The 56,154-nt window shown below is 59.3% G+C and carries 54 protein-coding genes, 1 tRNA gene and 3 pseudogenes (1 of these 58 running past the window's edge); 16 read left to right on the top strand and 42 right to left on the bottom strand.

From position 1 onward, the window contains the following. Positions 1-14: 14 nt before the first annotated feature. Complete coding sequence (locus PFEN_RS31240) at positions 15-794, bottom strand: methyl-accepting chemotaxis protein (protein WP_412071383.1); 780 nt, start codon at positions 792-794, stop codon at positions 15-17. A 75-nt stretch (positions 795-869) separates the two neighbouring features. Next, a pseudogene (locus tag PFEN_RS31245) lies at positions 870-1,757 on the bottom strand (cache domain-containing protein); the annotation flags it as partial. On the opposite strand from PFEN_RS31245, the gene PFEN_RS30420 reads away from it, so the two are divergent. Further along, positions 1,758-1,982 carry a hypothetical protein gene (locus PFEN_RS30420; protein WP_224770892.1) on the top strand — a complete coding sequence of 75 codons (225 nt, stop codon included), beginning with the start codon at positions 1,758-1,760 and terminating at the stop codon, positions 1,980-1,982. It begins immediately after the preceding pseudogene. A gap of 167 nt (positions 1,983-2,149) precedes the next feature. Here the strand turns inward: PFEN_RS30420 and PFEN_RS04005 are convergent, their stop codons facing one another. The 6 genes from PFEN_RS04005 to PFEN_RS04030 all read right to left on the bottom strand — a co-directional run bounded on the left by PFEN_RS04005 (position 2,150) and on the right by PFEN_RS04030 (position 7,601). Then, the gene (locus PFEN_RS04005; protein ID WP_191485731.1) at positions 2,150-3,070 is read right to left on the bottom strand and encodes an ABC transporter six-transmembrane domain-containing protein; all 921 of its coding nucleotides are present in this window, start codon (positions 3,068-3,070) and stop codon (positions 2,150-2,152) included. Between the two features lie 42 nt (positions 3,071-3,112). Beyond that, positions 3,113-3,550, bottom strand: coding sequence for a hypothetical protein (locus PFEN_RS04010; protein WP_191485732.1), 438 nt, complete (start codon positions 3,548-3,550; stop codon positions 3,113-3,115). A 185-nt stretch (positions 3,551-3,735) separates the two neighbouring features. Next, the gene (locus PFEN_RS04015) at positions 3,736-4,791 is read right to left on the bottom strand and encodes an ATP-binding protein (RefSeq protein WP_412071378.1); all 1,056 of its coding nucleotides are present in this window, start codon (positions 4,789-4,791) and stop codon (positions 3,736-3,738) included. A gap of 2 nt (positions 4,792-4,793) precedes the next feature. Beyond that, positions 4,794-5,543, bottom strand: coding sequence for a response regulator (locus PFEN_RS04020; RefSeq protein ID WP_191485919.1), 750 nt, complete (start codon positions 5,541-5,543; stop codon positions 4,794-4,796). 100 nt (positions 5,544-5,643) lie between these two features. Continuing rightward, the gene (gene flgG / locus PFEN_RS04025) at positions 5,644-6,429 is read right to left on the bottom strand and encodes a flagellar basal-body rod protein FlgG (RefSeq protein WP_191485734.1); all 786 of its coding nucleotides are present in this window, start codon (positions 6,427-6,429) and stop codon (positions 5,644-5,646) included. 389 nt (positions 6,430-6,818) lie between these two features. Beyond that, a complete protein-coding gene (locus PFEN_RS04030; protein WP_191485735.1) occupies positions 6,819-7,601 on the bottom strand; it encodes an SDR family NAD(P)-dependent oxidoreductase in 783 nt (260 codons plus the stop codon). A 210-nt stretch (positions 7,602-7,811) separates the two neighbouring features. Between PFEN_RS04030 and PFEN_RS04035 the strand changes: the two genes are divergently transcribed. Next, positions 7,812-8,960, top strand: a complete 1,149-nt coding sequence (locus PFEN_RS04035; RefSeq protein WP_191485736.1) for an aldose epimerase family protein — start codon at positions 7,812-7,814, stop codon at positions 8,958-8,960. A 115-nt stretch (positions 8,961-9,075) separates the two neighbouring features. On the opposite strand, the gene araH is transcribed toward PFEN_RS04035, so the two are convergent. The 7 genes from araH to PFEN_RS04070 all read right to left on the bottom strand — a co-directional run bounded on the left by araH (position 9,076) and on the right by PFEN_RS04070 (position 17,585). After that, positions 9,076-10,044, bottom strand: coding sequence for an L-arabinose ABC transporter permease AraH (araH, locus tag PFEN_RS04040; RefSeq protein ID WP_191485737.1), 969 nt, complete (start codon positions 10,042-10,044; stop codon positions 9,076-9,078). A gap of 9 nt (positions 10,045-10,053) precedes the next feature. Then, positions 10,054-11,598: an L-arabinose ABC transporter ATP-binding protein AraG gene (araG, locus tag PFEN_RS04045; protein WP_191485738.1), complete on the bottom strand. Its 1,545-nt coding sequence runs from the start codon at positions 11,596-11,598 to the stop codon at positions 10,054-10,056. Positions 11,599-11,662: 64 nt separating this feature from the next. Continuing rightward, entirely contained in the window at positions 11,663-12,667 is a 1,005-nt protein-coding gene (locus tag PFEN_RS04050) for a substrate-binding domain-containing protein (RefSeq protein WP_191485739.1), read from the bottom strand. A gap of 64 nt (positions 12,668-12,731) precedes the next feature. Continuing rightward, positions 12,732-13,607, bottom strand: coding sequence for an SMP-30/gluconolactonase/LRE family protein (locus tag PFEN_RS04055; RefSeq protein WP_191485740.1), 876 nt, complete (start codon positions 13,605-13,607; stop codon positions 12,732-12,734). Positions 13,608-13,657: 50 nt separating this feature from the next. After that, complete coding sequence (locus PFEN_RS04060; RefSeq protein ID WP_191485741.1) at positions 13,658-15,238, bottom strand: aldehyde dehydrogenase (NADP(+)); 1,581 nt, start codon at positions 15,236-15,238, stop codon at positions 13,658-13,660. 10 nt (positions 15,239-15,248) lie between these two features. After that, positions 15,249-16,241, bottom strand: coding sequence for an AraD1 family protein (gene araD1 / locus PFEN_RS04065; protein WP_191485742.1), 993 nt, complete (start codon positions 16,239-16,241; stop codon positions 15,249-15,251). A gap of 21 nt (positions 16,242-16,262) precedes the next feature. After that, positions 16,263-17,585 carry an MFS transporter gene (locus tag PFEN_RS04070; RefSeq protein WP_191485743.1) on the bottom strand — a complete coding sequence of 441 codons (1,323 nt, stop codon included), beginning with the start codon at positions 17,583-17,585 and terminating at the stop codon, positions 16,263-16,265. 193 nt (positions 17,586-17,778) lie between these two features. On the opposite strand from PFEN_RS04070, the gene PFEN_RS04075 reads away from it, so the two are divergent. Both PFEN_RS04075 and PFEN_RS04080 read left to right on the top strand, forming a co-directional pair. Further along, positions 17,779-19,515 (top strand): IlvD/Edd family dehydratase, encoded by a 1,737-nt coding sequence (locus PFEN_RS04075; RefSeq protein ID WP_191485744.1) that lies wholly within the window; start codon positions 17,779-17,781, stop codon positions 19,513-19,515. A gap of 109 nt (positions 19,516-19,624) precedes the next feature. Beyond that, positions 19,625-20,347, top strand: coding sequence for a FadR/GntR family transcriptional regulator (locus PFEN_RS04080; protein WP_191485745.1), 723 nt, complete (start codon positions 19,625-19,627; stop codon positions 20,345-20,347). A 48-nt stretch (positions 20,348-20,395) separates the two neighbouring features. Here the strand turns inward: PFEN_RS04080 and PFEN_RS04085 are convergent, their stop codons facing one another. From PFEN_RS04085 to PFEN_RS04110, 6 genes are all read right to left on the bottom strand, one after another. Next, positions 20,396-21,199 carry an IclR family transcriptional regulator gene (locus PFEN_RS04085; RefSeq protein WP_191485746.1) on the bottom strand — a complete coding sequence of 268 codons (804 nt, stop codon included), beginning with the start codon at positions 21,197-21,199 and terminating at the stop codon, positions 20,396-20,398. Positions 21,200-21,261: 62 nt separating this feature from the next. Continuing rightward, positions 21,262-22,572: an MFS transporter gene (locus PFEN_RS04090; protein WP_191485747.1), complete on the bottom strand. Its 1,311-nt coding sequence runs from the start codon at positions 22,570-22,572 to the stop codon at positions 21,262-21,264. Between the two features lie 103 nt (positions 22,573-22,675). After that, positions 22,676-23,824 carry a galactonate dehydratase gene (gene dgoD, locus PFEN_RS04095; protein WP_191485748.1) on the bottom strand — a complete coding sequence of 383 codons (1,149 nt, stop codon included), beginning with the start codon at positions 23,822-23,824 and terminating at the stop codon, positions 22,676-22,678. 49 nt (positions 23,825-23,873) lie between these two features. After that, positions 23,874-24,494 (bottom strand): 2-dehydro-3-deoxy-6-phosphogalactonate aldolase, encoded by a 621-nt coding sequence (locus PFEN_RS04100; protein ID WP_191485749.1) that lies wholly within the window; start codon positions 24,492-24,494, stop codon positions 23,874-23,876. A 31-nt stretch (positions 24,495-24,525) separates the two neighbouring features. Continuing rightward, on the bottom strand, positions 24,526-25,503 hold the full coding sequence (locus tag PFEN_RS04105) for a 2-dehydro-3-deoxygalactonokinase (protein WP_191485750.1): 978 nt from the start codon (positions 25,501-25,503) through the stop codon (positions 24,526-24,528). A gap of 238 nt (positions 25,504-25,741) precedes the next feature. Then, positions 25,742-26,959: an MFS transporter gene (locus tag PFEN_RS04110; RefSeq protein WP_191485751.1), complete on the bottom strand. Its 1,218-nt coding sequence runs from the start codon at positions 26,957-26,959 to the stop codon at positions 25,742-25,744. A gap of 1,223 nt (positions 26,960-28,182) precedes the next feature. On the opposite strand from PFEN_RS04110, the gene PFEN_RS31250 reads away from it, so the two are divergent. Continuing rightward, complete coding sequence (locus PFEN_RS31250; protein WP_412071384.1) at positions 28,183-29,337, top strand: methyl-accepting chemotaxis protein; 1,155 nt, start codon at positions 28,183-28,185, stop codon at positions 29,335-29,337. Between the two features lie 115 nt (positions 29,338-29,452). After that, positions 29,453-29,529, top strand: a tRNA-Met gene (locus tag PFEN_RS04120). Between the two features lie 114 nt (positions 29,530-29,643). On the opposite strand, the gene PFEN_RS04125 is transcribed toward PFEN_RS04120, so the two are convergent. Both PFEN_RS04125 and PFEN_RS04130 read right to left on the bottom strand, forming a co-directional pair. Beyond that, on the bottom strand, positions 29,644-29,976 hold the full coding sequence (locus PFEN_RS04125) for a hypothetical protein (RefSeq protein ID WP_191485753.1): 333 nt from the start codon (positions 29,974-29,976) through the stop codon (positions 29,644-29,646). Next, complete coding sequence (locus tag PFEN_RS04130) at positions 29,969-30,133, bottom strand: hypothetical protein (RefSeq protein ID WP_191485754.1); 165 nt, start codon at positions 30,131-30,133, stop codon at positions 29,969-29,971. The genes PFEN_RS04125 and PFEN_RS04130 overlap by 8 nt, the downstream gene beginning before the upstream one ends. 603 nt (positions 30,134-30,736) lie before the next feature. Here PFEN_RS04130 and PFEN_RS04135 point away from each other — a divergent pair. Both PFEN_RS04135 and PFEN_RS04140 read left to right on the top strand, forming a co-directional pair. Then, positions 30,737-31,078: a DUF6124 family protein gene (locus PFEN_RS04135; RefSeq protein WP_191485755.1), complete on the top strand. Its 342-nt coding sequence runs from the start codon at positions 30,737-30,739 to the stop codon at positions 31,076-31,078. Positions 31,079-31,295: 217 nt separating this feature from the next. Continuing rightward, complete coding sequence (locus tag PFEN_RS04140; RefSeq protein WP_224770884.1) at positions 31,296-32,141, top strand: LysR family transcriptional regulator; 846 nt, start codon at positions 31,296-31,298, stop codon at positions 32,139-32,141. A 1-nt stretch (position 32,142) separates the two neighbouring features. On the opposite strand, the gene PFEN_RS30940 is transcribed toward PFEN_RS04140, so the two are convergent. The 7 genes and pseudogenes from PFEN_RS30940 to PFEN_RS04170 form a co-directional block, all read right to left on the bottom strand. Continuing rightward, a complete protein-coding gene (locus PFEN_RS30940; protein ID WP_263596579.1) occupies positions 32,143-32,268 on the bottom strand; it encodes a hypothetical protein in 126 nt (41 codons plus the stop codon). 148 nt (positions 32,269-32,416) lie between these two features. After that, on the bottom strand, positions 32,417-32,824 hold the full coding sequence (locus tag PFEN_RS04145; protein ID WP_191485756.1) for a hypothetical protein: 408 nt from the start codon (positions 32,822-32,824) through the stop codon (positions 32,417-32,419). A gap of 198 nt (positions 32,825-33,022) precedes the next feature. Next, positions 33,023-34,057 (bottom strand): alcohol dehydrogenase AdhP, encoded by a 1,035-nt coding sequence (gene adhP, locus PFEN_RS04150; RefSeq protein ID WP_191485757.1) that lies wholly within the window; start codon positions 34,055-34,057, stop codon positions 33,023-33,025. A gap of 79 nt (positions 34,058-34,136) precedes the next feature. After that, positions 34,137-35,573 carry an NAD(P)(+) transhydrogenase (Re/Si-specific) subunit beta gene (locus PFEN_RS04155; protein ID WP_191485758.1) on the bottom strand — a complete coding sequence of 479 codons (1,437 nt, stop codon included), beginning with the start codon at positions 35,571-35,573 and terminating at the stop codon, positions 34,137-34,139. Between the two features lie 9 nt (positions 35,574-35,582). Continuing rightward, positions 35,583-35,924, bottom strand: coding sequence for an NAD(P) transhydrogenase subunit alpha (locus PFEN_RS04160; protein WP_191485759.1), 342 nt, complete (start codon positions 35,922-35,924; stop codon positions 35,583-35,585). Beyond that, positions 35,917-37,073 (bottom strand): annotated as a pseudogene (locus PFEN_RS04165) (NAD(P) transhydrogenase subunit alpha). Before PFEN_RS04165 ends, PFEN_RS04160 begins: the two are co-directional and overlap by 8 nt. A gap of 61 nt (positions 37,074-37,134) precedes the next feature. Next, a complete protein-coding gene (locus tag PFEN_RS04170) occupies positions 37,135-38,517 on the bottom strand; it encodes an NAD-dependent succinate-semialdehyde dehydrogenase (RefSeq protein WP_191485760.1) in 1,383 nt (460 codons plus the stop codon). A 296-nt stretch (positions 38,518-38,813) separates the two neighbouring features. Between PFEN_RS04170 and PFEN_RS04175 the strand changes: the two genes are divergently transcribed. Next, on the top strand, positions 38,814-41,090 hold the full coding sequence (locus tag PFEN_RS04175) for a response regulator (RefSeq protein WP_191485761.1): 2,277 nt from the start codon (positions 38,814-38,816) through the stop codon (positions 41,088-41,090). 75 nt (positions 41,091-41,165) lie between these two features. On the opposite strand, the gene PFEN_RS04180 is transcribed toward PFEN_RS04175, so the two are convergent. The 3 genes from PFEN_RS04180 to PFEN_RS04190 form a co-directional block, all read right to left on the bottom strand. After that, positions 41,166-41,840, bottom strand: a complete 675-nt coding sequence (locus PFEN_RS04180) for a BON domain-containing protein (RefSeq protein ID WP_191485762.1) — start codon at positions 41,838-41,840, stop codon at positions 41,166-41,168. Between the two features lie 84 nt (positions 41,841-41,924). Beyond that, positions 41,925-42,185, bottom strand: a complete 261-nt coding sequence (locus PFEN_RS04185; protein ID WP_224770885.1) for a hypothetical protein — start codon at positions 42,183-42,185, stop codon at positions 41,925-41,927. A 17-nt stretch (positions 42,186-42,202) separates the two neighbouring features. Further along, the gene (locus tag PFEN_RS04190) at positions 42,203-43,306 is read right to left on the bottom strand and encodes a polyamine ABC transporter substrate-binding protein (protein WP_191485763.1); all 1,104 of its coding nucleotides are present in this window, start codon (positions 43,304-43,306) and stop codon (positions 42,203-42,205) included. A 139-nt stretch (positions 43,307-43,445) separates the two neighbouring features. Between PFEN_RS04190 and PFEN_RS04195 the strand changes: the two genes are divergently transcribed. Then, positions 43,446-44,237 (top strand): response regulator transcription factor, encoded by a 792-nt coding sequence (locus PFEN_RS04195; protein WP_191485764.1) that lies wholly within the window; start codon positions 43,446-43,448, stop codon positions 44,235-44,237. A gap of 220 nt (positions 44,238-44,457) precedes the next feature. Here the strand turns inward: PFEN_RS04195 and map are convergent, their stop codons facing one another. Both map and PFEN_RS04205 read right to left on the bottom strand, forming a co-directional pair. Continuing rightward, the gene (map, locus tag PFEN_RS04200) at positions 44,458-45,249 is read right to left on the bottom strand and encodes a type I methionyl aminopeptidase (RefSeq protein ID WP_191485765.1); all 792 of its coding nucleotides are present in this window, start codon (positions 45,247-45,249) and stop codon (positions 44,458-44,460) included. Then, complete coding sequence (locus PFEN_RS04205; RefSeq protein WP_191485766.1) at positions 45,246-45,512, bottom strand: ParD-like family protein; 267 nt, start codon at positions 45,510-45,512, stop codon at positions 45,246-45,248. Before PFEN_RS04205 ends, map begins: the two co-directional genes overlap by 4 nt. Positions 45,513-45,651: 139 nt before the next feature. On the opposite strand from PFEN_RS04205, the gene PFEN_RS04210 reads away from it, so the two are divergent. Together PFEN_RS04210 and PFEN_RS04215 are read left to right on the top strand one after the other, a co-directional pair. Next, positions 45,652-46,341, top strand: a complete 690-nt coding sequence (locus tag PFEN_RS04210; RefSeq protein WP_191485767.1) for a helix-turn-helix transcriptional regulator — start codon at positions 45,652-45,654, stop codon at positions 46,339-46,341. Between the two features lie 102 nt (positions 46,342-46,443). Further along, on the top strand, positions 46,444-46,818 hold the full coding sequence (locus tag PFEN_RS04215) for a VOC family protein (protein WP_191485768.1): 375 nt from the start codon (positions 46,444-46,446) through the stop codon (positions 46,816-46,818). 98 nt (positions 46,819-46,916) lie between these two features. Here PFEN_RS04215 and PFEN_RS04220 read toward each other — a convergent pair whose 3' ends face one another. Continuing rightward, on the bottom strand, positions 46,917-47,225 hold the full coding sequence (locus PFEN_RS04220; protein ID WP_191485769.1) for a hypothetical protein: 309 nt from the start codon (positions 47,223-47,225) through the stop codon (positions 46,917-46,919). 451 nt (positions 47,226-47,676) lie between these two features. On the opposite strand from PFEN_RS04220, the gene PFEN_RS04225 reads away from it, so the two are divergent. Continuing rightward, positions 47,677-48,348 carry an ATPase gene (locus tag PFEN_RS04225; RefSeq protein ID WP_191485770.1) on the top strand — a complete coding sequence of 224 codons (672 nt, stop codon included), beginning with the start codon at positions 47,677-47,679 and terminating at the stop codon, positions 48,346-48,348. A gap of 398 nt (positions 48,349-48,746) precedes the next feature. Continuing rightward, positions 48,747-49,703, top strand: coding sequence for a cation diffusion facilitator family transporter (locus tag PFEN_RS04230; RefSeq protein ID WP_191485771.1), 957 nt, complete (start codon positions 48,747-48,749; stop codon positions 49,701-49,703). 68 nt (positions 49,704-49,771) lie between these two features. Here PFEN_RS04230 and ddlA read toward each other — a convergent pair whose 3' ends face one another. The 4 genes from ddlA to PFEN_RS04250 form a co-directional block, all read right to left on the bottom strand. Continuing rightward, positions 49,772-50,866, bottom strand: coding sequence for a D-alanine--D-alanine ligase (ddlA, locus tag PFEN_RS04235; RefSeq protein ID WP_191485772.1), 1,095 nt, complete (start codon positions 50,864-50,866; stop codon positions 49,772-49,774). Between the two features lie 114 nt (positions 50,867-50,980). Beyond that, a complete protein-coding gene (locus PFEN_RS04240) occupies positions 50,981-51,433 on the bottom strand; it encodes a carboxypeptidase regulatory-like domain-containing protein (protein WP_191485921.1) in 453 nt (150 codons plus the stop codon). Positions 51,434-51,724: 291 nt separating this feature from the next. Then, positions 51,725-52,594 (bottom strand): Dyp-type peroxidase, encoded by an 870-nt coding sequence (locus tag PFEN_RS04245; RefSeq protein ID WP_191485773.1) that lies wholly within the window; start codon positions 52,592-52,594, stop codon positions 51,725-51,727. Positions 52,595-52,669: 75 nt separating this feature from the next. Next, positions 52,670-54,250, bottom strand: a complete 1,581-nt coding sequence (locus tag PFEN_RS04250) for a sensor domain-containing diguanylate cyclase (RefSeq protein WP_224770886.1) — start codon at positions 54,248-54,250, stop codon at positions 52,670-52,672. Between the two features lie 29 nt (positions 54,251-54,279). Between PFEN_RS04250 and PFEN_RS31255 the strand changes: the two genes are divergently transcribed. After that, complete coding sequence (locus PFEN_RS31255; protein WP_412071379.1) at positions 54,280-54,537, top strand: hypothetical protein; 258 nt, start codon at positions 54,280-54,282, stop codon at positions 54,535-54,537. Here PFEN_RS31255 and PFEN_RS31260 read toward each other — a convergent pair. Both PFEN_RS31260 and PFEN_RS31265 read right to left on the bottom strand, forming a co-directional pair. Continuing rightward, complete coding sequence (locus PFEN_RS31260) at positions 54,530-54,961, bottom strand: methyl-accepting chemotaxis protein (RefSeq protein WP_412071385.1); 432 nt, start codon at positions 54,959-54,961, stop codon at positions 54,530-54,532. The genes PFEN_RS31255 and PFEN_RS31260 overlap by 8 nt on opposite strands. 108 nt (positions 54,962-55,069) lie before the next feature. Continuing rightward, positions 55,070-55,846, bottom strand: a pseudogene (locus PFEN_RS31265) (PAS domain-containing protein); the annotation flags it as partial. 191 nt (positions 55,847-56,037) lie between these two features. Between PFEN_RS31265 and PFEN_RS04265 the strand changes: the two are divergent. Beyond that, on the top strand, positions 56,038-56,154 hold the 5' portion of the coding sequence (locus PFEN_RS04265; protein WP_191485776.1) for a DUF6555 family protein. Its footprint extends 108 nt past the window's final position; the window shows 117 of its 225 coding nt (coding positions 1-117); the start codon lies at positions 56,038-56,040; the stop codon falls past the right edge of the window.

Consider the following 56,154-nt stretch of genomic DNA (forward strand, 5'->3'; position numbering starts at 1 on the left):
ATAGCATAATGCCGCTACGACTTGAAACGCCCCACCAGCCCGTTCAGTTCATCCGAGAGGTGCGAAAGCCGACCGGAGTCTTCTTGCGCGGAGCTGGCCAGGCTTTCGACCAGCCGCGCCTCGTCGTAGATCTGCTGGATATGCCGATTGATCTCTTCGGCGACGCTGTGCTGCTCTTCCGCCGCCGCCGATATCTGCAGGTTCTGATCGCGGATTTCATTGACCGACAACTGGATGCCTTCAAAGCTGTCACGCGCGCTCTCGATCGAGGACTCACTGGCACGCGACAGGTCCAGACAACTTTCCATCTTCTGCGAGACTTCCTGGGTCTTGCTGCCGAGGGCGTTGAGTAACTGGTCGATTTCCCCGGTGGAGTCGGACGTGCGCTTGGCCAAGGCCCTGACCTCATCCGCGACCACGGCAAACCCCCGGCCCTGATCACCGGCCCTGGCCGCCTCGATCGCCGCGTTCAGCGCCAGCAGGTTGGTCTGCTCGGCGATGGCGCGGATGGTGCCGAGAATCTGGTTGATGTTGCGACTGCCCTCTTCCAGCTCGCCCATGGCCTGGGACGACTCGCTCAAGCGCCGCCCCAGGCGGCCGACGTTCTGGGTGGTCAACTCGATCTGCTGTTTGCCTTCGGCGACACGCTGGTGTCCACTCTCGGCAGAGTCGGCGGCCGTACTGCACGAACGGGCCACTTCGTTGGCGGTAGCGACCATTTCGTTGAAGGCCGTGGACACCAACTCCACCGCTTCGCGCTGACGCCCTGCCGCCTGGTTCATGTTGCCGGCCATCTCGCTGTTGACCCGTGAGGCCTCCTGCAGGTTGGTCGAAGCAGCGCCAATGCGTTGGATCAACTGGCGTATCGCGGCGAGAAACTTGTTGAACCAGCCGGCCAGCTCCGCGGTTTCGTCCTTGCCCTGCACTTCAAGATCGCGGCGCAGATCGCCCTCACCCTCGGCGATCGATTGCAACCCCGTGCTGACCTGGCCGATCGGCTTGACGATCACCTTGGCGAACGCCGCGGCGAGCAACGCGAAGAGCAGCACCAGCAGGACCACGATAACCGCCGTCAGGTAGGTCATGCGCGTCGCCGCGCCCATGACTTCACCGTACTCGATCAAACCGACGTAGCGCCAACCAAGGCCCGGCGATGTCCAGATATTGGCCATGTACCTGATCCCGTTGATCTGCACCTCGGTGGAGCCCTGGGTGGTGGTGGCCAGTTTGGCGTAGGGCTCGCCCAGGTCCTTGAGCGGTTTGAAGTTGTGCCCGGCATCGCGCGGGTCGACCAGCACGGTGCCGTCCTCGATCAGCATCACGTAGCCGCTTTCGCCGAGCTTGATGCTCTTGACCAGTTCGGTGAGATTTTTCAGCGAAACGCTGACGACAAACACACCCTTGGCCTTGCCAGCGTCATCGAGCAGTGCCCTGGCGCTACCGACCAACGCCACGGCATCCTTGTCATAGTAGTAAGCCGGCGTTCGCACCGCTTTGCCGGGACTGGCCATGGCGGCTTTGTACCAGGGCCGCGAACGCGGGTCGTAGTTCGACAACTGCGGATCGTCCGGCCATTTGGCGTAGCTGCCATCTTCCAGGCCGATGGAAAGAATGGCCGCGGCCGGGTGCGTCGAGCCATAACGGGCGAACGCATCGATGACCTGGCGGGCAGCCGGCGGCAGCGGCTGGCTGGCGGCATCGGCGGTCTCATAGTGCTTGAGGCTGGCGACCGATGTGTATACAGGATCAGTAGCCATTTGATCGACATTTTGCTGCGTGCCGTCGAAAAACTGCCGAATATTGCCGTCGATCTGGCGTATTTCACGGGTGCTGCCATCAATAAACTGATCGACCGCCTGAGCCCGTATATTCAACACCGAGATCACCGCCACCAGACTCACCGGAATGAAGGCAACCGACACAAAGGCAAGGACGAGCTTGTTTTTTATTTTCACGATGACGATCACCATCCGAGGAAGTGAGGTACAAATGGCCGAATCACGCGGATTTATGGCGATTTGCTATCTCATCTGTTTCGGCTGATCTGGCGAAATCTTTACCGCCACTTCGTACACAAAAACAATAAAAATTGTCCCGACCATGAGCCCTGATCAAGAAGTGTCTGTCTTCATGTCACAACTTGGTGGTTTCAGGTCTGCTGGTCCCCAAATCCCGGGTCTACCCGTTTGCCAATATCCTTGAGACGCGCCAGTTGGTCGACCATCCCGGGGGCCTCATCCAGGCAACTGACAAAGGTCCATAGGTAGGTCATTACCGCATACACATGACCGGCCTTGACCTCGGGCGAAAGCGCCAGTTGAGTGATGGCTACCACAAACAACAGCGCAGCCAATGAACCGATGAACAGGAAGGCGGCGGCCTCACGGTCCGATAGCCAGATCCGCAGCCGCGAAAGCACCCGATAATGGCGGCGCAAGGTATGGGCACCGACTTTTTCCACCAGGCCAATTTCCTTTTCCAGACGATCATTCAAGCGTTCATGCAACTGCTGGTTACGGAGGGCAAAGCGCGGCAACAAAGTGATGCATAACAGGAGCGCCGCAAGGCAGGCCAGACCGACCCAGTGTTCGATCACCAGCAACATCACCGCCGCGCCGACAATGGAGACCAGCGCCGTCGCAATGATCGGCACATGCTTTTCGAAGAAGTCGACGAACTCTCGCGCCAGAACTACCCGCGCGGCCGACTTCGAAGTGCTGTGGTTCTGTAGGCGCTGGTTGAGAATCACTGGCACCGCGAGGTCGGCATAGATACGGGTAAACGTGCGCGTATCCACTGCCCGCCGTGCCGCTCCGACCGCCCAGAACGCCAGTACCACGGCGGCGTAAAACAGCGCGCCACCGACATCACCCCGCAGAATTGAATCCACCGCAAACCCGGCAAACAACGGATAAGCCAACAGCAGCACATTTTCCAGCGCTACCAGGGACAACGTGAGGCAGAGTTTGCCGGGATAGGCCTTGGCAATCGCTTTGAGTGTCTGACTGGCGGACTGTTGACCAATCTTCTGGCTTTCTTCGATCAGAATTTGGGGTATCACGGACGGCATGGATCACCCATTGCGAGAGAGACGCTGGTGGCTTGCATCAGGTCATTCAAAATTATGAATGTACTGATCATCAAAGTATCGTTTTTGGCAGTACCGATGATTTACCCCGAGTAGCCATCGCGGCATAAAATTCGAATTCACCTTACGAAAGTACTGTGCATAACTATGTTGGGCGTCCCTGAGTAAATGGCGCTTTTCATCCATGATCAATAAAGTATTCATGTGCAGCTCTTCGACAATCATCTCCACTATAATCAAGACAACCATTGTCGGCGTCACAATCCACCAGTGGTAATATGAGTGGGTAGCCAAAGAAATTGAGACACTGCCGCCCAGCAACGCCAGCATCCATTTTGGTGCATGCTCCTGGAGCGGAATCCAAAATCGCTGCAACCTTTTCAACTTTGACGTGTGAAACCTCAATGAACCCTCAAGAGCCTTTAAATAAATAGTCTCTCGATTCAACTGTGCGCTCGGCATGAAATAACCCACATATAATCTGTAGAAGCGACAATTCCCAACCCGTATGATCGTGAGAACATAGACTCGATCGGCCGACTTCTACTTTCAGAAAGCTCCTCACATAGCGCTGATCTGAGGCCACCGAAACTATCGGGGGAGAGCCCGGAATAGCTCTGCCGCGGCGGTCAATCAGACATACAGATTCAAGCCGGCCAACTGAGTTCGAACAGCGTTCCTCCGTTTTCAACATGTCGGCACGTAACGGCCCCGCCATGCGCGAGGGCGATGGCGCGCACCACGGCCAAACCTAACCCGCTGCCGCCCTGGGCCCGGGAGCGAGAGTTTTCGCCACGCTGAAAAGCTTCAAAAATGTGTTTAGCAAATGCCTCATCAATACCAGGCCCCTCATCCTTGACTCTCAAGTAGTTGACGTTATCCCAGCAGCTAAGGTGAACGAGCACATTTCCGGGAGTCGCATGCCGCCTGATATTATCCAGAAGTGCCAGCAATGCTTGCCGAATCCTGGCCGGGTCACAACGTACAGGTCGCACTTGCAGGTCAAGTTGCAGAGCAAACCCGGCGGTTTGCAGACTGGGCTCGAACAACTTGGCATTGGCCTCGAGCTCCGTGGCCAAATCAGCTTCCTGTAGATTAAGCTCGAGATATCCGCTGTCCGCCAAACCTACAACTCGCAAATCTTCTATCAGTCGCGTCAATCCTTCGACCTGGCTCAGCAAGCCGTAGAACTGCATGGTATCCGGTTCGAACACCCCTTCAGCCAACCCCTGTAAACGACCACGCAAAATAGTCAGGGGAGTGCGTAGTTCATGTGCGATGGCCGCATTCCAAAACGCCTGCTCTTCCGCCATGCGCTTCAATCGTTTTGCCATGCTATTAAAGTCGTCGACCAACAAAGCGGCTTCACCCAATGACTGATCACCGGCAACCGCCCGAGCATCAAGATCTCCATTTGCTAACTTTCGAAGGTTCTCGGCTACCGAGTTCAATGGCATGAGAATCCGCCGAGACAACTTGATGGCGACCACGGCACCGACGGCCAAGCTGACACAGGTCGTCAATCCCATCCAGGCCCATTCCACGCCTGTCGGCAGCCACTCATCCATCTCGACATCTGAAGGAGGCCAGAACACCCATATCAGGGCATAAAACACATAAGAACCGACCACGGCGAGCGCTATGACGCACAGTACGACAGCCGACATCGACAAAATAATCTGCCGGCTCAGCCCCTTGGCCATTCTCACTGGATACTCCCGAATCGGTATCCGACGCCGCGGATACTTGCCGGTACCCCCTGTAGTCCCAAGTCTTCGATCTTTCTGCGTAACTTGCTGATGTGGCTGTCGACGGTACGCTCCAGGCTGTCACTCTCCGGTGAACACGTGGCCAGCAGCTCTGCCCGGCTGAACACTCTCTTTGGCGCCTTTGCCAACTGGGCCAGCAATTTGAACTCCGTCACGGTCAAGGCAAGCGGGAGTTTCTCAGCACCGATACACACGGTGACATCATGGTTTTCTATATCGATTTCAAATTTATCCACCCGCAGAACGCTACGGCGAGTGTTATGCCCGTAATCGATCGAACGACGCAAAACAGCTTGGGTCCTGGCAACGACTTCTGCCGGATTGAAGGGTTTGACAATATAGTCGTCGGCACCGATACGAAGCCCCATCAATTTGTCCATGTCCTGATCCTGCGCCGTCAGCATGATCACCGGCGTGTTGCCCCGATGGCGAATCTCGGCCAGCACCATCCATCCGTCCAGATTCGGCATCAGCACATCCAGCAACATCAGATCAGGCTTGAGAGCCTGGTGCATTTCAAGGGCTCGACGCCCGTCAAGGGCATGGGCCGTTTGAAACCCACTGCGTTTCAAATAGGCAATCAGGATGTCCGCGATTTCGGGTTCGTCTTCCGCAATCAGTACGAGTGCCTGGTTTTCTCTGCTGCCGTCTATTCGGCTCGTCGGAGCAACGGGGAAGTCATTCATATTTTGCTCGGTCAATTTACCGTGGACGCTGTCGTCCATATTCCCACGGTTAGCTGCCTTTCAGTTACTGCGCATCCATGGTCCGAGATCGAGTCATCGGTTACAGTTTCTGTGTGAGGGCGCCTAGTATCTGGTTCGCGGTAGAGATCACTTTAGAATTCATTTCATAAGCACGCTGAGTGGTGATCATATTGACCATTTCTTCGACAGTGCTGACATTTGAAGCTTCCAGGGTTTGTTGCAGTGTCGTCCCCAGCCCGTTGAGCCCTGGTGTACCCGTCCGAGGAACACCGCTGGAGGCAGTCTCCAGAAAAAGATTATTGCCTATCGCCTGCAAGCCGGCGGGGTTAATGAAATCAGCCGTCTGCAGATTTCCAATCACTTGTGAGGTGGGGTTGCCGGCAACGGAAATGGACACCGTACCGTCTTGTCCAACAGTGAGCGTCTGGGCGTTGTTGGGCACCACAATGGCGGGTTGCAAGGCAAATCCGTTTGCGGTGACGATCTGACCCGTGGCGTTCAGATGAAATGTGCCATCACGAGTGTAGGAAGTAGTGCCATCAGGCTGGAGTATCTGGAAAAAACCTCGACCGTTGACGGCCAGGTCCAACGCCTGCCCTGTGGTTTGCAGGCTGCCAGCGCTGAAGTTTTTCTGGGTGCCGACAATGCGTACACCGGTCCCGAGTTGCAGCCCGGAAGGCAGTTCACTGTTCTGGGTTGACTGGGCACCCGGCTGCCGTTTGATTTGATACAACAAGTCTTGAAATTCGGCACGATCGCGCTTGAAACCGGTGGTCGAAACGTTCGCCAAGTTATTGGAGATGGTCGTCAGGTTGGTGTCCTGGGCAGCAAGACCCGTTTTGGCAACATACAGAGCAGGAAGCATTGGATTCTCCTCAAAGCCGTTTTACTGAGTAGTCCGATCCTGATGGGGATGAATGAAAGGCGTTCCAGAACCAGGTGCAGCAATAGACTGGATTGTGCGCAAGAGGGATGCGGTTTTATGGGAGGCTTTGTGGAGAAATGATGGAGATCAATAATTTTTTTGCTGGGCCGGTTGCCATACTCGGGAACGATTGCAACTGAAAGCATCCACTCACGAATTTCCGACTTCGAGCGCGGGCGATGCTTTGGCTGGGCACAAAGACCTCATCGGCGAAAACGGCCCGCTCAAACAGCTCTCCAGGACGCTGGTCGAGCGGGCCCTCTACGCCGAGCGCAGCGGGGGACTATGGTTAACGCCCCTTGATGCAGCGCTTTTTTGAGGATGCCCCTCTAGACCCAACCGCCATCGACAATGAAGTTTTGCGCGGAACACATGGAAGACGCCTCGGAGGCGAGGAAAAGCGCCATGTTGGCAATATGGAGAGGTTCCACGCTCCCCGGCAGGCATTGGCTGCGACTGATCAACGCCTTGGCGGCATCATCGACCCAGAGAGCCAACTGCTTTTCTGTCATCACCCAACCTGGAACCAGGGTGTTGACTCGGATATGCCATGGCCCCAACTCCCGTGCCAACGCCCTGGTCATGCCGTGAGTGGCCGCCTTGCTGGCCGCATAAACCGGGTATCCGCTGGAGGCCATCATCCAGCCAATGGACCCAAGATTGATGATGGTGCCCGCTCCAGCGGCCTTCATCATGGGAACCACGGCCCGGGCGGCGAAGAAAGCATGCTTCAGATTGACCGAAATCAGCTTGTCGAATGTCTCCGAGTCAACTTCATCCAGGGTGTGCCTGACATCGTTGGCGGCATTGTTCACCAGTACCGTCACCGGCCCCAGGGTTTGCGCAAAGCGTCCTATCGCCTCTTTATAAGTGCTCTCGTCAGTAATATCACAGTGAGCAAATTCGACCGTATGGCCCTCAGCCGACAATTGCGCGGCTAAGCGTTCACCTTGGCTCTTGGCCATATCCACAAACGCAACCTTGGCGCCCTGCCGGGCAAAAGCGCGGACCATGGCTTCGCCAATCCCCGAAGCACCACCGGAAATCAGTACGACTTTATCTTTCAGGTCGGTGTACACGGCCGGCATGCCGGCGCCTGTTTCATTATTCATCTGGCGGTGACTCCACATTAGGCATTTCGATTCAAGCAGTTGGCCGCAAGGTGTGCCTGGACACCCATGGATCACTTTCGCCAATCACTCAATTAGTCTTATTTTATATTGCAAAATCGACATTACAGGCTATAAATTTGCTGGCATTTCGACAAAATATCGCAAAATAGTAGAACTATTCCACTCAAAACAACAAAAGGAAGTTCAACCATGCTGCAATCCCGACACCTGCTTTCCGGCCTCGGCCTTTCCCTGATGATGGCCAGCCTCGGCGTTCAGGCTGCTGGCCTGTCCAGCGAACACAAGGCGTTTGGCAAGACCCGTGATGGAACCGCCATTGAGCAATATGTGTTGCGCAACAGCCATGGCCTGCAAGCCACGGTCATTACCTACGGCGGCGTTCTGCAATCGTTGAAAGTGCCGGACAAAAACGGCAAGCTCGACGATGTGGTGCTGGGCTTTGACAACGTCCAGGACTATCAGAGTGGCAAGGCTTTCTTCGGCGCGACCATCGGCCGCTACGGTAATCGCCTGGCCAAGGGTGCTTTCGAACTGGACGGCAAGCATTACCAGGTGCCGCTTAACGACGGCCCCAACTCACTGCACGGCGGCGCACAGGGTTTTGACAAGCGAGTCTGGAAAGCCCAACCGGTCAAAAGCAAGGACTCGGTCGGCGTGACGCTGAGCTACCTGTCGCCGGATGGTGAAATGGGTTTCCCCGGCAACCTGAAAGTCGAGGTCACCTACAGCCTCAACGACAACAACGAGCTACGCATCGAGTACAAGGCCACCACTGACAAACCCACGGTGCTGAACCTCACCAATCACAGTTACTTCAACCTCGCCGGCGCGGGTAATGGTGATGTGCTCAAGCAGCTTGCCACCTTGCACGCCAGCCATTACACGCCCGTCAACGGCACGTTGATTCCCACGGGTGAGCTGGCCCCGGTAGCCGGGACGCCGATGGACTTTCGGCAACCGACCGCCATCGGCCAACACATCAAGGACGATCATCCGCAGCTCAAATTCGCCGAGCCGAAACAGGGCGGTTTTGACTTCAACTGGGTCCTGGATGCCAAGGGTGACGTCAGCCAACTCGCCGCCGACGTGCGCGACCCGCAATCCGGTCGGCGCTTGCAGCTCTACACCAGCGAGCCCGGGGTGCAGTTCTACACCAGCAACTTCCTTGACGGAACGGTCAAGGGCAAGGCGGGCAAGACCTACGCCCACTGGGGTGCGTTCACCCTGGAAACCCAGCACTACCCCGACTCGCCGAACCAGCCGGGCTTCCCGACAACGCGGCTGGACCCAGGCCAGACGTATACCCAGAGCACTGTCCTGAAGTTCTCCGCCAACTGAACCGGCCCCCGCCCCACCCCACCGGGCCCGGACCCAACCCCGGGTTCGGTCCCAATCCCGGATTCGGCCCCAAACCCCTGTAGGAGCTGTCGGGCTACGCCACGAACAACAAGGCTCAGCGTTGTTTCAGGCGGTCAATCACCACCGCCAGCAACAAGATCGAACCCCGAATCACATACTGATAAAACGTATCGATGTTCTTCAGGTTCATCGCATTCTCGATGATCGCCAGGATCAACACCCCGGCAATCACATGCCGAATCATGCCAATCCCGCCGCTCAACGACACCCCGCCCAGCACGCAGGCGGAAATCACCGTCAATTCAAACCCCTGGCCGATCATCGGCTGGCCGGAGGTCATGCGCGAGGCCAGGATCACCCCAGCCAGTGCGCCAATAACCCCATGTACGGCGAAGATGATGATCTTGGTCCGATCGACGTTGACCCCAGCCAGCAACGCCGCTTCCTGGTTGCCACCAATGGCCATGGTGTTGCGCCCGTAGGTGGTGTAGTTGAGCAGCCAACCAAAAAACAGGAAACAGCCAATGGTGATCAGGATCGGCACCGGCACGCCAAACAACTGGCCGTTACCGTAGATAAAGAACTGATCCTGGGACACGCCGACCGCCTTGCCGTCGGCAAAGATATAGGCCAGGCCGCGCACGATCTGCATGGTCGCCAAGGTGGTAATCAGCGCGTTGACCCTCAGCTTGGCAATCACGATCCCATTGATCAGCCCGACCAGCAGCCCCAACAGCAGCGCCGCACCGATACCGAGAAGCACGCTGTCGGTGTCGCGCATCACCACCGCCGCAACGACCCCGGCACAAGCAATCACCGAGCCCACCGACAAGTCGAAATGCCCGGACGCCAGGCAATACAACATGGTGCACGCGGCGATACCGGTAGTGGAAATCGCCAGGCCCAGGCCGCGCATGTTCAGCGGCGACAGGAAGTTGTCGATAAGCAAGGCGCAGAGCACAAAGATCCCCAACGCCGCCAACAGCATCGCCCAATTATCGAGCAGGCTGCGCAGGTCCAGGGGTTTTCGCGCCGTGGGCAACACATTGTTTTGGATGGTCATAGTCACCTCTCAGTTCGCCAAGCCGTCAGCGCGGTGGCGCGGCAAAGCCAGTTGCAGCAAGTTGGATTCATTGGCCTGTTCGCGGCTCTTTTCGCCGCGCATCGCGCCTTCGCAAAGCACCAGGGTACGGTCGGAGATGCCCATCACTTCCATCAGGTCGCTGGACACCACAATCACCGCCACCCCGCTGGCGGCCAGGTTATGGATGATCTGGTAAATCTCGGCTTTCGCGCCGATATCGATACCCCGCGTCGGCTCGTCAAGCAGCAGGACCTTCATCGGCATCGACAGCCAACGACCAAGAATGGCCTTCTGCTGATTGCCCCCCGACAGGTACATGATTTTCTGCGTCGAATTAGGCGTTTTGACTTTCAGCGCCTTGATCTGCTTGTCGGCATTGCCCTTTTCCCAGCCGTCGCGCAACAACCAGCCAAAGGCGGAATTGGCGCCGCGGGCACTGATGTTGATGTTCTCGGCAACGCTGGAAAGCGGCATGATGCCTTCCTTCTTGCGGTCCTCGGGGCACAGCAGGACACCGGCGGCAATGGCATCGCGCGGCGAGCGTAGTTGCAGCGCCTCGCCGCACAGCTGCAGGCTCCCGGCGGTGCTGCGCTCAAGACCGCAGAGCAGGCGCAGCAGCTCGGTGCGCCCCGCGCCGACCAGGCCGAACAGACCAAGAATCTCGCCCTTGTGCACCTCGAAACTCACCGGCGTGCGCAAGCCCGGCCCCAACAGACCATCGACCTTGAGCGCCACCGCGCCACGTTCACGCGGACGGTAATCGTAGATGTCCTGAATGTCGCGACCGACCATGCACGTGACCAGTTGATCGTGGGTCAGCGCGCTCATGTCCTCGAAGGTGCGCACGTAGCGACCGTCCTTGAACACGGTCACCGCATTGCAGATACGGAACACTTCCTCCATGCGATGGGAGACGTACAGCACCACTTTGCCCTCGTCCCGCAGGCGCTCGATGATCGCCATCAAGCGCTCGATTTCCCGGGCGGACAAGCTGCTGGTGGGTTCGTCGAAGGCAATCACATGGGCACCACGGGACAACGCCTTGGCGATCTCCACCAACTGCCGTTGCCCCAGGGACAAACGGCCGACCTTCTCCTGGGGATCGATTTCATCGGCCAGGCCCTTGAGACAGGCCAGTGCATGCTGACGCAATGTACCGCGGTTGATCACCCCGAAACGGGCCGGCAAGTGCCCGAGAAACAGGTTTTCCGCCACGGTCATTTCCGGCACCAGGTGCAATTCCTGGTGGATGACCGCCACGCCGCTGGCAATGCTGTCGGCGGCGCACTTGAAGGCCATGGTCTGCTCGCCGATCTGCAAATGGCCGCTGCTCGGGGTGTAGGCACCACCGAGGACCTTGAGCAAGGTCGACTTGCCCGCGCCATTTTCACCCATCAAGGCATGGACCTGCCCCGGGTGGGCGGTAAAGCTGATGCCGTCCAGCGCCTTGACCCCGGGAAAGGTCTTGCCGATGCCGTTGAAGCTCAAACGGGCGCCGGCACTGTGCTGTTGTTTGTTCAATTGCGCGTGCATAACCACCTCATCACACCGATCAGGCAGCCCCGTCGCCAAGGCCGCCGAGGACAGCAACCGATCTTCAGTTCCACAGACCGATCTTTTCCAGTTCCTGCTTGAAGTTGTCGCGCGTGATCAGCGTGACCTTGTCCATCGCGGTGTATTTCGGTGGTTCCTTACCGGTGGTGACCCACTCGAACATCATGCTCGCGGTGTTGTAGCCCTCAAGATGCGGGCTGGGCAGCATCGAGCCGAAGAAACCGCTGTTGGGCTTTTTCAATTCGCCGATGGCGTCAGTGCCATTGATCCCGACACCGATGACATCGGCCGCGGCGAAACCGGCGCTTTCAGTGGCGCGCACGGCACCCAGCACCGAGTTGTCGTTCATGCCGCCAACGATCAGTTTTTTCGCCGCGCCCGGCAGCTTCACCAGAGCCGAGTTGGTGGCGTCCATGCTGCCCGGCACGTCGAGGGTCTTGAGCGGCGCAAACAGGATGTGCTCTTTCGGCAGGCCGGCGTCTTCGAGCGATTTGACCGAGCCATCGGTACGTTTTTTACCCGTATCGAGTTCATTGTAGGTGGTGATCACCGCGTAGGTGTCTTTCCAGTCCCAACCGCGCTTCTTCGCTTCGGCAGCCATCGCCGCGCCCTGCTGCTGGCCCACTTCGAACGCGGCCATGCCCAGGTAGGGCACGTCTTCCATGAACTTACCCTTGGCATCGACAAAGCGGTCATCCACGGCGATCACCTTCAAGCCACTGGCCTTGGCCTTGGCCATGATCGCTGGCCCGAGGGACACGTCCGGCGCGCAAATCACGAAGCCCTTGGCGCCGTTGGCGGCGAGGCTGTCGATGGCCGACAGGGTTTTCTCGCCGTCCGGCACGGCGATCTTGATCACGGTAAAGCCCTTGTCCTTGCCGGCCTTTTCAGCGAAAGCCCACTCGGTCTGGAACCAGGGCTCCTCGGCCTGCTTGACCAGAAAACCGATCTTCACCGGCTCGGCGGCCAGCAGCAGGCTGCTCAGGCTGACTGCCGATGCCGCCAGGGCGATACAACACAGGGAACGGATTGCACGACGACGATTCATAAGGTGACTCCTTGTTTTTGTTGTGAGTGCGAGTGGTGAACCGGTACAGCCTGATATTCGAGATTTATCCTGCAAAACGCTGACAGAGGGTCCCTGGGGTTTCGACCTCGATGGCCAGCACCGCCCCGTCCAGTGGGTGATTGAGCGGGCTGGCGGCGCTGGTGATGTACAAGGTTCGCAGATCCTCGCCACCAAACACGCAACTGGTGGGACGGCTGACAGGGAGTTCAATCACCCGGTCGACCTCGCCGTTGGGCGCCAACCTGAGCAGGCAGCCACCGTCCCAGCGGGCGTTCCAGAGGTAACCTTCGGCGTCCATTGCCGAACCATCCGGGACGCCGCGCGGGTGCGGCCCGAACCACTCCCGCGGCGGCCCGAGTTGGCCGTCGGCAGCGATCGAATACCGATACAGCGTGCCGTCCAGGCTGTCGCCAAAATACAATTGCGTGGCGTCCTCGCTCCACAGCAAGGTATTGGGAATACCCAGGCCGCGTGCCAGAGGCGTGACTCGCGCATCGGCATCGATGCGAAACAGACCGCCGCTACGGCGCCGCACGGGAAGGTCTTCACCCTGCTCGCCGAGGTTGTTCTGCATGGTGCCCAGCCAAAGCCGGCCCTGGGCATCGCAGCGGGCCTCGTTGGCCCGATTGCCCGGTTGCGGATCCGCCACGCAAAGCAACGTCAGGCGCGGCGCGTGTGGCGCGGAGCTCAGGTCGAGTCGATACACGCCACTGCTCAAGGTCACCAACGCATCGCCGCTTGCGCAGGGAATGAACGCCGATACCGGCTCCGGCAGTTGCCAGACCCGCAGGTCGGAGCCCGTCATGCGCAACGCCTGTTTGCCAGCGATATCAACCCAATACAGGGCCTGGCCGGGAGCGTCCCAGAACGGGCCTTCGCCCAATTGCGCACGGTGTGCGGTGACTGCGGTCCACGACATGAAGCCTCCTGGGATGTTCGGGTTTTCAGGTACCGACGAACGGGTTCGCGTTACAGCGGATCGCGGGATGGCAAGCCATCCACCAGTCGTTGAATGCGCAACGGATTGGCATTTTTCAACGCGTCCGGGAGCAGGCTGTCGGGGTAATTCTGAAAGCACACCGGACGCAGGAAGCGGTCGATGGCCAGGGTCCCCACTGAAGTGCCACGCGCATCGGAGGTGGCGGGATAAGGCCCGCCGTGCACCATCGCGTCACAGACTTCGACGCCGGTCGGATAACCGTTGAGCAGGATGCGCCCGACTTTCTGCTCCAGGAGTGGCGTCAGCTCGCTGAACTGCTGCAAGTCCCCGGGCTCGCCAATGATCGTCGCCGTCAGTTGGCCGTGCAGGCCGTTCAACGCGGCGCTGAGCTGCGCTTGATCGGCCACCTCAACGAATACGCTGGTCGGGCCGAAGACTTCTTCTTGCAGCACTTCATCCCCCTTGATCAGCAAGCTGACATCCGCCTTGAACAGCTGTGGCTGCGCCTGCTTGCCCGCTTGCGCAGTGCCGGCCAAGTGCTCGATGCCAGGGTGGGCCAGGAGCTTTTGCAAGCCTTTGCCGTAACTGCTCAAGGTGCCGGCGTTAAGCATGGTTTGCGCGGGTTGGTCATCGATCAGTCGGGCGACCTGCTGGATGAACGCGGTGAACTGCGGCGAACGGATACCGATCACCAGACCGGGATTGGTACAGAACTGGCCACAGCCCTGGACCACCGAGGCGGTCAGATCACGGGCCACGGTTTCCGCCCGCGCTTGCAGCGCCTGGGGTAACACGATCACCGGGTTGATGCTCGACATCTCGGCGAACACCGGAATCGGTTGTGGGCGCGCGGCCGCCATGTCGCACAACGCTCGTCCGCCCTTGAGCGACCCGGTGAAACCGACCGCCTGGATCGCCGGATGCTTGACCAGCGCTTCGCCGACCCCGGTGCCGAAGATCATGTTGAACACGCCGGCCGGCATCCCGGTGATTTCTGCCGCCCGCAGGATCGCGTCGGCAACCAGTTCGGCAGTTGCCATATGACCGCTGTGAGCCTTGAACACCACCGGGCAACCGGCCGCCAGCGCCGACGCCGTATCACCGCCCGCGGTGGAAAACGCCAGGGGAAAGTTGCTGGCGCCAAACACCGCTACCGGCCCCAGGCCGATGCGGTATTGACGCAAGTCCGGGCGCGGCAGCGGTTGACGCTCGGGGCGGGCCCGATCGATACGCGCCCCGTAGAAATCGCCGCGACGCAGCACATTGGCGAACAGACGCATCTGGCCACTGGTACGGCCGCGCTCGCCCTGAATGCGGGCGGCGGGCAATGCGGTTTCGCGGCAGACCAGGGCGATAAATTCATCGCCCAGCGCATCCAGCTCATCGGCCATCGCCTCCAGAAACTGCGCCCGACGCTGCGCGCTCAGGGCCCGATAGGCTGGGTAAGCCGCCGCCGCGGCCTTGGCGGCGGCATCGACTTCCTGCTCGGTCGCCTGATAGAAATCATGGGGCAGGCTTTCCCCGGTGCTGGCATCGATGCTCTGCAGTCTGACGCTGCCGGTCGCACTGCGCTGGCCGCCGATGTAGTTGTGGCCTAAAAACTGAGTCATGCCTGTCTCCTTAAAGGGTTCCTACGGTTCCGGGTGCAAACACCGCGTCGACCGCGCGAATACCGTTGATCAATGGCGCACCGAACTCCGCCTGGCTGATTTCGAACACATCGCCCGGGCGCGTCCGAATGCCGTCCGCGAAAGACAGGGTGGCGGTGCCGAAAAAGTGAATGTGCACGTCCCCCGGCCGCAGGAACTGACTGTACTTGAAGTGGTGGTACTCAAGGTTTTCCAGGCTGTGGCACATATTGGCTTCGCCACTGAGGAACTCGTTCTGCCACAGTACCTCGCCATCGCGCAGAATGCGGCTGGTGCCGGCCAGGTGCGAGGGCAGTTCACCGACCCGCAGTTCCGGACCATAGCTGCAATTGCGCAATTTGGAGTGGGCCAGGTACAGGTAATTCTTGCGCTCCATCACGTGATCGGAGAACTCGTTGCCCACGGCATATCCCAGGCGATAAGGCTTGCCGTCCTGGCCGATGACATACAGGCCGCCGATTTCCGGCTCTTCGCCGGCGTCTTCGGCGAACGGCGGCACGGCAAATGCCTGCCCCGGACGCACGACGCTGCTACCGTCGCCCTTGTAGAACCATTCCGGCTGCACGCCGGCCTGACCGGCGGCGGGTTTACCGCCCTCCACGCCCCATTTGAAGATACGCATGGTGTCGGTCATCGCGCTGTCGTCAGCGGCCTGCTGATGCATCTTGTCCCGCGCCGCCGCACTGCCCAGATGGGTCAGCCCGGTGCCGCTGACCAGCATATGCGCCGGGTCCGGATGATCCAATGGCACCAGCACCCTGAGCTCGGCCAGCAACTCGGCATAATCATGGCTGGCCCCCAGGCCGAGGCTTTCTACCTGTTGCCGCAGATCGACACCCGCCTCGATGGCGGCCAGCGCCAGCTCGCGCATCGTGCGCACCGATTGCACCTCACGCACCTGGCCGTCTTCGACCACGCCAACCCGACGCTCGCCGTGACTCAATTCGAACTGAACTAAACGCATGAAGCTTCTCCTGATTGCCGATTAAGTATGCGTGGCGCCGCGGGCGCTGGCGGCAAACTGGTCGACCGGCAGCACATGTCTACGTTCCAGCAACCGATAGATCACCCCGGTCAGCAGCAGACCGAACACCATCACGCAGGAAAGGAAGTACAAACCCGACGCCAGGTTGCCGGTGTACTCCTTGAGCGCGCCGATCACGAACGGGCCGATGTAGCCGCCCAGGTTGCCCACCGAGTTGATCAGCGCAATCCCCGCCGCCGCACTGGCGCCGGCAAAAAACCGCCCCGGCAAGGTCCAGAACACCGCGGTACAGGAAAACAGCGCGAACGCCACCAGACACAGCGCCGCCAGTTGCAGCAGCGGAACGCTCAGCCAGGCGCTGAAGAACAGCCCCATCGCCCCCAATACATAAAGCACCGCCAAGTGCCCATAGCGATCATTCAGGCGGTCGGAACTGCGCGGGACGATCAGCAGCCCGAGGATCCCGAAGATATACGGCACCGACGAGACGAACCCGGTGGTCAGATCGCTGCCGCCGAACTGCTTGATCAAGGTCGGCAGCCACAAGCCCAGGCCATAGATGCTCAAGGTCACCGGCAGATAGAACAACGCCAGCAGCAACACCCGCTTGTCCTTGAGGGCGTGCAGCGGATTGCCGTGCCGGGTCTGGCCGTAGGCTTGCAGGTCCTTGTTCAGTTCGCCGGCCAACCAGTCCTTCTCGGCCTGATCCATCCAGGCGACCTGCCGCGGGCCATCGGGCAGGTAACGCAGCACCGGCCAGGTCAGCAAAATCGCCGGCGTACCGATGGCGATGAACAACCACTGCCAGCCGTGCAGACCGAGGATCCCGTCCATGCCGAGCAGGCCGCCGGACACCGGGCCGGTGATCATCATCGCAATGGGTTGGGACAGGATGAACAGCCCGAGGATCTTGCCGCGATGGCGCACCGGGAACCATTGGGTGATGTAGTAGAGAACGCCAGGGAAGAACCCGGCCTCGGCCGCGCCGAGCAGCAAGCGCATCAGATAGAAACTGTAGGGCCCCTGAACAAACGCCATGCCAATGGTGATGGCGCCCCAGGTGAGCATGATCCGCGCGAACCAACGCCGCGCGCCGAAGCGGTCGAGCATCAGGTTGCTGGGGATTTCCAGGAGGAAGTAGCCAATGAAGAACAGCCCGGCCCCCAACCCATACGCCGCATCACCGATGCCGATGTCCGCGCCCATGTGCAATTTGGCGAAGCCTACGGCGGAGCGATCCACGTAGGCGATCAGGTACAGCAGGATCAGGAACGGAATCAGTTTCAGCGTGATGCGACGAATAAGCCGCAGTTCCTGGCTCATGAGATCGATTTCCGATTGTTGTTTTTATGGAAGCTCGGGGGACGCCTCTCGCGGAAAACCGCCAGGGTCATACCTCAGTTGCAAACGACTATATAGTATTACTATTTACTCAACAACACTTCCAAACCCAAGATTTTGCGCTTATGTTAGGCCCAGCAAAGAACAATATAGTCTTACAATAAGAGAACTGACCATGTCCGATAAAAAACCCGACCTGCGCTCCGCCCAGTGGTTTGGTACTGCCGACAAAAACGGTTTCATGTACCGCAGCTGGATGAAGAACCAGGGCATTGCCGATCATCAGTTCCATGGCAAGCCGATCATCGGGATCTGCAACACCTGGTCGGAGCTGACCCCGTGCAACGCGCACTTCCGCCAGATTGCCGAGCATGTCAAACGCGGGGTGATCGAGGCCGGCGGCTTTCCCGTGGAGTTCCCGGTGTTCTCCAACGGTGAATCGAACCTGCGCCCGACCGCCATGCTCACCCGCAACCTGGCGAGCATGGATGTCGAGGAAGCCATTCGTGGCAACCCGATCGACGGCGTGGTGTTGCTGACCGGCTGCGACAAGACCACCCCGGCGCTGTTGATGGGCGCCGCCAGTTGCGACGTGCCGGCCATCGTCGTCACCGGCGGGCCGATGCTCAATGGCAAGCACAAGGGCCAGGACATCGGCTCGGGCACCGTGGTCTGGCAACTCAGCGAACAGGTCAAGGCCGGCACCATCAGCCTCGACGACTTCCTCGCGGCCGAGGGCGGCATGTCGCGCTCGGCGGGGACCTGCAACACCATGGGCACCGCCTCGACGATGGCCTGCATGGCCGAGGCACTCGGCACCTCGCTGCCCCACAACGCGGCGATCCCGGCGGTCGATGCGCGCCGTTATGTCCTGGCGCACATGTCCGGCATGCGTGCGGTGGAGATGGTTCGCGAAGACCTGAAGCTGTCGAAGATCCTCACCAAGGAAGCCTTTGAAAATGCCATCCGCGTCAACGCCGCCATCGGCGGTTCGACCAACGCGGTGATTCATTTGAAAGCCATTGCCGGACGCATCGGCGTCGAGCTCGACCTGGATGACTGGACCCGTATCGGTCGCGGCATGCCGACCATCGTCGACCTGCAACCGTCCGGGCGCTTCCTGATGGAAGAGTTCTACTATGCCGGCGGCCTGCCAGCGGTATTACGCCGCCTCGGCGAAGCCAACCTGATTCCCCACCCCAACGCCTTGACCGTCAATGGCAAGTCGCTCGGCGACAACACCAAGGACGCCCCGATCTACGGCCAGGATGAGGTGATTCGCACGCTCGCCAACCCGATCCGCGCGGACGGCGGTATCTGCGTACTGCGTGGCAACCTGGCGCCACTCGGCGCGGTGCTCAAGCCTTCCGCCGCCAGCGCCGAACTGATGCAGCATCGCGGCCGCGCGGTGGTGTTCGAGAACTTCGACCTGTACAAGGCGCGGATCAACGACCCGGAGCTGGACGTCGATGCGAACTCGATCCTGGTCATGAAAAACTGCGGGCCAAAGGGTTATCCCGGCATGGCGGAAGTCGGCAACATGGGCTTGCCGGCCAAACTGCTGGCCCAGGGCATCACCGACATGGTGCGGATTTCCGATGCGCGCATGAGCGGCACGGCGTACGGCACCGTGGTTCTGCACGTGGCACCGGAAGCGGCGGCCGGCGGCCCCTTGGCCGTCGTGCGCGAAGGCGACTGGATCGAGCTCGACTGTGCCAACGGGCGTTTGCACCTGGACATCCCGGACGCCGAACTGGCGGCGCGCATGGCCGACCTGCAAATGCCACCGCCACTGATCGTGGGCGGCTATCGTCAGTTGTACATCGACCACGTGCTACAGGCGGATCAGGGCTGCGACTTCGACTTCCTGGTGGGTTGCCGCGGCGCCGAGGTCCCCCGACATTCCCACTGATCGTCATCAAGCGGCAGCATTCCCCAGCGGTTCAGGCGCGCAGGAGCGCCTGAAAGGGATGGGAGCGATGCTATGATGCAGCGTATTTCGTCAGAGCAGCCTCCCTGTTATGGATCACCAGCCCCCCAAGCCACGCAAGAGCATGCATGCCCAGATCGTTCAGGAACTGGGCATGCACATTGTCTCCGGACGCTTCAAGCCGGAAGAGCGCTTACCCATGGAGGCAACGCTGTGCGAGGAATATAAAGTCAGTCGCTCGGTGCTGCGCGAAGCCACTCGGGTACTGAGCGCCAAAGGGCTGGTGTACTCCAAGCCACGGGTCGGCGCGGTGGTCCGCCCGCGCGTGAAATGGCACTTGCTGGACCCTGACGTACTGTCCTGGCTGATGCAGTCGACGCCGCACAGCGAGTTCTTCAACACCCTGGCCGGCGTGCGGCGCATCCTCGAACCGGAAATCGCCGCGATGGCCGCCACCACGGCGACCGACGCGGACATCGCGGTCATCGAAAAAGCCTACAAATCCATGGAAGCGGCACAGACCCACGCGAGCCTGCTGCAAGCGGACCTGGATTTTCACCGGGCGATCGCCGACGCGACCCGCAACGACCTGCTCGCCTACATGTGCAACATGCTCTCACTGCCGCTGCGCGAGTCCATCAACATCACCAACCAGCGTCCCGACAGCCAACGGCTCAGCCTGCCCCGGCACAAGGCGATACTGACCGCCATCAAGAATCGTGACGCCCTCAGTGCCCGGCATGCCTCGCTGGTGCAACTTGACGATACCCGTGTCGCCCTGGATGCCGTGATGAACGTCCTCACTCCGCTGTAACGCCACGCCAGGAGCAGGCGTTCGACGGGATGACCGTGAAAGCCTGACTCAGGCTTTGGCTCCCAACTCCGCGGAGAGCCGCGCGGCGACCTGTTTGATCAACGGGATCAGCTCGGCCATTTTCTCCAGCGGCATATAGGGCACCGTACTGGCGATGCTGATCCCGGCGACGATGCGCCGGCTGGCATCGCGTACCGGCGCCGCGACACAGCGGATCGACGGTTCGTTGTCTTCCAGGTCGAACGCGTAACCGCCCGCCACGTACTCCAGCATGCGCTGCTGAAATTGCTCCCAGGATTGCTCCGGGAGCTGCGGCCATAACAGATTCTTCCCACCCGCCGGCAAGCTGATTTGATACAGGCGCTGCCACTCTTGCGGTGAATCATCGAGCATCAGCGCCTTGCCGATCCCAGTGCGCGCCAGCGGCATGCGATGCCCGACCCGCGAACGCATTTCCGGACCATTGCGCCCAGGATTCTTGTGCAGGTACAGCACATCATCGTCTTCCCGAATCGCCAGGTGAATGGTATCGCCGGTCAACGCCGACAACTCATCCAGGTACGGCCCGGCCAGGGTCACCAACGGCAGTTCCTCACGCGCCTGGAAACCCAGCTCGATCAACTTCGGCCCGAGCAGGTAACCGATCTGCGGCACGACCCGCAGATAGCGCTCATCCACCAGGCAACTGGTCAGTCGATGGGTGGTGCTGCGGGTGGTGCCGATCAACCGGGCAATGTCCTTGAGGTCGCGCGCGCCACTGGCCACGGCCTGAATCACCGCCAAGCCCCGTAGCAGCGTCTGGGTACCGGTCGGCGCGGCGTCCTTGGCGTTTTTTGCGGCGTCTTCCTGCATATCCGGCCTTCAACAATGAGCGAGAGAACGGGCGGCATTATGGTCGCCCGATCTGGCGCTTGCTAGAGTTCGATCCGCACCACCTTGCCCACCAGCAACACATAAGACAGTGCGCCGATCAACGCCAGCACGGCGATGTAGGTGATCGCCGGGGCGAAGGAGTCACCGCTGGCGAGAAAGCCGATGACGATCGGCGTGGTGATCGCCGCCAGATTGCCGATGAAGTTGAACACCCCACCGGTCAACCCCAACAAACGTGCCGGCGCCAGGGTCGAGACCAGCGACCAGGTGATCGAGGCCAAGCCGTTGCCGAAGAACGCCAGCGCCAGGCAGGCAATCACCCAGGGCGTCGATTCGACAAAGTTGGCACCGATGATCGTGGTGGAAATCAGCAATCCGCCAATGATCGGCAACTTGCGGGCAAAGCCGACCGTCGCGCCACGGCGGATCAACCAGTCGGAGAAGAACCCCGAACAGAGCACGCCGACGAACGCGGCGAGAAACGGCAGCGACGCCAGCAGGCCGGACTTGATGAAGTCCATGCCGCGATATTTCACCAGGTAGGTCGGAAACCAGGTCAAAAAAAACCACAATGTCGAATTGAGGCAGAACTGTCCGAGGTAGATGCCCCACAACTTGCGTTGGCTCAACACGATGCCCAGGTCCGTCCAACTGAACGGCGCCTTGCGCCTGGCCGTCTCGACCTGGATATCGACCAGGCCACCGCCCTCGCGGATAAGGTCGATTTCCGCCGGATTGGCGCCCTTGAAATCCCGTGGCTCGCGATACACCGCGTACCAGACCAGCGCCCAGAGAATCCCCAGCACGCCGGTACTGACGAACACCATGTGCCAGCCGTATTGATGTTGCAGCCAGGCCAGGACCGGCGTCAGAAAGGCCAGCCCGACAAACTGCCCGGAGGTGTAGAAGCCAATGGCGGTGGCACGCTCACGCTCGGGAAACCAGGTGGTCACCACCCGGCTGTTGATCGGATAGGCCGGTGCTTCCAGGGCGCCGACCGCCATGCGCAGAACGAACAGGGCGATGAAGCTGGCGGCGAAACCGAGCATCACCGTGGCCACCGACCACAGCAGCAGCGCGACGCTGTAGAGGATACGCGGCGGCACTCGGTCCACCAGCCAACCACCGGGGATCTGCATGGCGGCATAGGTCCAGCCGAACGCCGAGAAGATCAGCCCGACATGGATCGGATCGATCGCCAGCTCGCTGGTCAGCGCCGGAGCCGCGATCGACAGGTTGCTGCGGTCCAGGTAGTTGATCACCACGGTGATGAACAGCAGCACCATGATGAAGAAACGCTTGCGGCTCGGCGTCACCAACGACGCCTGCCCGGCAAAGACTTCCGGTTGCATGGGGGGGCCTCTTCTTATGATTATTGAGGGCATTGCTGCGCAAAAAGGCGCCTGTCGGAGCGCGCCCCGTCGCACATTTATCGGGTATTGAATCAGCCGGGGACTACCACTCGGCAAAACTGCCGTCGGCATGACGCCAGATCGGGTTGCGCCAGCGGTGACCGATGGCGGCGCGCTCGATCACGTACTCTTCGTTGATCTCGATACCCAGGCCCGGGCCATTCGGGATCTTCACGAAGCCTTTGTCATAGTCGAACACCCGCGGATCCTTGACGTAATCCAACAGGTCGTTGCTCTCGTTGTAATGGATGCCCAGGCTCTGCTCCTGGATAAAGGCGTTGTAGCAAACCGCGTCCAGTTGCAGGCACGCCGCCAGGGCAATCGGGCCCAACGGACAATGCAACGCCAGCGCCACATCGTAGGCTTCGGCCATGTTGGCGATCTTGCGGGTTTCGGTGATGCCGCCGGCATGGGAGGCATCCGGCTGGATGATATCGACGTAGCCTTCGCTGAGCACCCGCTTGAAATCCCAGCGCGAGAACAGACGCTCGCCCAGCGCTATCGGCGTACTGGTCAACGGTGCCAGTTCTTTCAACGCTTCATAGTTTTCGCTGAGCACCGGCTCTTCGATGAACATCAGTTTGTAGGCGTCGAGTTCTTTCATCAGCACCTTGGCCATGGGTTTGTGCACCCGGCCATGGAAATCCACGCCGATCCCGACATTGGGCCCCACCGCATCGCGCACGGCGGCGACGTTGGCCAGCGCCAGATCGACTTTTTCGAAGCTGTCGACAAATTGCAGCTCCTCGGTCCCGTTCATTTTCACCGCGGTGAAACCACGCGCGACGGCTTCCTTGGCGGCCCGGGCGGTATCAGCCGGACGGTCGCCGCCGATCCACGAGTAGACCCGGATCTTGTCGCGCACCTGGCCGCCCAGCAGATCACTGACCGACACTCCCAGGGCCTTGCCCTTGATGTCCCATAGCGCCTGATCGATCCCGGCCAGGGCACTCATGTGCACGGCGCCGCCACGGTAGAAACCGCCGCGATAGAGCACGGTCCAGATATCTTCGATATTGCGCGGATCCTTGCCGATCAAGTAATCCGACAGCTCATCAACCGCCGCCGCGACCGTGTGGGCCCGGCCTTCGACCACCGGCTCGCCCCAGCCGGTCACGCCCTCATCGGTTTCGACTTTGAGGAACAGCCAACGGGGTGGAACGATAAAGGTGGTCAGTTTGGTGATTTTCATCTGGTTGTCTCTCTTGTTCAGAGGCGGCGCACGCGGCGCCAATAAAGTCTTAACGCAACGCGTTCCAGGCCTGCACATAGGCGTTGGCGCGCAGCGCTACTTGGTCAGGTGTCAGCCCCGGCTTGAACAACCCGGAACCCAGACCGAAACCGCTGACGCCCGCCTCGACAAACACCCGCATATTGTCCGGCGTAATCCCGCCGACCGGAATCAGCAAGGTCCCGGCCGGCAGCACCGCCAACCATGCCTTGACCACCGCCGGGCCCATTTGCTCGGCCGGGAACATCTTCAGGACATCGGCGCCTTCGGCCAGCGCGGCAAAGGCCTCGGTCGGCGTGGCGACCCCCGGCGACAAGTACAGGCCCGCCGCCTTGGCCGCACGCAGAACCTTGGGATCACTGTGGGGCATGACGATCACCTGCCCGCCCGCGGCCTTGACTTGCTCGACCTGTTCCGCGGTCAGCACCGTGCCGGCCCCGATCAGGCAATCGGCGGGCAAAAGATCGCGCAGGATGCGGATACTGTCATAGGGTTCGGGAGAGTTGAGGGGCACTTCAATGACGCGAAACCCGGCCTGGTACAACACCTCGCCGATGGCCGCCGCTTCTTGCGGACGCAGGCCGCGAAGGATCGCGATCAGACCGTTTTTCGCCAGTGCTTGCTTGAGCATGTCAGACCTCTTGGTAGTTGAACGCAAGCGCTCAGCCGAGCAGCCCGGCCGCTTCGGCCAGGCGCCACAAACCGCGTTCGGTGGCCTGTTCGGCCTGGCTCACCTGAGCAAAACCGCAGGCATCGAGCGCCCGGCTATAACGGGCGCAGAGTTGGGAATTACCGATAAGGATGATCGACGGCAAGGCGCCGCCGCGACGCCGGCGGCGCTGCACGCTGGCGAGGGCCACGAGTTCATGGCCAATCAGCAGGCCCGACAGATAGTCGGTCTGTTCGGTCGGGCTCAGCTCGCCCGTCAAGCCGAGACTGCGCGCACTGAACACGGTCGACAGTGGACCGATTTCGCCCTCGGTGGACAACGCCACCCGCACGCCGCGATCAAACGCGGCGCTATCGAAGGGGGCGCCGCGCTGTTGAGTGCGCCCCAGAATGCTGTGCTCACTGAGCACGGCGAACAGCTCGCCGGTCATGAAGGTGTCGAAGTGGACGATGCAGCCATCGGCCACCTCGACCCATTTCGAATGGCTGCCGGGCAGGCCGATCAGCAGGTTGGCGCCAGCGCCCGCTGGCAGACCTTGCAGCACGCCGAGGACCTGGGTCTCTTCGCCGCGCATCACATTCGGCAGGCGCGAGCGCTGGATCACGCCGGGCACGATGTGCACGGCGACGCCGCGCAAGCTGTGTACGGTGCTCAAGGCAGTGCCCAGGTTGGCGACATTCGCCGGGGTGTCGCGGTAAGCGGCCTCGACCCAGCCCTGGGCGCTGCCGACCATACCGCAGGCGATGACCGCCAGCTCGGGCTGGGCATCGAGCCAGTCACCGCAGGCCTCATCGAAGGCCAGTTCAAAGCCATTGGCGCACATCTGCCCGGCGATTATCCGCGGCACGCTGGGCAACTGCATGATCCCCGACGACAGCGAACGCTGTTCGAGCACCTGGCCGCCGGCAGCGAGTTTGTAAGCCCGAAGTGAGGTCGTCCCCCAATCGAGCGCAATCAATTGCGCCTGCATCGCTTCACCTGAATTTGTTTTTGGGCAGTGAGTGCGTAGAGCTGATGAAGGCGACTATAAACCTGAGGCGCGTAATATCTCAATATATAAATTGATATCCCATATATAGGGATACAAAAACACAAAAATGATCTCCACCCCGGAGCAATATTCCCGTCGCTGGCGTCGCGCAGAAGGATAGAGCCCAAAACGGGCGAGAGGCCGGCCGTCTGTTGCAGAGCGGCCGGGCGCTAGAGGATCAAGCCTTTTTCGTCCTCGGCAACAACACCGCCAACACCCCTAACAACGGCAGGAACGAGCACATCGTGTAGACGTACTCGATGCCGCGAATGTCCGCCAGATGCCCGAGCAATGCCGCGCCGATCCCGCCAAAGCCGAACATCAGGCCGAAGAACACCCCAGCGATCATCCCGACCTTGCCCGGCACCAGTTCCTGGGCGAACACCACGATGGCCGAGAAGGCCGACGCCAGGATGAAACCGATCACCACACTCAACAGCGTGGTCCAGAACAGGTCGACATGGGGCAGCATCAAGGTGAACGGCGCCACCCCCAGGATCGAAAACCAGATCACCGCCTTGCGCCCGATCTTGTCGCCAATCGGCCCACCGGCAAAGGTCCCCGCCGCCACCGCGCCGAGAAACAGGAACAGGTGCAGTTGCGAACTGGCCACCGACAGCTGGAACTTCTCGATCAGGTAAAAGGTGAAATAGCTGGTGAAGCTGGCCATATAGAAATACTTGGAGAACACCAGCAACCCGAGCACCACCAGCGCCCCAATCACCCGATTCTTCGACAGCCCGTGAGTAGCCTGCTGGCCCTGCTTGAGCTTGAACAGGTTCAGGTGCGCGCGGTACCAGCGACTGATCCCGTACAACACCCCCAGGGCAAACAGCGCGAACAGGCCGAACCAGGCGACATGGCCCTGGCCGAACGGAATGATGATCGCCGCCGCCAGCAACGGGCCAAAAGCCGAACCGGCGTTACCGCCGACCTGGAAGCTCGACTGTGCCAGCCCATAACGCCCGCCCGACGCCAGCCGGGCGACCCGCGAGGCTTCCGGGTGAAAGGTCGAGGAGCCGACACCGATCAGGGCCGACGCCAGCAGGATCAGCGGAAAACTCCCGACCTGGGACAGCATCAGAATCCCGATCAGCGTGCAGATCATCCCCGCCGGCAGCAGCAAGGGCTTGGGATGACGGTCGGTATAAAAGCCGACCCAGGGTTGCAGCAAGGAGGCCGTCACCTGGAAGGTCAGGGTAATCAGCCCGACCTGGGTGAAAGTCAGACTATAGTTGGCCTTGAGCATCGGATAAATCGACGGCAGGACCGACTGGATCAGGTCGTTGACCAGGTGCGCCAGCGCCACCGCGCCAATCACGCGCATCACCAACGGACTGGTTTGCGGCGCTGCCGACGCCAGGGTCGTTCCGCCAGACGTTTGAGTAAGGGCCATGAAGTGATTCCAGAACACGGATGGATGCACAGTTGCAGGAACAGCAATGTGCCATTTTTCGGTGCAAGCACGCCAGATACTTGTAGAGCTAACAATCGATTTTGCCGATGAAATAACTGATAGCGCAAAGCCATTGGTCTGAATCTTGCCTGCTTTTGGGGCTTACAACACGCCCCCTTACAAAGGGGAGTGAGAATGGGAAGTTTCGCCACAACCGCTGACCTACAACGCCTCACTGGCGGACTTCCCGAGGTTTCTAATGACGGCAACCGCTACGATTGCACCAAAATCGTGCGATGCGCCCTGAGGAGTAGTCGACCATGCACGCTTTTTTATCACCGGGGATTCGACTGCTAGGCCGCTTCGGGTTCGCCCGTAAGTTTCAGGTACTGTTCCTGTTGTTCATCGTGCCGCTGATGGGCAGCCTGTACCTGATCGGCCAGGATTATCGCGGCAAGCTGGCACTGATTTCCGAGGAGCGTGCCGGCGTCAATCAACTGCTGGCCCTCGACTCACTGGACAACCTGCTGGCCGCTCAGCGTGACCGTGCCGCCCGTTGGCGCGCCACGGAGACCAATCGCCAACCGACACCCGCCACCCTGGCGGCCATGGCGGCGCTGGACAAAGTCCAGCCCGAAATCAACCAGGCCGTCGAGACGCTGGGCAAGACCCTGCAAAGCTCAGGAGCCGGTGCCGACACCCTGCAGCGCTACCAGGTCCTGCAAGCCGCCCTCACCGGCCTCGACTCCGCCAGCCTGAGCAAGGTCGGCTGGTGGCCGGATGGCTATGATCGCTTCACCAGCGCCTTGAGCGCGTTGCAAGCGCTGCGCGAGCAGGTCGCCATGGACAGCCGCCTGATTCTCGCCCCCTGGATGGAAACCTACCTGCTCACGCAAATCGCCACCCAGCACGCGCCGGACCTGATCGAGCGGGTTGGTCGTCTCGCCAGCGTCGGCCAGGCGTCGGTGGTGTCGGGCCAGTTCAGCCTGCAAAGTCGCCTGCAACTGAAGGATCTGCGCAGCCGTATCGGCGATGCCCGCGAACAATTGACCAAGACCGGCAACCTGCTGGAAAGCCGCCTGCCAGCGGAGCTGAAAAACTGGGCGGAGCGCTACCACGCCAGCCTGAAACACTTGGATGACGGCCTCAAGACCCTCGACGACGGGATGTTCGCCGGCAGTATCAGCCTCAAGACCGAGGGTTTCGAACAGACCCTGGACAACATGCTCGGCGAACTCGCCAGCTTGCGCCAGGACAGCCTCACCGCCCTCGACAGCCGCCTGGACCATTACCACGGCGCGGCCATCCGCCAGTTCAGCCTGCTGGCGGGGATTTTCGGTTGCCTGCTGCTGGCGGCGCTGTACCTGTTCGTCTGCCTGCAGGCCTCGATCCGCCGGAGCGCCAGCGGTATCACTCTGCTGGCCGAATCCCTGCGCGACGGCAACCTCTGCCTGCAGGTGCCGGTGGAGGGCCGTGACGAGCTCGCGGCCATCAGCACCGCGCTGAACGTCGCCGTGGTGCAACTGCGCACCAGCCTGCAGGGGGTCGACCATGAGACCCTGCAACTGAGCGCGGCGGTGCGCACCCTCAACACCCACTCCAGCGGAGCCCTCAGCGAGGTCGAGACGCAACAGGCGCAAATCAGCCAGATCGCCGCGGCGGCCACGCAACTGGCGGCCACCTCCCAAGGCGTGGCGCAGAGCTGCGAACAGGCCTCCGACAGCGCCCAGAACACCCAGCGCATTGCCTCGGAGAGCAGCCGCGACAGCCAGCGCACCACCGCCAGTATCCAGCAACTGAACCAGCGCCTGAACGAAACCGCTGCGGCCCTGGGCCGGGTCAGCGAACAGGGGCAGCAGATCCAGTTGGTGGTCGACACCATTCGCGGGGTGGCCGAGCAGACCAACCTGCTGGCCCTGAACGCCGCCATCGAAGCGGCGCGGGCTGGTGAGCAAGGGCGCGGCTTCGCGGTAGTGGCCGATGAAGTGCGCAGCCTGTCGCAGCGCACCCAGAGTTCGACCGCGCAGATCGCCAGCACCGTCGACAGCCTGCGCTCCACGGTCAGCCAGGCCGTGACCCTGATGGAAGCGGCCTGTCTCCAGGCCGAGACCGACGCCCAATCGGTGACCGGGCTGGGTCAGCGGCTGGTGGAAATCGCCGGAGCCGTGCAGACCGTCACCGACACCCTGGCACAGATCGCCACGGCGGTGGACGAGCAGGCGAGCACGGCGGACGAGGTCAGCGGCAATATCCAGCAGATCGACCAGGCGGCGCTACGGCTGCTGGAAGGCGCGCGCGCGGTCAACCGCGCGGCGGACAGCCTGAGCGAAGGCAGCAAGGCCCTGAGCGACAATACCGGGCGCTTTCGCCTGAGTTGAGGAGGTCAAGGCCCACGGTTTTCGCCGGTGGGCCTTAAGCGTTTGATAGCGTAGAGAAAATTTTCAGATATTTGCTTGACACAACATCGTTACCGGCGAATAATGCGCGCCACTTGGCTACATAGCTCAGTTGGTTAGAGCATAGCATTCATAATGCTGGGGTCCGGGGTTCAAGTCCCTGTGTAGCCACCAAGTACTAAAAACGGCTTACCGAAAGGTAGGCCGTTTTTTTATGCCCGGAGAAAAGTGGTGGACCAGGAAGGCAGAAACGACAGACCCGGAGATGGGCCTCGCGGAGCTCAGAATTTACGGATGAATGAATTTTGCCGCCGTGAAGGCAAGCCCCGCGAGAACGGCCGAAATTTGCACGAAGCGCCAAGTCGAGTCACTGACGACTTTTTGAACGTCAGTAGAGATTGAGCCGCGCAACGCCTCCACATCGAACTTGGTTGCCATGTTCCTTTCAACGTTGTCGAGTTTTGTCTCGACGCGAGCAAGCCGCTCCCTGATCTCAGGGATTACCTTCTCCAATGCCGCTACGCGTACTTCCACGGGATGATCTCCAGGCGGTTCCTCACCACCAGTATTGCTCGCATCCCCCTTCTTGTCATCCCATCGACCAGAAACGACATCACCCATTTTCCTTCTCCATGGGAGACAAGCCTTCCACAACTTTTTTGACGCTGGTGTAAGCCATGTAGCCGCAGTTGGGGCATTCCATCGAGAATGTTGGATGCGCCACTCGCTCAGAAAGCAAACGCTCTGGTGAGACCTCATCCATCCTGGTGATCATCATGCAAGACTCAAGGCCCATCTCCAGAGATTTGTCGATATAGAAATTCCACTCGCCATCGTGGGGGCATACTGGACAAGAGCTTGATCGGCCAGCCTTTACCAGGAAACTTATGAATTGGCTTAACGTGATCCGCCATTCCTTTGGTATTGAGTCGTTGTCCTCCAACCGTCATCCCCCCAGTCAATCGCTTAATCTTAATTTGACCACTTCACCGCAATGACCGGACGGATACGCCCCACCATCAAACACACACCTTATCTCCGGTGCTTTCGCTTGACCTGCAAGACATCTCTCTTTCCCTCGCCTGAAATTTCCTAGAAACTTCCGCCCTGTTGCGCCCGCCGATTTCGCTGGCTAGCCTTGAGTCGTCACTGCCAAATCAGTGATCGGGTTTAGCAGCCTGGAATCTTTAACATTGGGCGCACAGCGCCACCCAAGTCGGGTGCATTTTTTTGCCTCCGTTTTATGGTGGCTGTGCGCAGGGCACCTTCGGGTGCGCCGGGTTTCCCAATGTTCCGGTCTGCTAACCTGCGTACAGCTGCCACCCACATTCGTTTAGCAGCGATAGCCGGCAGCTCCATTCAACATTGGGGATGCACAATCATGTTCAAGGTAACGCCTAATCCACCTGCTTCATCCGGCATAGAAACCATCGACCCACAAGCCGTCGACCGCGCCCTGGCTCACTACATGCGACCAGAAGGTCACACACCAAAAGCGCCCAGCGCCACTGTGTCGCTCAAACACCCACCCATCTCTCAAAGCCACGAAGACGCCCTGGTCAATGCCAGCTCAATCCTCGATTCCGCTGCCGCCACCGCCTATGAAAATGCCGACAACCTCACGGGCGCCAACCGCAAGGTGGCGATGGGCATCGTGCATCTGATCGAACTGGCACAGCGCAAGCTGGACTCTGTGATAGAAGAAATAGCGGTCCCGGGCTGACCAGAGCGGTGCAATAAAAGGTACTGGCTCAACACTCGCTCATAACCAGTTTTTTGCCTTCCAAAAACCCTCGCAATTAATCATGAAAAAGCCCCGGGCACGCACAATACCCAGGGCTTTCGCTCTCAAAATATGGTGTCGCGAAAGCCGCCTTCGGTACACATGTCACGGGTCATGGTAACTTCATCACCTTCGACATAGGCCCTCGAGCGCCACCATGAAAATGCCCGATATCGACGCTATCCAGGCGTTTGTCCTGGTTGCGGAACTCAAGAGCTTCACTCGCGCCGCCGATGCTATAGGCGGCACCCAGGCGGCTATCAGCCTCAAAATAAAGCGCTTGGAAGAAACCCTCGGGCGCAAGCTGCTGGAACGCACGCCGCGACGAGTCACGTTATCGGCTCATGGGCAGATGTTCGTCGCCAGCGCACGGCACTTGCTGGATAACTACCAGCAAGCGATGAACTGTTTCGGCAAGCAGAAACGCACCCTGCGGGTCGGCGTCAGCCATCACATTGTCGGGGCCGATCTCACCCTGTGGCTGCGACGCATGGCGAACACCGACCCGGAGGTGATCGTCGCCTTCAGCCTGGGCACGTCCCGGGATATGCTGGAGAGCTACGAGCAGGGCAAGCTGGATGTGGCCTTGGTCCTGAGGCACGACAACCGGCGCCAGGACGGCGAGGTGATTGGCGCCGCGCGATTCAGCTGGATGGCGGCGCAAGACTTCGAACTGCTCCCCGGAGAACCGTTGCCACTGGCGATACAACCGGCGCCCTGTGGCATGCGCAGCATGGTGATGGCGGCCCTACAAACACAGAACCGCCCCTGGGAAGAGGTCTTTGTCGGCAGCGGAATTCTGGCCATTGGCGCGGCCGTCGCGGCCGGCATCGGAATAGGCGCCATGGTCGAGCGCATGGCTGCGCACGGCTGTGTCGACGTGGAACAGCGGATCGACCTGCCGCCCCTGCCCTCGCGTGAAATCGTGCTCTATACCGCGCAGCGCGACGCCCAGGCGCAAGCGCTGATCAGCGCGTTGAGCGCGGACATCTCAAACAGTTGAACTAGAAGAACAAGCGTCCAGTCCTGGCCATCATCACCGCCAGACTCACCAAACCCAGACTGACGAGGACGAATGCCGCGAGATGTACCAGCACCAGCATGAGCGGCTGCATTCGATACTGTTCCATATTGGCTTCCTTGGTGGGCTCCAGAAGCAACAGTATGGGGAGGGCAATAGTGCGTGAAACAGACGTTGCGGGCTATTTCAGTGATAAGCGTTGCGCTTGTGGCCATGGAAATAACGACAGCTCCAGCAACGACTCCTGGACAAGCTGCCTACGGTACCGCGTAGCTCTCGTAATCCAAGGCGATCATGCCGTCTTTCGAGTAGCTGACGTACACCACCACCGCATCACTGCTGACGACCAAGGCGTAGGGCCATTTGCCGTTAGCCTTCCTCAACTGCTCATACAGCGGCGTAAAGTAGCTCTTTGTCTGGCCTCGTGGGTCGTAGGGCAATTGCACATGAAAAATCGGATAGTGCCCTCCATTGCATAACTGCACCCGCTCCAGCTTGATGTCATCTTTCTCCAGCACTGCACGGGTTGGATGCTGCCAGGCAACGAGGTCGACATCGTGACAATCGTTGACCGTGCTGCTGTAGAGTTCGGTGTTTTCCAAGGCGGGAAGTGCCGAAGCCAAGCAAGGCAAAAGCAACAATGGCAGGGGAAGAAAACGCGGCATGGCAGCGCTCCGAAAGAGGCAGGAACGCAATTGTAAAGCCTTGACCGCATTCTGGCTGACTATCCGCAGCCGGAAGCTCAAGCGCCAAACCCACCCGGCGCCACAAAGCCGCACAAAAACCCCAGACACTCGAAGCGCTGGGGCTTTTCTTTCGGAGGGACAGGCCCGGGATTTCAGCCGCATCCGCCTACTGAAAGATCAATTCAGCTTGAAATCGATCACGACTCTCGCCGCCACATCGCCCTTTTCCAATCGCTCGAAGACTTGATTGATGGCCGACAGCGGCTGGCGCTCGATATCCGCCTTGACCTTGCCTTCGGCGGCAAATGCCAGCGCCTCGGCCATGTCCTGTCGGTTGCCCACGAAAGAACCACGCACGGTGATGCAGTTGGCGACCACACCGAATAGATCCATGGGAAAGTCGCCAGGCGGCAGGCCGACCAGGACGCAGGTGCCCAGTTTTCGGGTCATCGCCACACCCTGTGTGAAGGCCCCAAGCGAGGGGGCGGTGATCAGCACACCATGGGCTCCGCCGTCCGTCGCGGCAATGACCGCCGCCACCGGATCGCTGCCCTTGGCATTCACGACGGCGTCAGCCCCCAACGCGGTCGCATGGGCCAACTTGCCGTCGTCAATGTCCACGGCACACACCCGTAGGCCCATGGCCTTGGCGTACTGGACCGCGAGATGCCCCAAGCCGCCAATGCCGGAAATAACGATCCACTGCCCCGGCCGGACATCGGCTTCCTTGATGCCCTTGTAGGTCGTCACCCCGGCGCAAATAATCGGTGCCGCCTCGCAGGGATCCAGGCCAGCCGGGATATGCGCGACATAATTCGGGTCCGCCAGAATGTATTCCGCGAATCCGCCGTTGCGTGTGTAGCCACCAAACTCGGCTTTCGCGCAGACGGTCTCCCACGCCTGCAGGCAGTATTCACAATGACCACACGCCGAGTAGAGCCACGGCACGCCGACTCGCTCGCCCATTTGTACGGCGGTGACGCCAGTGCCCAGCGCCACCACTCTGCCGATGCCTTCATGTCCGGGCGTAAAGGGCAGTCCTGGCTTGAGTGGCCAATCTCCTCGCGCCGCATGCAAGTCGGTGTGACACACACCACAGGCCTCAACCTTGATCAGGATCATCCCCGGCCCTACCGCCGGGATGTCCACCTGACGGACAACCAATGGCTTTCCGAACGCCTCGACGACCGCCGCCAACATTTTACTTTCCATCGGACTACCCTTCTTCAGAGTGGTAATTGCTCGCCCGACAACCGCCAGGCGAACACGAAAACAAGCGTCAACCGATCGTTCAAGCCAAGCCTCTGACCGCCTCGATCATTTTTACCAACACGGCCTGCGCATCGCCGTAAACCATGTTGCAGTTTTCTCCGTAGAACAGCTGATTCTGGATACCGGCGTAGCCCTTGCCCTCCCCGCGCTTGACCACATACACATGATGGGCCTTATCAACATCGAGAATCGGCATGCCGTAGATGGGCGACGACTTGTCGCTGCGCGCGGCGGGGTTGACCACGTCGTTGGCACCGATCACCAACACCACATCGGTGTCGGGAAAGTCGGTATTGATGTCTTCCAATTGGAAAATCAGATCGTAGGGCACCCCGGCCTCCGCCAGTAACACGTCCATTTGCCCAGGCATGCGCCCCGCCACCGGGTGCACGGCGAACCTCACCAGCACGCCGTGCGCCTGTAACAACTTGACGAACTCATAGAGCTTTTGTTGACCCTGGGCGACTGCCAGGCCATAGCCCGGAACGATGATGACCTTATTGGCGTAACGCATAGCGACACCCGCATCGCTCGCCGCCGTCGGCTTGAGCTCGCCCTCGATCACCGCCCCCTTGCGCGTCGGCTGATCACCAAAACGCGCAAAGAGCACATGAACCACCGTGCGATTCATCGCTTTGGCCATGAGCAGAGTCAGCAGCACGCCAGCGGCACCGACCAGCATGCCGGCGATCATCAGCGCCGGTACCTGCAACACAAAGCCTTCAAGGCCAACCGCAAGGCCGGTGAAGGCGTTGTAGATGGAGATGACCACCGGCATGTCGGCACCGCCGATAGGCAGCGTCATCAACACCCCGAACAGCAAGGCGCAGCCGAAGAACACTCCGATCAACCAGAGGACATGACTCAGCGAACCGCCGGCGTCTTGCATGACGACCATCAACCAAGCACCGACACTCAGCGTCACCAGCATCAACAGGGCGTTGATCAGTTGCAGCCCTTTCATGCGTAATGGCTTGTTGAGGCGGCCGTCCAACTTGGCCCAGGCGATCAAGGAGCCCGATAACGAAATCGCGCCGATCAGGGCGCCAAACAAGGTGCCGGCCAACGTCGAGAGATCGAACACCCGACTCCCGAACAACTCCATGGCGGCAATGGCCGCCGCCGCCCCGCCGCCCATGCCGTTGTAGATCGCGACCATCTGCGGCATGGCGGTCATGGCCGCCTTGCGCCCACTCCACCAAGCCATGCCACCGCCGAGCAGCAGGGCAACAAGCGCCAGGCTGACGTTGACCGGCAGTTGCGGTCGAGCCGCTTCGCTCACGGAAAACACGTAGAGAAAACTCACCAACACCGCCGCCAACATGCCCCAACCGGCAACATGAATGCCGCCCGCGGCCGTGACCGGCGAAGACATCCGCCATAACCCGAAGATCAGTAAAAAGGCAGCACCGAGATACACCATCCCGATAAGCCATTGCGAAGTCATAATCAGCATACTCAAACCTCAGGCCTTTTCAGCTTTTCTGGACACGCTGTGATGAGCTTTGCGCCGCTTGGGCTCAGGCGCGCTGGTCTGGAACATCGCGAGCATCCGACCGGTGACCGCGTAGCCTCCCGCCGCATTCCCCGCGCCCAGCAAGACCGCGACAAAGCCTGCGGCTTGTTCGGCGAACGTCACGGCATCGAGCAATCCGATCAGGCCGCCGACAACCACGATGCCATGGACAAAGTTCGAGCCCGACATTAACGGGGTATGCAAAATGGCCGGGACCCGGCCAATGATGACCCAGCCGGCGAAAGCGGCCAGCATGAAAATATACAGACCGACAAAGCCAATACTATTCATGAGTGCTGTGCTCCTTGGCTGCGTGGTCCGCTTCGGTGTCGCCCGGGGGCGCTGGATGCATGAGCTTGCCGGCATGGGTCAGTACTGTTTGCGCCAGAATCTGATCGTCCCAGTCGATGCCGATGACGTTGTTCTTCAACATCAGCGCCAGCAGGTTGAACTGATTTTTCGCGTACAACAGGCTGGCGTCCTGACTCAAGGACGAGGGCAGGTTCAGCGGCGCCATCAGGGTAACCCCACCGATCATGACGGTCTGTCCGGGCACGCAGCCTTCGCAATTGCCCCCCCTTCGGCGCCAAGATCGACAATGACCGCCCCGGGCTTCATGCCCGCGAGCTGCGCCGCGCTGACCAATCGTGGAGAGGGCCGTCCCGGTACCGCCGCGGTGGTAATGACGAGGTCCGCCTGTTGGATATGCTCGGTCAAGACTTGAGCGACTTGCGCTTTTTCCGCTTCGCTCAACTCGCGCGCATACCCGCCCTTGCCTCGTGCATCGACCCCGACGTCGACGAAACTGGCGCCAAGGGACCTCGCCTGCTCCGCGGTTTCCGGGCGCACATCGTAGCCCTCGACAACGGCTCCGAGCCGATGCGCGGTCGCAATGGCCTCCAGTCCCGCCACCCCCAACCCAAGGACCAGGACGCGGGCGGGCCCCACGATTCCCGCCGCCGTGGTGATCTTGGGCAGTATCCGGGACATATGTACCGAGCCAAGCTGCACCGCGTAATACCCCGACATAGCCGACTGACTTGAAAGTGCATCCATCGACTGGGCCCGGGTGATGCGCGGCAAGCGCTCCATGGCAAAGCAAGTGACCTGGCGCTCCAACAAGCGCTGTACCACCGCCGGATTCTTTTGTGCATAGACAAAGCACAGGAGCACCGAGCCTGGCTTCATCTTGCCGATGACTTCCAGGGATGGCGCCTGCACCGCCAGGACCACATCGGCCTCATGTACCAGTTGCCCACCGTTGGGCAGGAACAGGACGTCCGGATAAACCGAGTCCGGTAGAAAGCTCGCTTCGCCAGCCCCCGATTGCATATGCAACCTGGCGCCGAGCGCACGCAGTTTCGCGCACAGGCTCGGCACCAAAGCCACACGTCGTTCGTGGGGATGGGTTTCTTTCATCACAGCCAGATTGACGTACATCGCGCGCTCCGTTGAAGGCGCCCGACCATGGCGGGCGCCAGGATGTCTGCGGGCCAGGACTTCAGAGCGGCGCTTGGGCCACTACATAACGCACGAGCTTTTTATTGACGAATTGCTGGATGCCCATATCACCCAGCTCGCGACCATAGCCCGAGTTCTTGATGCCGCCAAACGGTAGCTCGGCATCGCTCCAACTGATGTTGTTGATAAACATCATGCCGGTCTCGATGCGACTGGCGACACGACGCCCCCTGGCCAGGTCACGCGTAAACACCGAACCACCGAGGCCGAAGTCGGAATCGTTTGCCAAGGCAATGGCCGCTTCTTCGTCGGCAACGCGGAAAAACAACGCCACGGGGCCAAAGAACTCATCCCTGAATGCCGGATTGTCGGGGGCGATATCCGTGAGAATGGTCGGCGCCATGAATGAGCCGGGACGATCGATCCGCCCGCCGCCCAGCAGAACCTTGGCACCGTGCGCAATCGCCGTCTGCACTTGCTCAAGCAGTTGCAGCAACGCGCCTTCCGAGGACAACGGGCCCAAGGTGGTCTGCTCGTCCATGGGATCGCCGGGGACCAGCGCCGCGAGCGCCGCCTGAAACCCCTCCAGGAACGCGTCGGCCAGTTTATCCACGACAATGAAGCGTTTTGCGGCGCAACAGGTCTGCCCGCAGTTGTACATCCGCCCCCAGATCGCCCACTTGATCGCCAGATCCAGGTCGGCATCCTCGAGCACAATGAACGCGTCGCTGCCGCCCAGCTCCATGGACGATGGCTTCAGATTCTGTCCGGCCCACGCAGCCAGGCTGCGGCCGGCGGCGACACTGCCGGTCAATGCGACGCCGCGGATGCGGTCGTCGTCGACCACCTGCCTGGACTGCTCATGGGAGATCAGCAGATTGGTGTAAAGCCCCACGGGCGCGCCGGCATCGAGGAGCAGTTGCTCAAAGGCAATCGCGCATTGCGGCACGCAACCGGCGTGTTTGATCACCAATACGTTACCTGCCATCAGATGCGGCCCCGCTACGCGAGCCAACTGATAGAACGGAAAGTTCCAAGGTTCGACACCAAAAACCACACCAATGGGACTGCTCTCCATATGCGCCTCGCCCTGGTCCGGGTGCAGTGCTTCCGGAGCCAGGAAGCGCTCGGCGTTCTTGGCGTAGTACGCCAGGATGTCGGCGCTGAACTTCACTTCGCCCCGGGCCTCATTGATGCGCTTGCCCATCTCCAGAGTGACCTTGCGGGCCAGTTCGTCGAATCGCGAATGCATCAGTTCGCCGGCCTTGGCAATGATCGACGCGCGCTGCGCATAGGTCTTGTTTTTCCAGCTGAGGTAACACTGCGCCGCAGCGGCCAGCTTTTGCTCCAACTGCTGATCGGTAAGCGTCTCGAATTGCGCGAGCAACTTGCCGTTGTAAGGATTGATAGTCGTATAGGCCATAACGGTTGCCTTCCAAGGAGGTTGAGTCAAACGCATAACGGATTGAATCCATCGGCTACGCACGTCGAGAACGACATCACGATGTCCCCCCTTGGCGGTTGATGACTAGAGTCGGAATCTACTCATACCCCGCTCGCTCATTTTCCAGCGCAAAGGAAAAGGCCACTACGCGCCGCTCTAGATCAAGGAAGACAGGGATCGGAATTTACTTAGCATAAGTCAATAAATCGTATTCCCGACGGCGTAGGATCGGCGAACCGGTACCTCCAGAACACCTCCTGTCAGGAATGTCAATCATGCGAGTACGCCGATCCATCCCGGAAAAGCCATTGCCGGACAAGACACTTGCGGTCCCATCCTCAGTGGATCAACTGCCTGGTCACTTGGCCAAGCGGTATAACGAACGGATGTTGGCGACCTGCTTGCGCACGCTCAATCGCAAATCCATTCAAGAGGTGCTGTGTCAGATTGCCGCCCCCGTGCTTTTCCTCGATAGCCAGCTCGACATTGTATTTTTCACGCCGGCCCTGATGGCCCTGTTCGATATATTGCCCAGCGACCTGGGCCGCCCCCTGGCCGATATCTGCTGCAGGGAGGCAACTCTCCCTTTATTGCATGAAGTTCAACAGCGTCTACGCAGCAGAACCTTACAAAGAACACTCATCACACTGAAGGATGGACGCTCTTTCGACTGCACCATCAAACAAGGTCCGCCATTGGAGGATGAGCCCGTCGGAATCGTGGTGGTCTTTACGGAAACGACCGAGGTACGGCGCTTGAGCAGCGCGCTTGCCCGTATTCGCGAACAGACATTGCCCCACTACGTGTCCAGCGCCGAGCGTTGGCGTTGCATAGATCAACAGCTTCGTCAGCCCGCGCAATCCGTTGCGCTTATTGCCGGGCAGGTTGGCGGCGTTGAATTCGATCCCATTTCATCGACTCGGGGTCTGCTCGAGCAACTGGGTGAAACCGTGGAAATTCTGCTCGGTCGACTCAGTTCCGGGCTCAACTTGCTCCCCACCGCAGGCACCGTCGGCCAACACGATGCGCTCGACTTCTCGATACAGGAGGTTTTCAACGCGTTGGCCGAAGACCTCTTGCCGCGGGCCGTCACCCAGCCAATCAAGGCTCGGATCGTCCCTTGCTCATTGTGGGTCAGAAGCCGCCCCGGTTGCCTCAGGCAAATGTTGAGCAATTTGATTTGCAGCATCCTCTCCAGTACCCACGGTGAACGTCTGTTGCTCGGCTGCAGACGACACTCCGAGTGGCTGAGCATAGAGCTCAGATATACCGGGACGGGCAATCGCGAAGACGCGTTGCGCCTGTTGTCCAGACCAGGACCTGAGGCCCCCCGGCGCGATGCGCCGGGCAACCAGGGAGTGCATTCGGCACACGAACTCGGCGCCCTGTTGGACCTTCAGTTACATGTCACGACCCAGCCAGGAAAAGGCACGCTGATCTCCATCAGCGTGCCGTTATCCCCGGCACGGACCCATCTGGCCGCGCGCGCCCCGGCGCCCAAGCAACAGGGGCTCCCGGGGTTGAACAGGGCGCTCAATCGCCTGTTGCTGATCATCGAACCCGATGAACGATTACGCGAACTACTCAGTCGCGCACTTGGTCCGCAGGGCTATCAAATTGCAACGGCCAGTAGTGCCAGCACGGCGTTGGAGTGGATAGCCCATTCGGCTATACAACCGGATCTGGTCTTGACGGAATACTCGCTTGAGCCGTACATGGACGGTATCCAGCTCATGCAAAAAATACGGGATCAATTCAATCGAACGACACCTGCCATCGTACTGACCGTAGACACGAGAAGGCAGGTTTCCCAATCGATCCTGGCCGCGGACTGCACACTGCTTCGCAAGCCCGTCGGCCTGAACATGCTGCTCTTCACCATCGACACGGCACTGAGGAGCGAACCTCAAGCACCTATCGAGCCCGCCATAAACCCGGGGCCCCAACCGATGGTGTACTTGGTGGACGCTGACGACGTTTTGCGCAGTAGCCTACGCGCAGTGCTGGAAGCCCATGGTTATGCGGTCCAGGACTATCGCAACCATGAACGGTTTCTCGACAGCTACGCTGGCGAACAACAGGCCTGCCTGATTGTTGACGCGCACCTGCCAGGAACAAGCGGACTTGCGCTGGTGGACCGACTAAGAGCCGATGGGGACGATCTGCCGATTATCATGATCAGCGGCAACAGCCGTGTGGCAACCGTCGTCAGTGCAATGAAAGCTGGCGTCTGCGACTTCCTTGAAAAGCCGTTTCGTTACCAGGATATTCTGACTGGCCTGACAAAAGCCTTGGCCATTCACCGAGAAATCGAGGGATCCAAGGTTCGTCGCAAATCGGCCATCGAGCATATTGCCAGTCTCACCACACGCCAACGTCAGATCATGACGATGGTACTGGCCGGCCAGCCCAGCAAAAATATTGCTTTCGACCTGGGGATCAGTCAAAGGACTGTTGAAAAACATCGAGCCTCTATCATGGCCAGGACAGAGGCGAAATCCATTCCCGAACTGGCCCGCATCGCCTTGGCAGCGAGTGAGCGAATGCTTTGACCGCCAGCGGCTGGAGGAACAATGGCATGTCCATCGCCCCAACGCCGACAGCGAATGATGAGACCTGGCTCGGTTTTATGTGCCCGGCTTTTGGCTGGCGGCCGAGACCACCAGGTTGTCGACAACCTTCAGGACTCCAGCGGTACCCGATGCGGTAGAGCGCGCCATGTCACGCTCGAGGAGCGATCCTACAGCCCCCGAAAGAATGACTTCCCCGTCCTGCACGCGCACATCGATACCATGGGCATCAACAATTGCCCGGCGTTTGAAGGCTGCTTCGATATCGCTCTTGATCGTATCCGAAGAAGCATGAGGCTTGACGACGATATCGTTGCTGATCCCCCTGACCCCCTGCAGATAGCGCACGGAATAACCCGCCGTCTGGCGCTGATGGTCCGAATCCACTTCACCGCTGAGAACCAACCAGCCATCCGACACACTGACCTTGACTCGGTGGTCTGCCAGCGACGTGTTCCATTGCAATGCCGCGACGGCCGCCGCGACGATATCGCTGTCCGTGCGAACATGACTTGAGGGCAGCACAACGTCGACGTTGTTGATCAGGTCCACGACCCCGGGGACATGGGCGACGGCCTGTTCTGCATGCCACCTCTCGGCATGACTGGCCACATTGCCGGAAATCGTCACGATCCCATCGGACACTTGAACCAGAATCTGCTCGGCCTTCAATGCCAAATCCCATTTCAGTTCATCAAGCACCTGCTGTCGTAGCTTTTCATCGGTATCCATTTAAAAAGCTCCAGAGATTGTCCAAGAGACTCCGCCGGCTAAACAGTATCCCTTTCCGACACGCTTCAGCAGCTCGGAAAATACCTATGGGCGGCCCTTTTTAGCTCGGTTCCCGATCTCCCTTTTCAGCCGGTGCACGTTCGGAAACTCAACCAATAGTGCCTTGTTACCCCTGGCGATCTGCTCCATCACCGCCAGGACAATGTTTTCACGCACCACCCCAGCCGAGACACAATACATGGCCCACGCTTGTTCGGGCGTGCAGTGGCCAATCTGCTCCTCAATCTCCTTGTAGGCTTTATATTCGTCCGACTCCAAGTAGTATTGGCAATGACCTTGGCTCATGGCTTTTCTCCGTCCCTTCACGTACCACTCTTCACTTTGGTCCAAACCCGGGTGCGGATTCGCTCTAACTTCAAGGGTAGTGGCTCCAGAGGAACGAGTGTAGCAAGCGTGTTCTTACCTGGATAAACCCAAGGATTGTCTCGTAGTGTCTGCTCGACAAACTCAGTTGCATCTTTATTAGCATTAGGATATAGCGTGTGATTTGAGGTTTTGGCAATAATTTCTGGGCGCAACATATAATTAATAAATGCCAGACCTTCCTTTGAATGGGGAGCATCTTTCAGCAGAACCAGATTTTCCGACCACACCAACGCCCCTTCGCGAGGAAGGCTGTAACCGATCTTGCGTCCAGTGTTGGACTTCTCGTTTATGGCCTGCGCAGCAAGGGCACCATTAGCCCATCCCACAACGACACAAATATTGCCGTCCGCCAGGTCGGCGTCGATTCTGGATGAGTCGAAATAGAGGACGTAGGGGCGGATTTTTAACAGCAGAGCCTGAGCCTTCTGGTAGTCATCCGGGTTCTGGCTGTTGCTCGGAAGCCCGAGGTAATGCAAAGCAATCGAAATGATCTCACTTGGAGAGTCGAGCATAGCCACGCCACACGACTTGAGTTTGCTGATGTTTTCTTCCTTGAAGATCAAATCCCAGCTATTCACCGGGGCATTATCACCCAATGCCGCCTTGACTTTATCAACGTCATAGCCGATGCCGGTGGTGCCCCATAAATAGGGTACCGCGTAGCGATTACCCGGATCATTGACCGCCAGCTGGGACAGGATATCCGGATCGAGGTGTGACAAATTACTCAGTTGACTACGATCCAACGGCTGAAGCACTCCCGCCTGGATCAGGCTTGGCAGAACATTGGAGGTCGCTACAACCACGTCATATCCCGTGCGCCCAGCCATTACCTTGCTCTGCATGATTTCGGCACTGTCGAACGCATCCATATGGACGCTGGTACCGGTTTCCTGCTCAAACTCCTTCGGGGTCTGCGGCGCGATAAGCCCAAACCAGTTATACAGATGCACCCCAGACTCTACAGCCCCTACTGATGTGCTTATCCCTACGCAGAGAAGCGAGGCCGAAAAAAGGGTTCGCAAACGCGATTTACACATACTACTATCCTTGTCAAGACGACATGCCCTCATGGCCATCGTAAGTCCTGACAGTGAATATACCGGGCATTACCCAATAGTAAATACCTACGAATACTTACATCTGACCTACCGATCCCTAACCCTAAAGGGGTAGACAATGCCGCTCGACCTTCATAGCCTGGCTTGGCACCGATCGGTTGGAAAACTGATCATGCAGTTGAACCGCCCAGAATTCTGGAGTTCACTTATCCGGCTGCTAAATGAATATGTAAAGATCGACAACTGGGTTGTATTGATCTTCAACAACCAACAAGTAAAGATTGTTAGCTTTCCTGAAGTAGCCGATACAGAAGAGGTCGACGCGCTCACTCACCGCTATGTCAAGGAGCTTTATCTACTGGATCCATTTTATATCGCCAATCGGGAAAATCCACAGAGCGGCTTCTTTCACATGCTGGATATTGCACCCGAGTATTTTCTTAAAACCGAGTACTATCATCAATATTTCGCGAAATACATCTCTGTCGATGAGGTACAGTACAACGTCCAGCTCGACACCGATAGAACGTTATGTATTTCCCTTGGCAGCAACGTCCACTTCGACCAAGAGCAAATCACAACGCTTGACATTATAAAGCCATGGATCATCGCATTAATGCATCAACGCATGCATTTTGAGACTGATCTGGAAAAAGATTGCAGCGAGCCGCCTCTAGAGCCAGAAACGATCATCCCGCCTGGCACGCAAATAACATCGCGTGAAAAGGATGTACTCAACTTATTACTTAGTGGTTTCTCTAACAAAGAAATTGCCGGAAAACTTTTTCTATCGACGGAAACAATAAAAGTTCACCGCCGCAATATCTACACCAAATTAAACATCAAATCACAATCCGAGCTCTTTGCTCGTTTTTTCACGCCAAAGCAGGATTTTTTCCCTACCCGTTGAAGTCAGTACTTTGCTGAACGTTTCGCTGCCTGCCTCGCGATTGACAATAAAAGACCCCAGGCACTCATAGTGTCCTGGGGGTTTTCTTTCTCAAAAAACCATTCTGCGGCGGGCGCTGCATCGTTAAGCACGTAGCGATGCCCCACCAACGTCTAGCGCATCGGCACCGGTTGTGGCTGATAATAGTAGACCAGCGGCGGAATCCAGCCGTTTCATGTGCCTAAACAACAGCGGGATACTCATCCTGTTTGTCCGGCCAAGGCGTCAAGACCTCGAACCCCTCGTCAGTGACCGCCACCATATGCTCCCACTGGGCCGAGAGGGAGTGATCCTTGGTGATCACCGTCCAGCCATCGGCCAGCGTTTTCACATGCCGTTTGCCGGCGTTGAGCATGGGCTCGATGGTGAAGATCATGCCGCTTTTCAGGGTCAGGCCCTGACCCGGATAGCCGTAATGCAGGACCTGCGGCTCATCGTGGTAGATCTTGCCGATCCCATGGCCGCAATACTCGCGCACCACGCTGAAGCCGTCGCGCTCGGCAACGCTCTGAATCGCATGACCGATGTCGCCCAACGTGGCACCAGGGCGGACCACGCGAATACCCGCGCACATGGCCTCATACGTGGTCTTGACCAAACGTCGAGCTTGCGGGCTGGGCTCACCGACGAAGTACATACGGCTGGTGTCGCCGAACCAGCCATCCTTGACCACGGCGATGTCGATATTCACGATGTCGCCATCGTTCAGCACCTTGGCCGCTGGGATGCCATGGCAGACCACCTCGTTGACCGATATACACACGGTTTTCGGAAAGCCGTGATAACCGACATTGCCCGGAATGGCCTTCTGCACATTGACGATGTAGTCGTGACAAAGCCGATCCAGCTCGTCGGTGGTGACCCCCGCCTTGACGTGAGGGGCGATCATCGCCAACACCTCGGCGGCCAGCTTGCCCGCCGTGCCAGACTGGGCTATTTGCGCCGGCGTATTGATCTTGATGTTCGCCTTCATTGCTGAGCTCCTGGCGCGGCATGAGTCCGACCGCCTTGCGAAAGATCCGCGAGCGCACAGAGCTGCTTCACATCAAGGCCGCCCTCCAGTTCGGCACGCACCAGCAAACGACTGATGTCGCGGTGATCCAGGTCGGGATGCAGCTCCGCCAGCATTCCGATGCGCATCCAGTGTTCGGCCTGGGCATTGATTGAACGACTCAACGCATCACTGGCAAGGCGCAGATTCTCGTGCATGCTCTCTGAAATCTTGACGATACCCATAGCTCAACTCAATATGAAATATATATGATTCGTATACTAATCGATGATGACGTTGGATCGCAACCTCAAAGCGCAGGACGGTTGTAGCCCCGTCCTTGATATGAAATTCTGTCGGCCATTACCTTTCGAGCTTGCCTGAATGTCCCGCTCCCAACGTCTCCTGGCCTTGATCCAGATTTTACGCAGCCACCGCTTTCCCGTTGCCGGGGCGGTGCTGGCCCAGGAACTGGGCATCACCCTGCGCACGCTCTACAGGGACATTGGCACCTTGAAGGAACAAGGTGCAAACATTGAAGGCGCCGCCGGGCTGGGTTTCGTGTTGCGCCCTGGTTTCATGCTTCCGCCCCTGATGTTTTCAGAAGACGAGATCGAGGCGCTCGTCCTCGGTTCGCGCTGGGTCGCCGAGCGCGCGGATGAGCGTTTGGGGCAAGCGGCACGTAATGCCCTGGATAAAATCTCCGCGGTCCTGCCCTCGGGCTTGCGCGATGAACTCGACGCTTCCGCGCTGCTCATCGGACCTAGCACCTCGCCTTTGCCGGTCGACATCGTGCAGCCACTGATTCGCCAGGCGATCCGGGCGGAGCTGAAAGTGGAGATCACCTACCAGGATGTGAAGGGAGAGCAGTCCTGCCGAACCGTCTGGCCATTCGCCCTGGGTTATTTTGACCATGCCCGGGTACTAGTGGCCTGGTGCGAACTGCGCGATGGTTTTCGGCACTTCCGCAGTGACCGGATTACCGAGTTCAAGGCCGCTCAGGAGCGCTATCCACGCAGACGCCAGGCACTGCTGAAGGCTTGGCGTCTGCAGCAGGGCATCTGCTCTCAATAGGCGATCACTGCTGACAAAAATGGGTAGTGGCATCCGTAGGATAGGCGGCGCTAGCAGACATTGTGCTGATAGCGCCACTTCCATCCCTGACTAGGAGCCCCAATGATCAAGCCCAATTTTTTCATCTTCTATGTAGACAGCCCACAAGTCAGCGCCCGCTTCTATGCCGATTTATTCGGTAACGCGCCTGTAGATGCCTCGGCTACGTTTGCACTGTTCGTTTTGGACTCAGGGTGCAAGTTGGGCCTTTGGTCGAAGCACTCGGTAGAACCACGGGTAGCCGACATCGGGGTTGCCGGCGAAATTGCGTTTTCCGTCGCGGAAAACGCGCTGGTCGATTCGACCTATCAAGCGTGGGTCGCCAAAGGACTGAGCATTATCCAGACGCCGGTGGCGATGGACTTCGGCTATACCTTTGTCGCGCTTGATCCGGACGGTCATCGGCTGCGCGTGTTCGCGGCGTCGGCGGGCGAGTGATAAGGAGGGTACGGCGCTATCTGCCGCGCCGTGCCCCATCGGTTGTCGTTGGAAAACAGGGCAGCGCCACAGGTTCCAGCGATATGGAAAGCCAGGCATCAGAGCAGCTTTTCCAGCACGGTCAATGCAACCAGCCCCAGAATCCAGGCGACAACAGTCACTTTGATCAGGGTCAGATGGCCTGCACCGGTAAAAATCCTCAAGCCGAAGAAGTAGACCAGCGTACTGACCAGTATCCAGAGCCAGCTCGTATATTGGCTGGCCTCTGGCAGCAACAGGGTCGCCCCTCCACCCAGGCCCGCGACAATCAAGGCTTGAGCGAAACCAAGGGAGACATACATGAAGCGAGCGGCCAACCACAGCACAGCGGCGGTAGCAGCGCTTGAAAGAAAGGCACTGATGAACATTAGGGTCTATTCCTTTAGACACTAGAACGGCAGTCCGAGTACGCTCGGCTACATCTAGATAAGTGTGCTCCATGGGTACTTATTTATCAGCGCCGACGCCACCAGGCGGTAAGGCGTAGCACCGACACAAGATACTAGCCACTTTTCCACACTGAATCCAGGTGACCCTTGTTGTTAACGGGTACTCGGCGCGAGCCAACACCCAGGACACTTGGACCTGTGTTCATACCGCAATCATCAGTCATCGCACAACATAACAAGCTTCTACTGGGCAACCGGAGGCGGTGTGCCAGTATCGGGCTCGACGATCAGATCTCCAGACGCAACCAGTGAACGTCACGCGCCCTATCATTCGTTCAGTTGATAGTAACCATCAAGGAATGCCTGTTTTGTTTTTCTGCCAAAGGAGGAAGATAGCCACATACGAACTTGCTTCAGAAGGAAACACACGATGAGAATTTCCACCTTGCTGGCTCTTGTCGTCGTATTGACCGGCGGTTTCCTCGCCACCGCCCCGACCTACGCCACCGAAGATCAGTCCTGCCATTTCCTGCCGGTGGTCGATAGCACCGCCAGCCTGAAACACGCCCAATCGGTGGGGGTGCTCTACAGCGAAAACACTGTCAGTACGCTCCAGTACCTTGAGCGCTACCACAGCGTCGCGCTGAACGGCGCGAAAAATGCCGCGCTGGACCCACGCATCAGCGACGCGTTCGTCAGCAGCTCCGATCCGAAGCTGGCCATCGACTGGCTTATGGGTTCGCTGCAGAAACAGTTCACTTCGGTGACCGTCTATGACAACCTCGATGCGCTGGTAAAGGCCCGTCCTGACGTGGTGGTGATGCTCGACACCTACAGCCGCCTGGTAACCAAGCGCAACAGCCAGTTCGAAGCACGTTTCGTCGCCACCTTCTATGACTCGAACCTGCAGTACATCGGCAAAGCCGAAGGCTTCGGTGAAAAAGCACTGCCTTCGATCTGGGTCCATGGCAAGGCAGCCCCGGAGATTGCCGCGCAGATCAACCAGCAGCGCGAGTTGCAGGTCAACGCTCTGAAACAATTCGACACTTCGCTCAACGCCCTGGTGACCTCCAGCGACACCGACCGGGTTGCCAGCAACTGATTCTGATTCCGCCACGTATTCAGGGGGAGCCATGCTCCCCCTGCTCTCTTCTGCTCGTCAGCCAATCAAAGCCGCCACTTGAAGTCTCGTATCGACAACGGAACACAAGAGGATATTGAAGTCAGCGCGAGTGCCGTCGAATACTACACGAGGAAACATTAAGATTCGCATTTGAGAACAGATGCAATATGTACACGAAACAAATTTTCAATCACCGCAATTATTTAAATAACATGGGTATTCGCCCAACTTTTCAGTATGCTTTATCCCTTGAACGCGCCTCTTTCTAAGGCGAACGCCAATGATTGTCGATTACATCAGAACACACACTTAAGTTAGCTGGAAAGCTTTGAGTTTCGTGCGCTGATAGTCATTTGCAAATAATGGAAAAGCAGCTGATGAACAATGAACAGTTCTCCGAAGACTCCGAGGACGAATACTGCAGTCCCGCCGAACGAGCGGCGGCGGCTTCCCGTTGTACCTGGGCGAGTGTGGGCATCAATCTGGCACTGTCCTGCACTCAGATCGTGGTGGGTATCCTGTCGAAATCCCAGGGTCTGATCGCCGACGGTATTCATTCCCTGTCGGACCTGATTGCCGACTTCGTGGTGCTGTTCGCCAGCCATAAAAGCAAGCAGGACGCCGATGAAGGCCACCCTTATGGGCACTTGCGCTTTGAAACGGCCGCCTCGATGGTCCTTGGACTGCTGCTGCTGGCCGTGGGCATCGGTATGATCGGTTCAGCCGTGCTCAAGCTTGAAACACCGGAGTCCATCCAGACGGTGCATATGACCGCGCTCTGGGTCGCGGGCGGCGCGCTGCTGACCAAGGAACTGCTGTTTCGCTACATGCTTGCCGTGGCGAAAAAGGTAAAATCGAGTCTGTTGATTGCCAACGCCTGGCATGCGCGCTCGGATGCGGCTTCGTCGCTGGTGGTCGGCATCGGTATTGCTGGCAACCTGGCGGGTTATCCCATTCTCGACCCGATTGCCGCGCTGGTGGTCGGCGGCATGATTGCCCGGATGGGCTGGTCATTTGGCTGGAACGCCTTGAATGACCTGATGGACAGTGCCGCCGACGAAGAAGAGGTAGCCTCTATTCGTACCACACTATTGGAGACCCCCGGCATCAAGGGGGTACATGATGTGCGCACGCGCAAAATGGGCGACATGCTCACCGTCGATGCACATATCGAAGTGGAGGCCTCGATGACGGTTGAAGAAGGCCACGCCATTGCCGTGGCCGCCCGTCAAAATGTCATGCTGCGCCATCGCGTCCTGAACCTGATGACGCACATCGACCCCTGGCATCGACCAGACCTGGATCATCTCGACCCGGCCAGATCCGGAGTCTGAAATCCTCACGGCACAGAGGCCGTCCCAGCGCTCGATCCGGCCTGAAGCGGTAATCCGCATCAGGCCTTTCAGCGACTGTTCTTCAACTTTTTCCGGGTCGCATGCCGCTCCAGCGCCAGTTCGATCAAGCGGCTCACCAGTTCGCTGTAACTCATCCCCGCCGCTTGCCAGAGTTTGGGGTACATGCTGATGCGGGTAAAACCGGGCAGTGAGTTGACCTCGTTGATCAGCACCTCGCCGTCAGCGGTGAGAAACACATCGACCCGCGCCAATCCGGCGCAGCCCAGCACCTGGAACGCCTCGATGGCTTGCGCGCGAATGCGCTCGCTATCCTCCACGCTGATCGCCGCGGGCACCACCACTTCAGCGGCCTGCTCATCGATGTATTTGCTGTCGTAGGAATAGAAGCCGCCGTGCACAACGATCTCGCCGCAACCGCTGGCCTGCGGGTGGTCGTTGCCCAGGATTGCGCACTCGATCTCCCGTCCGCTGACCGCCGATTCGATCAGGACCTTTTCGTCGAAATCCAGGGCCAGGGCCAAGGCGACCTGGTACTCCTCGGCTGTCTCGACCTTGCTCACGCCAACCGATGAGCCCTGGTTCGCCGGTTTGATGAACAGCGGCAGGCCGAGCTTCGCCCGCGCGGCCTCGAAACCGAGCCGGGCGGCGCTGGCCCGGGTCACGGTGATGAAAGGCGTCACCGCCAGCCCGGCATCGCGCAGCAGGCGCTTGCTCACGTCCTTGTCCATGCACACGGCCGAGCCGAGGACATCGGAGCCGACAAAAGGCAGGTCGGTCATGCGCAGCAAGCCTTGCAGGCATCCGTCTTCACCGAGGGTGCCGTGGACGATGGGGAAGATCACATCGACCTGTTCCAGCAGCGCCTGGTTGTGGGTGTCGACCAGTTGCTGGCTGGACTTGCCAGGGACCACGGCCAGCTCGCGATTGGATCGGTTCAAGGCAATGAGCGCCGGGTTTTCAGCGTTGATCAGGTAGTCGGAGCTGTCGTTGAGGTGCCAGTGGCCTTGTTTGTCGATACCGATCAGGACCGGCTCGAAACGCTTGCGATCCAATGCATCGACCACGTTGCGCGCCGATTGCAGCGATACTTCGTGCTCGGCCCCCATGCCTCCGAAAATAATCCCGACTCGCAACTTGCCCATCTTCCGACCTCGTGTCCAAATCTGTGTTTCAGGGGGGATTCCCTCTGTGCGCAGACTATTCGCAAGGCGGTGGTTTGGCATCCCCCTGGGTTGGGGTATTTTGAATAATACGTATTACTCGCCTTTCCAATTCACATTCACAGTCTCACTGGCCTCCCCACTCAGTACAACACTCTGCCTCTCCTCACGACCATTACGATGGCTGACAATCTCGTACTTGCCCGCTGGCAACTTGACGTACACCATCGGCCCAACCTGGGTCAGCGACAGCACCGACTCGCCACCCGCCTTTTGGATCGTGATGTCGACATCAGGCACGTATTCACCCTTGGCACCCACGCTCATGACAATATGCAGGTTATAACCGCGAGCCTGGAGCATTGCCCGGGTTTCATCCTCGCCGATACCCCCCGTCAGGTAAGAGACGCCGTTCTGGGTCTGCGGCGATAGCTGCACGGCCTCCTGGTTGATCGGTTCAGTCTCTCCCGCCGCCGAAACGATCGCGGGCATGCCCAATAGCACAAGGCCAGGCAAGGCGCAGAGTAAAAAAACACGAATAGAGATCATGATGAACACTCCCTGGCTCCGCTGGAGCCGGTGTCTCATCCGTCAGGCTGAGCTGGCAGCCGATTTCATTCGACAGACCGGTGCGGACTCTTTGGTTGGCAAGCGAGCCGCGCGGATGAGCGGGGGTTGATTTTCACTTCGCAGCAAAGGCCCCTTGAGTCTAGTGCCAACCGACCACCTGCTTAGATCAATTTCAACTCAGCTCAAGACCGGAGCGGACTACCCGTTTCCAGGCGCCGGCAGGAAAACGCCCGATGGCGGCATCGGGCGTCGCTCAGGCAAGACCAGGATTCAAACGGCTGACAGCGCGCTGAGGTCCAGACGGCCCTCGCTCAATGGCGGGCACCAGTAATAGCCACCGGTAATCGGTCGACTGAAGCGATACAAGGCGTCGACGATGCCGTCGTCCAGTCCGCTCATGCGCCGCAATTGCGCTTCGAAGGCCTCGAAGGAATGACCGAACGCCAGGAACATCAGGCCGGCGCCCTGCTCGTTCGACCAGGGCATGGAGCGGCGCACCACGAAGGCTTCCGGGGCAAAGCTCTCTTGAGCGGTACGTTTGACGTGGGCGGACTCCGGCGCGTCCTCCAACTCTTCATTATCACTCTTGCGCCGCCCCATGATGTTGTCCTGCTCATGGGCCGGCAGCGCGGCGAAAGCATCCAGGTCATGCTGCCACTGCTGGATCGCGGCAAAGCTGCCACCGTCGGCGGCGATCCCCGCGGCCACGGCGGCCTCGTCCACCGGGTTCTCGGTGCCGTCTTCATAACCGGTCAGGTCATGGCCACTTTTGTGGCGAAATGCTTCGGTCATCTGCACCCGTTTCAGGGCTGGTGCCAGCGCCCTCTCCAACTCGCGACTGCGATGCAACAACTCGCCACGGTCTTCGCCATGCAACCAGCACCACAGGGCATGCTGGGTCGATGGATTATCCACACCCGCGCCGGTGATGCCGGGAAATGCCCGCAATCCTTGGACATGACACCCCAGTGCCTGCACCAGCGACTCGCCAAAACCGACCACGGTGCGCTTGACGTCCACCAATCGGGCGAGATTGTCGAGTGCAGCCGGCAAGGCTTCGGCGGACTCAAGGGCGAAGAACAAGTGGCGTGCCTGCAAGGGCACAGGCTTGGCAAGGATGCCTGGCTGGTAGTGGCTCATGAGAACTCCTTTTGGCAAAGTCGCAAGTTTACCTTTGTTGCGCCCGCTACGCTTGCGGCTGAGATGACAGCCCCCTCAGAGCTTGTGGGTCATGTAGCGCCCACGTCCGGTTTTCTTGGCCTGATACATGACGCGATCCGCGGTCAGCAGCAGCGCATCGGCGGAGCTCTCTCCGCTCCCCAGGGCGACACCAATCGACACTCCCACCTTGCAGGCCGTACCGGCAATGAGAAAAGGCATGCTCAGCGCCTCAATGCACTTGGTTGCCACGGCGCCCACGGTTTCTTCGGCGTCGGCGCCCAGGTTGCTGAGCAGGACCACGAACTCGTCACCCCCAATGCGCGCCAGGGTATCGGTCTCCCGCACCACAGCACCAAAGCGCTTGGCGACCTGACGCAACACCTCGTCGCCGGCCTCGTGCCCAAGGGTGTCATTGATCCGTTTGAAGCCATCAAGGTCCATGAACAACAAGCCGACCATCGTCCCTTTCCGTTGCGCCTGCGCCAGCACCTGACGCAAGCGGCCAGACAGTTGATGTCGGTTGGGAAGGCCCGTCAGCGTATCGTGATGGGCAATCCGTTCGAGTTCGGCCTGTTTCTCATGGAGCTTGAACAACAAGCGATTGAACGCCGAGATCAAGTGACCGACTTCATCGTTGCGCACCACCGGCAAGGACGTATGGGGCAGTTCGTCACGGGTCATGCTGTCCGCCTGGGCGGCGGCATGGAACAGCGGACGAAAGACAAAGTACAGTCCGATGGAGGCGATAATGGCAAACACCAGCGTCGAGAGGACGGCGCCCCTGATCACGAAATCCTGGATTCGCTCAACGGTTGCAAACGCTTCGCGACCCGGCAGGCGGGCGACGATGAACCAGCCCGTGCTCGGCACCGACGCCATGGCACGGACCTCCTCCTTGCCCTCGGCATCCAGTGTTATCCCGGCACCGCGAAAGCCCTCCATGGCCCGGTCCTGCAGCTTGTTGAGGCCCGGTGGGGCTATCGAGGAGACGTCCATCCCCTGTTGCGATGGCTCGATCTGCAGACGACTTTCTGGAAAAATCAGCTGGAACTTACCCGTTGCCGTCCCCCCACGACTCTGCAGCATTGAATCAAGAAAGCCGGGCGCGGCGAGTTCCATCATGCCCACCAGTACCGCCTCTACCTCACCCGCCGCATTCCGGATAGGCGCGGATATCGGCAACACGGGCTTCGCGCTCTCCCGCCCCTCGAGCGGTCGACCGATAAAAGGCTTACCGGCCAGCCCCGACTGGATATAGTCACGATCAGCATAATCCGTATCGGCGGGCGCTTCCTGATCAGGGTAGCCCGCCACCCGCTTGCCACTGGCGTTGACGATGATGATTTCGCTCGAAAACAGTGCCTGATAAGGGGAGCGATCCCGCAGCCAGCCACGCAGTTGTTCGGGCCGGGCCAGTAAATCGACGGGCACGCTGGCCGCCAGACGCTCGATCAAAAGCCGGCGCCGAATGACCTTGGTATCGACATCCTGAGCGACATAAGTCGCCAGCGCCAGTTGCTGACCTTGCGCGACGGCGCCCAGATCCTCGCGCAGAAAGTCGGTCAACACGTAATAGCGTATGACAGCACCAGAAGTCACAATGCACAGCGCCAACACCAGCAGTCGGGTCAACACGCTGTTGTAGATTCGAGCAAGGATGAGTGATGCATGATGCTTTTTTGACATTACTGGAGTGTAACCGACGACATTGCACTTTTCGCTACATTCGAACCATCGTTCAGGAGTTCGGTTACAAATTCGACCGCGACTTCACTCAACAGGCTGAAGTCGCCGACGGAGCGACCGAGGTGCGGCATTCGGTACTCACTGAAGCCGGGGTGAACACGCGCACCTCGGTCGGGATGTTCCAACTACCGAAAACCGCCTCGGTCGAGGTAGACAGGGTGGTGCTGCTCAATTAGTCAGCTGGTTGGCGAACTGCCCGACCGCATTGACCACCTTCTGCGCACCGTCCTGGATCTCGACGATCACCGTACCCGCCTCCGCCGCCAACGCAAGGCCTTCCTCGGCCTGGGTCTTGCCGCTGTTCATCAGTGAAACCGCATCCCGCGCCATGTCCTGGTTCTGCCGCACCACGCCGACGATCTCGTCCGTGGCCTGGCTGGTGCGCGACGCCAACTGCCGCACTTCGTCTGCTACCACCGCGAAACCACGACCCTGCTCGCCCGCGCGCGCCGCCTCGATGGCCGCGTTGAGCGCCAGCAGGTTGGTCTGCTCGGCAATGCCGCTGATGGTCTTGACGATGCTGCCGATCACCTGGGATTGCTCATTCAAGGCCTCGATCCCTTCACTGGCCGTTTGCATGTGCGCGGCCAGGTCGCGCATCACTTCCACCGCCTGGGTCACCACGGTGGTGCCGCGCTGGGCGGTGCTGTCGGTCTGCAATGAAGTGCCATAGGCAATGTTCGCCGCGTTGGCCACCGCCCTCTCCTGATTCACCTGGTCGGTGATCACGGTTGCGAACTTGACCACTTTGTAGAGCTTTTCGTTGGCGTCGAGTACCGGGTTATAGGATGCCTCCAGCCAGACCTCGCGCCCATGGCTGTCGACCCGCTTGAAACGGCCGGCGACAAACTCACCGGCATGCAGGCGCTTCCAGAACGCTTCGTAATCGGGGCTGTTGTATTCCGCCGGCTCGCAGAACATACGGTGATGCTTGCCCTGGATCTGCGCCAGGTTGTAGCCCATGCTGTTGAGGAAGCGGTCGTTGGCGGTGAGCACCTCACCGGCCAGGTTGAACTCGATCACTGCGGTGGAACGCAACAGCGCGCCGATCAGGTTTTCGTGCTCGCGGGACGCTTCGATGGTGCGGGTCAGGTCGTTGGCGTATATCGAAAAACTGCGGATATGCCCCTGAGAATTACGAATCGGCTGCAGGATCGAGCGCAACCAGGCTTCCTTGCCGTTACCGCGTAACAAACGCACCGCGCCGCTGAAATGTTCACCCCGGGTCAGGGCATTCTTGAAGCGCTGATGAAAATCCGAATGTTTCAGGTCATCCGGCACGAATTCATCCAGGCTGCGTCCTAGCAACGAGCCGCTCGAGTAGAGCATTTCCTCGGTAAAGTTCTGGTTGACCGATTCGATGCGGCCATCGGGGTCCAGAGTCAGTACAAGCATTTCCAGTTCCAGACTGTCCTTGACTTGCTGAAGGCTGGAGAGTTCTTCGCGAAGAGCCGACAGCTCCTGCTTCAAGCGTTTGTTAAACATGGAAAGCACCGATGAGCAATTGAGAGCACAGGTAATAAACTGTCATTGCCATCGGCTAGGGTATTTTTTTCTGAAGGAGGATACTGGGTTATTTCCAGCGGCAGCCCGCGACAATTCGAGTGAATTTTTTCCACACCCGGGGATCTTGTTTAGAACAATGGAGAAGAATCACAGGGAGAATTTTCAGATTTATGAGCACGGCAAAACTTTTCGTTATCGACTACACCCATCATGGCGTTCCCAAGTCCTTCATTATCCGATCGGAGCGCATGGACAATAGCGAGGCTTGGCACTGGGCCAGCTGTGAC

This window comes from Pseudomonas sp. FEN (assembly GCF_904067045.1).
Taxonomy (GTDB): domain Bacteria; phylum Pseudomonadota; class Gammaproteobacteria; order Pseudomonadales; family Pseudomonadaceae; genus Aquipseudomonas.

Bases quoted from the DNA above. Each gene is read 5' to 3' on its own strand.
- PFEN_RS04075 (WP_191485744.1), top strand. From the start codon at position 17,779: ATGTCCGATAAAAAACCCGACCTGCGCTCCGCCCAGTGGTTTGGTACT.
- PFEN_RS31260 (WP_412071385.1), bottom strand. From the start codon at position 54,961: ATGCGCGACCTGGCCGCGCACATGCAAACGGCCAGTGAAGGGATCGAG.
- PFEN_RS04245 (WP_191485773.1), bottom strand. From the start codon at position 52,594: ATGAGCCACTACCAGCCAGGCATCCTTGCCAAGCCTGTGCCCTTGCAG.
- PFEN_RS31250 (WP_412071384.1), top strand. From the start codon at position 28,183: ATGCTCGGCGAACTCGCCAGCTTGCGCCAGGACAGCCTCACCGCCCTC.
- PFEN_RS04140 (WP_224770884.1), top strand. From the start codon at position 31,296: ATGAAAATGCCCGATATCGACGCTATCCAGGCGTTTGTCCTGGTTGCG.
- map (WP_191485765.1), bottom strand. From the start codon at position 45,249: ATGAAGGCGAACATCAAGATCAATACGCCGGCGCAAATAGCCCAGTCT.
- PFEN_RS04105 (WP_191485750.1), bottom strand. From the start codon at position 25,503: ATGCAGGCGCAATTGATTGCGCTCGATTGGGGGACGACCTCACTTCGG.
- PFEN_RS04210 (WP_191485767.1), top strand. From the start codon at position 45,652: ATGTCCCGCTCCCAACGTCTCCTGGCCTTGATCCAGATTTTACGCAGC.
- PFEN_RS04215 (WP_191485768.1), top strand. From the start codon at position 46,444: ATGATCAAGCCCAATTTTTTCATCTTCTATGTAGACAGCCCACAAGTC.
- araG (WP_191485738.1), bottom strand. From the start codon at position 11,598: ATGCACGCGCAATTGAACAAACAACAGCACAGTGCCGGCGCCCGTTTG.
- PFEN_RS04010 (WP_191485732.1), bottom strand. From the start codon at position 3,550: ATGCCGAGCGCACAGTTGAATCGAGAGACTATTTATTTAAAGGCTCTT.
- PFEN_RS04080 (WP_191485745.1), top strand. From the start codon at position 19,625: ATGGATCACCAGCCCCCCAAGCCACGCAAGAGCATGCATGCCCAGATC.
- PFEN_RS04090 (WP_191485747.1), bottom strand. From the start codon at position 22,572: ATGCAACCGGAAGTCTTTGCCGGGCAGGCGTCGTTGGTGACGCCGAGC.
- PFEN_RS04145 (WP_191485756.1), bottom strand. From the start codon at position 32,824: ATGCCGCGTTTTCTTCCCCTGCCATTGTTGCTTTTGCCTTGCTTGGCT.
- PFEN_RS04015 (WP_412071378.1), bottom strand. From the start codon at position 4,791: ATGGCCAAGGGGCTGAGCCGGCAGATTATTTTGTCGATGTCGGCTGTC.
- flgG (WP_191485734.1), bottom strand. From the start codon at position 6,429: ATGCTTCCTGCTCTGTATGTTGCCAAAACGGGTCTTGCTGCCCAGGAC.
- PFEN_RS04050 (WP_191485739.1), bottom strand. From the start codon at position 12,667: ATGAATCGTCGTCGTGCAATCCGTTCCCTGTGTTGTATCGCCCTGGCG.
- PFEN_RS04180 (WP_191485762.1), bottom strand. From the start codon at position 41,840: ATGGATACCGATGAAAAGCTACGACAGCAGGTGCTTGATGAACTGAAA.
- PFEN_RS04125 (WP_191485753.1), bottom strand. From the start codon at position 29,976: ATGGGTGATGTCGTTTCTGGTCGATGGGATGACAAGAAGGGGGATGCG.
- PFEN_RS04070 (WP_191485743.1), bottom strand. From the start codon at position 17,585: ATGAGCCAGGAACTGCGGCTTATTCGTCGCATCACGCTGAAACTGATT.
- PFEN_RS04195 (WP_191485764.1), top strand. From the start codon at position 43,446: ATGCCGCTCGACCTTCATAGCCTGGCTTGGCACCGATCGGTTGGAAAA.
- PFEN_RS04190 (WP_191485763.1), bottom strand. From the start codon at position 43,306: ATGTGTAAATCGCGTTTGCGAACCCTTTTTTCGGCCTCGCTTCTCTGC.
- PFEN_RS04085 (WP_191485746.1), bottom strand. From the start codon at position 21,199: ATGCAGGAAGACGCCGCAAAAAACGCCAAGGACGCCGCGCCGACCGGT.
- PFEN_RS04240 (WP_191485921.1), bottom strand. From the start codon at position 51,433: ATGATCTCTATTCGTGTTTTTTTACTCTGCGCCTTGCCTGGCCTTGTG.
- PFEN_RS04020 (WP_191485919.1), bottom strand. From the start codon at position 5,543: ATGAATGACTTCCCCGTTGCTCCGACGAGCCGAATAGACGGCAGCAGA.
- PFEN_RS04110 (WP_191485751.1), bottom strand. From the start codon at position 26,959: ATGGCCCTTACTCAAACGTCTGGCGGAACGACCCTGGCGTCGGCAGCG.
- PFEN_RS31255 (WP_412071379.1), top strand. From the start codon at position 54,280: ATGCATGATGCTTTTTTGACATTACTGGAGTGTAACCGACGACATTGC.
- PFEN_RS04230 (WP_191485771.1), top strand. From the start codon at position 48,747: ATGAACAATGAACAGTTCTCCGAAGACTCCGAGGACGAATACTGCAGT.
- PFEN_RS31240 (WP_412071383.1), bottom strand. From the start codon at position 794: ATGGCCGGCAACATGAACCAGGCGGCAGGGCGTCAGCGCGAAGCGGTG.
- PFEN_RS04225 (WP_191485770.1), top strand. From the start codon at position 47,677: ATGAGAATTTCCACCTTGCTGGCTCTTGTCGTCGTATTGACCGGCGGT.
- PFEN_RS04005 (WP_191485731.1), bottom strand. From the start codon at position 3,070: ATGCCGTCCGTGATACCCCAAATTCTGATCGAAGAAAGCCAGAAGATT.
- PFEN_RS04220 (WP_191485769.1), bottom strand. From the start codon at position 47,225: ATGTTCATCAGTGCCTTTCTTTCAAGCGCTGCTACCGCCGCTGTGCTG.
- PFEN_RS04160 (WP_191485759.1), bottom strand. From the start codon at position 35,924: ATGAATAGTATTGGCTTTGTCGGTCTGTATATTTTCATGCTGGCCGCT.
- araH (WP_191485737.1), bottom strand. From the start codon at position 10,044: ATGACCATCCAAAACAATGTGTTGCCCACGGCGCGAAAACCCCTGGAC.
- PFEN_RS04100 (WP_191485749.1), bottom strand. From the start codon at position 24,494: ATGCTCAAGCAAGCACTGGCGAAAAACGGTCTGATCGCGATCCTTCGC.
- PFEN_RS30940 (WP_263596579.1), bottom strand. From the start codon at position 32,268: ATGGAACAGTATCGAATGCAGCCGCTCATGCTGGTGCTGGTACATCTC.
- PFEN_RS04035 (WP_191485736.1), top strand. From the start codon at position 7,812: ATGCTGCAATCCCGACACCTGCTTTCCGGCCTCGGCCTTTCCCTGATG.
- PFEN_RS04170 (WP_191485760.1), bottom strand. From the start codon at position 38,517: ATGGCCTATACGACTATCAATCCTTACAACGGCAAGTTGCTCGCGCAA.
- PFEN_RS04130 (WP_191485754.1), bottom strand. From the start codon at position 30,133: ATGATGATCACCAGGATGGATGAGGTCTCACCAGAGCGTTTGCTTTCT.
- araD1 (WP_191485742.1), bottom strand. From the start codon at position 16,241: ATGCGTTTAGTTCAGTTCGAATTGAGTCACGGCGAGCGTCGGGTTGGC.
- PFEN_RS04060 (WP_191485741.1), bottom strand. From the start codon at position 15,238: ATGACTCAGTTTTTAGGCCACAACTACATCGGCGGCCAGCGCAGTGCG.
- PFEN_RS04135 (WP_191485755.1), top strand. From the start codon at position 30,737: ATGTTCAAGGTAACGCCTAATCCACCTGCTTCATCCGGCATAGAAACC.
- dgoD (WP_191485748.1), bottom strand. From the start codon at position 23,824: ATGAAAATCACCAAACTGACCACCTTTATCGTTCCACCCCGTTGGCTG.
- PFEN_RS04205 (WP_191485766.1), bottom strand. From the start codon at position 45,512: ATGGGTATCGTCAAGATTTCAGAGAGCATGCACGAGAATCTGCGCCTT.
- ddlA (WP_191485772.1), bottom strand. From the start codon at position 50,866: ATGGGCAAGTTGCGAGTCGGGATTATTTTCGGAGGCATGGGGGCCGAG.
- PFEN_RS04175 (WP_191485761.1), top strand. From the start codon at position 38,814: ATGCGAGTACGCCGATCCATCCCGGAAAAGCCATTGCCGGACAAGACA.
- adhP (WP_191485757.1), bottom strand. From the start codon at position 34,057: ATGGAAAGTAAAATGTTGGCGGCGGTCGTCGAGGCGTTCGGAAAGCCA.
- PFEN_RS04030 (WP_191485735.1), bottom strand. From the start codon at position 7,601: ATGAATAATGAAACAGGCGCCGGCATGCCGGCCGTGTACACCGACCTG.
- PFEN_RS04055 (WP_191485740.1), bottom strand. From the start codon at position 13,607: ATGTCGTGGACCGCAGTCACCGCACACCGTGCGCAATTGGGCGAAGGC.
- PFEN_RS04155 (WP_191485758.1), bottom strand. From the start codon at position 35,573: ATGCTGATTATGACTTCGCAATGGCTTATCGGGATGGTGTATCTCGGT.
- PFEN_RS04185 (WP_224770885.1), bottom strand. From the start codon at position 42,185: ATGAGCCAAGGTCATTGCCAATACTACTTGGAGTCGGACGAATATAAA.